At 62.3% G+C, this 55,917-nt stretch carries 56 protein-coding genes (1 of these 56 running past the window's edge); 39 read left to right on the top strand and 17 right to left on the bottom strand.

What is annotated here, in order from left to right; genetic code table 11:
• The 23 genes from G7009_RS03505 to G7009_RS03615 all read left to right on the top strand — a co-directional run.
• On the top strand, positions 1-212 hold the 3' portion of the coding sequence (locus G7009_RS03505; protein ID WP_181128576.1) for a flagellar hook-length control protein FliK. 994 nt of this gene lie to the left of the window's left edge; only the last 212 of its 1,206 coding nucleotides appear in the window; its start codon lies off the left edge, out of view; the stop codon is at positions 210-212.
• A gap of 91 nt (positions 213-303) precedes the next feature.
• On the top strand, positions 304-801 hold the full coding sequence (fliL, locus tag G7009_RS03510) for a flagellar basal body-associated protein FliL (RefSeq protein WP_181128577.1): 498 nt from the start codon (positions 304-306) through the stop codon (positions 799-801).
• A gap of 9 nt (positions 802-810) precedes the next feature.
• Entirely contained in the window at positions 811-1,779 is a 969-nt protein-coding gene (fliM, locus tag G7009_RS03515) for a flagellar motor switch protein FliM (RefSeq protein WP_181128578.1), read from the top strand.
• A gap of 46 nt (positions 1,780-1,825) precedes the next feature.
• Entirely contained in the window at positions 1,826-2,299 is a 474-nt protein-coding gene (gene fliN, locus G7009_RS03520) for a flagellar motor switch protein FliN (RefSeq protein WP_181128579.1), read from the top strand.
• 12 nt (positions 2,300-2,311) lie between these two features.
• Entirely contained in the window at positions 2,312-2,746 is a 435-nt protein-coding gene (fliO, locus tag G7009_RS03525) for a flagellar biosynthetic protein FliO (protein ID WP_181128699.1), read from the top strand.
• On the top strand, positions 2,746-3,498 hold the full coding sequence (gene fliP, locus G7009_RS03530; protein WP_181128580.1) for a flagellar type III secretion system pore protein FliP: 753 nt from the start codon (positions 2,746-2,748) through the stop codon (positions 3,496-3,498). Before fliO ends, fliP begins: the two co-directional genes overlap by 1 nt.
• Before the next feature lie 21 nt (positions 3,499-3,519).
• Positions 3,520-3,789, top strand: a complete 270-nt coding sequence (gene fliQ, locus G7009_RS03535; RefSeq protein ID WP_181128581.1) for a flagellar biosynthesis protein FliQ — start codon at positions 3,520-3,522, stop codon at positions 3,787-3,789.
• Between the two features lie 7 nt (positions 3,790-3,796).
• A complete protein-coding gene (gene fliR, locus G7009_RS03540; protein WP_181128582.1) occupies positions 3,797-4,573 on the top strand; it encodes a flagellar biosynthetic protein FliR in 777 nt (258 codons plus the stop codon).
• A 2-nt stretch (positions 4,574-4,575) separates the two neighbouring features.
• The gene (gene flhB, locus G7009_RS03545) at positions 4,576-5,718 is read left to right on the top strand and encodes a flagellar biosynthesis protein FlhB (protein WP_181128583.1); all 1,143 of its coding nucleotides are present in this window, start codon (positions 4,576-4,578) and stop codon (positions 5,716-5,718) included.
• Between the two features lie 637 nt (positions 5,719-6,355).
• Positions 6,356-8,482, top strand: a complete 2,127-nt coding sequence (flhA, locus tag G7009_RS03550) for a flagellar biosynthesis protein FlhA (protein WP_181128584.1) — start codon at positions 6,356-6,358, stop codon at positions 8,480-8,482.
• A gap of 11 nt (positions 8,483-8,493) precedes the next feature.
• Entirely contained in the window at positions 8,494-9,804 is a 1,311-nt protein-coding gene (gene flhF, locus G7009_RS03555; RefSeq protein WP_181128585.1) for a flagellar biosynthesis protein FlhF, read from the top strand.
• Between the two features lie 114 nt (positions 9,805-9,918).
• The gene (gene fleN, locus G7009_RS03560) at positions 9,919-10,752 is read left to right on the top strand and encodes a flagellar synthesis regulator FleN (protein WP_181128586.1); all 834 of its coding nucleotides are present in this window, start codon (positions 9,919-9,921) and stop codon (positions 10,750-10,752) included.
• Positions 10,749-11,477, top strand: a complete 729-nt coding sequence (gene fliA / locus G7009_RS03565) for an RNA polymerase sigma factor FliA (protein WP_181128587.1) — start codon at positions 10,749-10,751, stop codon at positions 11,475-11,477. Before fleN ends, fliA begins: the two co-directional genes overlap by 4 nt.
• A gap of 114 nt (positions 11,478-11,591) precedes the next feature.
• Entirely contained in the window at positions 11,592-11,966 is a 375-nt protein-coding gene (locus G7009_RS03570; protein WP_181128588.1) for a chemotaxis response regulator CheY, read from the top strand.
• A gap of 18 nt (positions 11,967-11,984) precedes the next feature.
• Positions 11,985-12,773, top strand: coding sequence for a protein phosphatase CheZ (locus G7009_RS03575; RefSeq protein WP_181128589.1), 789 nt, complete (start codon positions 11,985-11,987; stop codon positions 12,771-12,773).
• Positions 12,774-12,785: 12 nt separating this feature from the next.
• Complete coding sequence (locus G7009_RS03580; RefSeq protein ID WP_181128590.1) at positions 12,786-15,005, top strand: chemotaxis protein CheA; 2,220 nt, start codon at positions 12,786-12,788, stop codon at positions 15,003-15,005.
• 45 nt (positions 15,006-15,050) lie between these two features.
• Entirely contained in the window at positions 15,051-16,211 is a 1,161-nt protein-coding gene (locus G7009_RS03585; protein ID WP_181128591.1) for a protein-glutamate methylesterase/protein-glutamine glutaminase, read from the top strand.
• The gene (locus G7009_RS03590) at positions 16,211-16,951 is read left to right on the top strand and encodes a flagellar motor protein (protein WP_181128592.1); all 741 of its coding nucleotides are present in this window, start codon (positions 16,211-16,213) and stop codon (positions 16,949-16,951) included. Before G7009_RS03585 ends, G7009_RS03590 begins: the two co-directional genes overlap by 1 nt.
• Before the next feature lie 2 nt (positions 16,952-16,953).
• Positions 16,954-17,838: a flagellar motor protein MotD gene (motD, locus tag G7009_RS03595; RefSeq protein ID WP_181128593.1), complete on the top strand. Its 885-nt coding sequence runs from the start codon at positions 16,954-16,956 to the stop codon at positions 17,836-17,838.
• A gap of 47 nt (positions 17,839-17,885) precedes the next feature.
• A complete protein-coding gene (locus G7009_RS03600) occupies positions 17,886-18,674 on the top strand; it encodes a ParA family protein (protein WP_181128594.1) in 789 nt (262 codons plus the stop codon).
• Entirely contained in the window at positions 18,674-19,588 is a 915-nt protein-coding gene (locus G7009_RS03605; RefSeq protein ID WP_181128595.1) for a CheW domain-containing protein, read from the top strand. The genes G7009_RS03600 and G7009_RS03605 overlap by 1 nt, the downstream gene beginning before the upstream one ends.
• 40 nt (positions 19,589-19,628) lie before the next feature.
• Entirely contained in the window at positions 19,629-20,108 is a 480-nt protein-coding gene (locus tag G7009_RS03610; RefSeq protein ID WP_181128596.1) for a chemotaxis protein CheW, read from the top strand.
• 1 nt (position 20,109) lies between these two features.
• A complete protein-coding gene (locus tag G7009_RS03615; protein ID WP_181128597.1) occupies positions 20,110-20,505 on the top strand; it encodes a DUF2802 domain-containing protein in 396 nt (131 codons plus the stop codon).
• A 76-nt stretch (positions 20,506-20,581) separates the two neighbouring features.
• Here the strand turns inward: G7009_RS03615 and G7009_RS03620 are convergent, their stop codons facing one another.
• From G7009_RS03620 to fliK, 4 genes are all read right to left on the bottom strand, one after another.
• Positions 20,582-20,764: a hypothetical protein gene (locus G7009_RS03620; protein ID WP_181128598.1), complete on the bottom strand. Its 183-nt coding sequence runs from the start codon at positions 20,762-20,764 to the stop codon at positions 20,582-20,584.
• 100 nt (positions 20,765-20,864) lie between these two features.
• Complete coding sequence (locus G7009_RS03625; RefSeq protein ID WP_181128599.1) at positions 20,865-23,600, bottom strand: dermonecrotic toxin domain-containing protein; 2,736 nt, start codon at positions 23,598-23,600, stop codon at positions 20,865-20,867.
• 59 nt (positions 23,601-23,659) lie between these two features.
• A complete protein-coding gene (locus tag G7009_RS03630; protein WP_181128600.1) occupies positions 23,660-24,004 on the bottom strand; it encodes an EscU/YscU/HrcU family type III secretion system export apparatus switch protein in 345 nt (114 codons plus the stop codon).
• Positions 24,001-25,566: a flagellar hook-length control protein FliK gene (gene fliK, locus G7009_RS03635; RefSeq protein WP_181128601.1), complete on the bottom strand. Its 1,566-nt coding sequence runs from the start codon at positions 25,564-25,566 to the stop codon at positions 24,001-24,003. Before fliK ends, G7009_RS03630 begins: the two co-directional genes overlap by 4 nt.
• Before the next feature lie 168 nt (positions 25,567-25,734).
• On the opposite strand from fliK, the gene ccmA reads away from it, so the two are divergent.
• The 13 genes from ccmA (at position 25,735) to G7009_RS03700 (ending at position 35,576) form a co-directional block, all read left to right on the top strand.
• Positions 25,735-26,367 carry a cytochrome c biogenesis heme-transporting ATPase CcmA gene (gene ccmA / locus G7009_RS03640; RefSeq protein ID WP_181128602.1) on the top strand — a complete coding sequence of 211 codons (633 nt, stop codon included), beginning with the start codon at positions 25,735-25,737 and terminating at the stop codon, positions 26,365-26,367.
• Positions 26,364-27,032, top strand: a complete 669-nt coding sequence (gene ccmB, locus G7009_RS03645) for a heme exporter protein CcmB (protein WP_181128603.1) — start codon at positions 26,364-26,366, stop codon at positions 27,030-27,032. The genes ccmA and ccmB overlap by 4 nt, the downstream gene beginning before the upstream one ends.
• Before the next feature lie 46 nt (positions 27,033-27,078).
• The gene (locus G7009_RS03650) at positions 27,079-27,846 is read left to right on the top strand and encodes a heme ABC transporter permease (RefSeq protein ID WP_181128604.1); all 768 of its coding nucleotides are present in this window, start codon (positions 27,079-27,081) and stop codon (positions 27,844-27,846) included.
• Entirely contained in the window at positions 27,843-28,019 is a 177-nt protein-coding gene (gene ccmD / locus G7009_RS03655) for a heme exporter protein CcmD (RefSeq protein WP_181128605.1), read from the top strand. Before G7009_RS03650 ends, ccmD begins: the two co-directional genes overlap by 4 nt.
• Positions 28,016-28,471 carry a cytochrome c maturation protein CcmE gene (gene ccmE, locus G7009_RS03660; RefSeq protein ID WP_181128606.1) on the top strand — a complete coding sequence of 152 codons (456 nt, stop codon included), beginning with the start codon at positions 28,016-28,018 and terminating at the stop codon, positions 28,469-28,471. Before ccmD ends, ccmE begins: the two co-directional genes overlap by 4 nt.
• Positions 28,468-30,456 carry a heme lyase CcmF/NrfE family subunit gene (locus G7009_RS03665; RefSeq protein ID WP_181128607.1) on the top strand — a complete coding sequence of 663 codons (1,989 nt, stop codon included), beginning with the start codon at positions 28,468-28,470 and terminating at the stop codon, positions 30,454-30,456. Before ccmE ends, G7009_RS03665 begins: the two co-directional genes overlap by 4 nt.
• Positions 30,453-30,989, top strand: coding sequence for a DsbE family thiol:disulfide interchange protein (locus G7009_RS03670; RefSeq protein ID WP_181128608.1), 537 nt, complete (start codon positions 30,453-30,455; stop codon positions 30,987-30,989). Before G7009_RS03665 ends, G7009_RS03670 begins: the two co-directional genes overlap by 4 nt.
• A complete protein-coding gene (locus tag G7009_RS03675; RefSeq protein ID WP_181128609.1) occupies positions 30,986-31,462 on the top strand; it encodes a cytochrome c-type biogenesis protein in 477 nt (158 codons plus the stop codon). The genes G7009_RS03670 and G7009_RS03675 overlap by 4 nt, the downstream gene beginning before the upstream one ends.
• Positions 31,455-32,654 carry a c-type cytochrome biogenesis protein CcmI gene (gene ccmI / locus G7009_RS03680; protein ID WP_181128610.1) on the top strand — a complete coding sequence of 400 codons (1,200 nt, stop codon included), beginning with the start codon at positions 31,455-31,457 and terminating at the stop codon, positions 32,652-32,654. Before G7009_RS03675 ends, ccmI begins: the two co-directional genes overlap by 8 nt.
• On the top strand, positions 32,651-33,064 hold the full coding sequence (locus tag G7009_RS03685) for a hypothetical protein (RefSeq protein WP_181128611.1): 414 nt from the start codon (positions 32,651-32,653) through the stop codon (positions 33,062-33,064). Before ccmI ends, G7009_RS03685 begins: the two co-directional genes overlap by 4 nt.
• Before the next feature lie 43 nt (positions 33,065-33,107).
• Complete coding sequence (locus tag G7009_RS03690) at positions 33,108-34,043, top strand: 2-hydroxyacid dehydrogenase (protein WP_181128612.1); 936 nt, start codon at positions 33,108-33,110, stop codon at positions 34,041-34,043.
• Between the two features lie 82 nt (positions 34,044-34,125).
• On the top strand, positions 34,126-34,464 hold the full coding sequence (locus G7009_RS03695) for an FKBP-type peptidyl-prolyl cis-trans isomerase (protein ID WP_181128613.1): 339 nt from the start codon (positions 34,126-34,128) through the stop codon (positions 34,462-34,464).
• Between the two features lie 449 nt (positions 34,465-34,913).
• The gene (locus G7009_RS03700) at positions 34,914-35,576 is read left to right on the top strand and encodes a histidine phosphatase family protein (protein WP_181128614.1); all 663 of its coding nucleotides are present in this window, start codon (positions 34,914-34,916) and stop codon (positions 35,574-35,576) included.
• A 39-nt stretch (positions 35,577-35,615) separates the two neighbouring features.
• Here G7009_RS03700 and G7009_RS03705 read toward each other — a convergent pair whose 3' ends face one another.
• The 3 genes from G7009_RS03705 to G7009_RS03715 form a co-directional block, all read right to left on the bottom strand.
• Positions 35,616-36,344, bottom strand: coding sequence for an aspartate/glutamate racemase family protein (locus G7009_RS03705; RefSeq protein ID WP_181128615.1), 729 nt, complete (start codon positions 36,342-36,344; stop codon positions 35,616-35,618).
• A gap of 13 nt (positions 36,345-36,357) precedes the next feature.
• A complete protein-coding gene (locus G7009_RS03710; protein WP_181128616.1) occupies positions 36,358-37,887 on the bottom strand; it encodes an NCS1 family nucleobase:cation symporter-1 in 1,530 nt (509 codons plus the stop codon).
• Positions 37,888-38,318: 431 nt separating this feature from the next.
• A complete protein-coding gene (locus tag G7009_RS03715; RefSeq protein ID WP_181128617.1) occupies positions 38,319-38,762 on the bottom strand; it encodes an Lrp/AsnC family transcriptional regulator in 444 nt (147 codons plus the stop codon).
• 132 nt (positions 38,763-38,894) lie between these two features.
• On the opposite strand from G7009_RS03715, the gene G7009_RS03720 reads away from it, so the two are divergent.
• On the top strand, positions 38,895-39,791 hold the full coding sequence (locus G7009_RS03720) for a DMT family transporter (RefSeq protein WP_181128618.1): 897 nt from the start codon (positions 38,895-38,897) through the stop codon (positions 39,789-39,791).
• 1,078 nt (positions 39,792-40,869) lie between these two features.
• On the top strand, positions 40,870-41,793 hold the full coding sequence (locus tag G7009_RS03725) for a class I SAM-dependent methyltransferase (RefSeq protein WP_181128619.1): 924 nt from the start codon (positions 40,870-40,872) through the stop codon (positions 41,791-41,793).
• Between the two features lie 322 nt (positions 41,794-42,115).
• On the opposite strand, the gene G7009_RS03730 is transcribed toward G7009_RS03725, so the two are convergent.
• The 9 genes from G7009_RS03730 to gcl form a co-directional block, all read right to left on the bottom strand.
• Complete coding sequence (locus tag G7009_RS03730) at positions 42,116-44,146, bottom strand: mechanosensitive ion channel family protein (RefSeq protein ID WP_181128620.1); 2,031 nt, start codon at positions 44,144-44,146, stop codon at positions 42,116-42,118.
• Positions 44,147-44,298: 152 nt separating this feature from the next.
• Entirely contained in the window at positions 44,299-45,297 is a 999-nt protein-coding gene (locus tag G7009_RS03735; RefSeq protein WP_181128621.1) for a sulfate ABC transporter substrate-binding protein, read from the bottom strand.
• A 92-nt stretch (positions 45,298-45,389) separates the two neighbouring features.
• Entirely contained in the window at positions 45,390-46,214 is an 825-nt protein-coding gene (locus tag G7009_RS03740; protein ID WP_181128622.1) for an ion transporter, read from the bottom strand.
• Positions 46,215-46,511: 297 nt separating this feature from the next.
• Positions 46,512-47,387 (bottom strand): urea transporter, encoded by an 876-nt coding sequence (locus tag G7009_RS03745; protein WP_181128623.1) that lies wholly within the window; start codon positions 47,385-47,387, stop codon positions 46,512-46,514.
• 373 nt (positions 47,388-47,760) lie between these two features.
• On the bottom strand, positions 47,761-49,176 hold the full coding sequence (gene pyk / locus G7009_RS03750) for a pyruvate kinase (protein ID WP_181128624.1): 1,416 nt from the start codon (positions 49,174-49,176) through the stop codon (positions 47,761-47,763).
• Entirely contained in the window at positions 49,173-50,447 is a 1,275-nt protein-coding gene (locus G7009_RS03755) for a glycerate kinase type-2 family protein (RefSeq protein WP_181128625.1), read from the bottom strand. The genes pyk and G7009_RS03755 overlap by 4 nt, the downstream gene beginning before the upstream one ends.
• A gap of 255 nt (positions 50,448-50,702) precedes the next feature.
• Positions 50,703-51,596 (bottom strand): 2-hydroxy-3-oxopropionate reductase, encoded by an 894-nt coding sequence (locus G7009_RS03760; RefSeq protein ID WP_181128626.1) that lies wholly within the window; start codon positions 51,594-51,596, stop codon positions 50,703-50,705.
• Positions 51,597-51,739: 143 nt separating this feature from the next.
• Positions 51,740-52,522: a hydroxypyruvate isomerase gene (hyi, locus tag G7009_RS03765; RefSeq protein WP_181128627.1), complete on the bottom strand. Its 783-nt coding sequence runs from the start codon at positions 52,520-52,522 to the stop codon at positions 51,740-51,742.
• 53 nt (positions 52,523-52,575) lie between these two features.
• A complete protein-coding gene (gene gcl, locus G7009_RS03770; RefSeq protein ID WP_181128628.1) occupies positions 52,576-54,351 on the bottom strand; it encodes a glyoxylate carboligase in 1,776 nt (591 codons plus the stop codon).
• A gap of 242 nt (positions 54,352-54,593) precedes the next feature.
• On the opposite strand from gcl, the gene G7009_RS03775 reads away from it, so the two are divergent.
• The gene (locus G7009_RS03775; RefSeq protein WP_181128629.1) at positions 54,594-55,034 is read left to right on the top strand and encodes a GlcG/HbpS family heme-binding protein; all 441 of its coding nucleotides are present in this window, start codon (positions 54,594-54,596) and stop codon (positions 55,032-55,034) included.
• Between the two features lie 248 nt (positions 55,035-55,282).
• On the opposite strand, the gene G7009_RS03780 is transcribed toward G7009_RS03775, so the two are convergent.
• Positions 55,283-55,891, bottom strand: a complete 609-nt coding sequence (locus tag G7009_RS03780; RefSeq protein WP_181128630.1) for a TetR/AcrR family transcriptional regulator — start codon at positions 55,889-55,891, stop codon at positions 55,283-55,285.
• Positions 55,892-55,917: the final 26 nt, after the last annotated feature.

Consider the following 55,917-nt stretch of genomic DNA (forward strand, 5'->3'; position numbering starts at 1 on the left):
AGCAGGGGCTGGCGCAGCCGGACGTCAATGTCGCCGATCAGTCGCGCGGCCAGCAGTCGCAGCAGGGCCAGCAGCAAGGCACTGCGTTGAGCGGTGTCGCCGCGCGCCGAACCGCAGCGGGCGAAAGCGACTCCGAGGTGCAGGCGGACGCCCGTCAGCCAGGGGAGCGCCAGGTGGTGATCGGCTCCAGCGCGGTGGATTATTACGCCTGATCGCACGAGCCGAGCGCGAACCGATCTGGCATAACACTTGCTCTAAGACGTCATCCTTCCCTGAAACCCCAATGGACGACGGATTATTGGCATGGCGAAAAGCGACGCACCGAAAGACCCCGCCGCTAAAGGCAAACTCAAGCTGATCCTGCTGCTGGTCGGGGCCCTGTTGCTGGCTGTCGGCCTGTCGGTAGGCGCCACCTGGTTCCTCATGCACAAGCCCGATGAGGCGCCTGTGGCCGAAGAAGGTCATGCGAATACCAAGCCGGCGGCAATCTACGAGGCACTCGCGCCGGCCTTCGTGGTCAACTTCAATCAGAACGGTCGTCAGCGCTACATGCAGGTGAGCATCACCCTGCAAGGACGCAACCAGGCGGATCTGGATGCCCTGAAGGTGCATATGCCGGTCATCCGCAACAACCTGGTGATGATGTTCTCGGGACAGGGTTTCGATACCTTGGCTGCGAGCTCGGTAGGGCAGGAAATGCTGCGCCAGAAGGCCACCGCGGTGGTCCAGGAAGTGGCGCAAAAGGAAGTCGGCAAGCCGGTCATCGACCAGCTGCTGTTCACCAACTTCGTATTGCAGTAGGAACCCTAAATGGCCGTGCAGGACCTGCTGTCCCAGGATGAGATCGATGCGCTGTTGCATGGCGTCGATGACGGGCTGGTACAAACCGAAAGCGTTGTCGAGCCCGGCAGCATCAAGAGTTATGACCTGACCAGCCAGGATCGGATCGTCCGTGGACGCATGCCGACCCTGGAAATGATCAACGAGCGCTTTGCCCGCTATACGCGTATCAGCATGTTCAACCTGCTGCGCCGCTCGGCGGACGTGGCGGTGGGTGGCGTGCAGGTCATGAAGTTCGGGGAGTACGTGCATTCGCTGTACGTACCGACCAGCTTGAACCTGGTGAAGATCAAGCCGCTGCGTGGCACCTCGCTGTTCATTCTCGACGCCAAGCTGGTGTTCAAGCTGGTGGACAATTTCTTCGGTGGCGACGGTCGTCATGCGAAGATCGAGGGACGGGAGTTCACGCCGACCGAGCTGCGCGTGGTGCGCATGGTCCTCGACCAGGCTTTCGTCGACCTCAAGGAGGCCTGGCAGGCGATCATGCCGGTCAACTTCGAGTACATCAATTCCGAGGTCAACCCGGCCATGGCCAACATCGTCGGGCCGAGCGAAGCGGTGGTGGTCTCGACCTTCCACATCGAACTCGACGGTGGCGGCGGCGACCTCCACGTGACCATGCCGTACTCGATGATCGAGCCGGTGCGCGAGATGCTCGATGCCGGCTTCCAGTCGGACCTGGACGACCAGGACGAGCGTTGGGTCAAGGCCCTTCGCGAGGACGTGCTGGACGTCAGCGTGCCGCTGACTGCCACCGTGGCACGTCGTCAGCTCAAGCTGCGCGATGTCTTGCACATGCAACCCGGTGACGTGATTCCCGTCGAGCTGCCCGAGCACCTGGTGGTGCGCGCCAACGGCGTGCCGTCGTTCAAGGCGCGACTGGGCTCGCACAAGGGCACGCTGTCACTGCAGATCATCGATCCAATCGTACGTCGCTGAGCGCGTGGCGCTCGCACCCCAGAATTGAATGCCTGCCGAGGACACTATGGCAAACGAAAACGAGATCACCTCCGCTGAGGACCAGGCCCTGGCCGACGAGTGGGCTGCCGCCCTCGAAGAGACCGGGAGTGCCGGCCAGGCCGATATCGACGCGCTGCTGGCCGCCGACCTGGGCCACTCCAGCCCCGGCGGCGCCGGTCGCCTGCCCATGGAAGAGTTCGCCAGCTCGCCCAAGCCGAAGGAAAACGTCAGCCTCGAGGGGCCGAACCTGGATGTCATCCTGGACATTCCGGTGAGCATCTCCATGGAAGTGGGCAGCACCGAGATCAACATCCGCAACCTGCTGCAGCTCAACCAGGGCTCGGTCATCGAGCTGGATCGCCTGGCGGGCGAGCCGCTGGACGTGCTGGTCAACGGCACGCTCATCGCCCATGGCGAGGTGGTGGTGGTCAACGAGAAGTTCGGCATTCGCCTGACGGACGTGATCAGCCCCAGCGAACGTATCAAGAAGCTGCGCTGAGTGAAGCGCTCGATGGTGGCCATGACGGCCATGGGCCTGGGGCTCTGCAGCGAAGCGGTCATGGCCGCGTCCGCGCCCGCGGTCGCCCCGGCGGCCAGCCCCGGCAATCTCGGCGGCCAGGTGGCGCAGATGCTGTTCGGCCTGTTGCTGGTGGTGGGCCTGATCTTCTTCCTGGCCTGGCTGCTGCGCAGGATGCAGGGGATCGCGCCGCGCGGGGGGCAGGTGATCGAGATCATCGGCAGCCGCGCCATCGGGCCGCGCGACCGTCTGCTGCTGGTGCAGGTCGGCAAGCAACAGATACTGCTTGGTCATAGCCCAGGCAGTATCGAGGCCCTGCATGTACTGGACGAGCCGGTGGAGGTGCCCATCGGTGCCCGCCCGGCCACGCCGGAGTTCGCCCAGCGCCTGATGGAGCTGATGGGCAAGGACCACAAGGACAAGACGTGATGGGCGCGGTGCGCATGTTGTTGACCCTAGCGCTGCTGATGGCGGCACCGCTGGCCCTGGCCGCCGATCCGTTGTCGATCCCGGCCATCACCCTCTCCAACGGTCCGGACGGACAGCAAGAATACTCGGTCAGCCTGCAGATCCTGCTGATCATGACGGCGCTGAGCTTCATTCCGGCGTTCGTGATCCTGATGACCAGCTTCACCCGGATCATCATCGTCTTCTCCATCCTTCGTCAGGCACTGGGGCTGCAACAGACGCCGTCGAACCAACTGCTGACCGGCATGGCGCTGTTTTTGACACTGTTCATCATGGCGCCGGTCTTCGACCGGGTGAACACCGATGCCTTGCAGCCTTACCTGAACGAGCAGCTCACTGCCCAGCAAGCGCTCGACAAGGCCCAGGTCCCGGTCAAGGACTTCATGCTGGCGCAGACCCGGCAGAGCGACCTCGACCTGTTCGTGCGTCTTTCCAAGCGCACCGACATCGCCAGCCCCGAACAGGCGCCGCTGACCATCCTGGTGCCGGCCTTCGTGACCTCGGAGCTCAAGACCGCGTTCCAGATCGGTTTCATGATCTTCATCCCGTTCCTGATCATCGACATGGTGGTCGCCAGTGTGCTGATGGCCATGGGCATGATGATGCTCTCGCCCCTGATCATTTCGTTGCCGTTCAAGATCATGCTGTTCGTCCTGGTCGATGGCTGGGCGCTGATCATGGGCACCCTGGCGAGCAGTTTCGGTGGCGTATGACGCCCGTAAGGAGAGCCCCGCATGACACCTGAAGTCGCTGTCGACCTGTTTCGCGATGCACTGTGGCTGACCACAGTGATGGTGGCCGTTCTGGTGGTGCCGAGCCTGATGATCGGTCTGGTGGTCGCCATGTTTCAAGCCGCCACGCAGATCAACGAACAGACCTTGAGCTTCCTCCCGCGTCTGCTGGTGATGCTGGTCACGCTGATCGTGGTCGGCCCTTGGCTGACCCAGAAGTTCATGGAGTATTTCATCAGCCTGTATACCAGCATCCCGCAGCTGATCGGTTGAGGTCGCCATGCTCGAGCTGACCGATGCCCAGATCGGCACCTGGGTCGCCACGTTCATCCTGCCCCTGTTCAGGGTGACCGCGATGCTCATGACCATGCCGATCATCGGCACCAAGATGCTGCCAGGGCGGATCCGTCTCTACTTGGCCGTGGCGATCACCGTCGTCATCACCCCAGGCTTGCCGCCCTTGCCCGAAGTCAATCCGCTCGGCTTGCAGGGCCTGCTGATGTGCGCCGAGCAGATCCTTGTCGGCGCGGTATTCGGGCTGGCCTTGCAGATGCTGTTCCAAGCCTTCGTGATCGCCGGACAGATCATCGCGGTACAGATGGGCATGGCCTTCGCGTCCATGGTCGACCCGGCCAACGGCGTCAACGTGGCGGTGGTCAGCCAGTTCATGAACATGCTGGTGAGCTTGCTGTTCCTGAGCATGAACGGGCATCTGGTGGTATTCGAGGTGCTGACTGAAAGTTTCACCACGCTGCCGGTGGGCGGCGCGCTGGTGGTCGATCATTTCTGGCAGCTTGCAGGGCGTCTGAGTTGGGTCCTGGGAGCGGCGCTGCTGTTGGTGTTGCCGGCCATCACTGCCTTGCTGGTGGTGAACATCGCCTTTGGCGTGATGACCCGCGCGGCCCCGCAGCTGAACATCTTTTCCATCGGCTTTCCGTTGACCCTGGTGCTCGGCATGGGCATTTTCTGGGTCGGTCTGGCCGACATTCTGTCCCATTACCAGGCATTGGCCAGCGAAGCGCTGCAATGGCTGCGTGAATTGGCAAGGGCGCGCTGAACATGGCAGAGAGCGAAAGCGGTCAGGACAAGACAGAGGACCCCACCGACAAGCGCAAGCGCGACTCTCGGGAGAAAGGCGAGATCGCGCGCTCCAAGGAGCTCAATACCGTAGCGGTGACGCTGGGTGGCGCGGGTGGCCTGCTGGCGTTCGGGGGATACCTTGCCGAGTCGTTGATGGAACTCATGCGCCTGAACTTCAGCCTGCCGCGCGAGGCAGTCATCGACGAGCGTTCCATGGGCATCTTTCTGCTGGCTTCCGGCAAGGCCGCGATCCTCGCGGCTCAGCCGATCCTGGTCATGCTGTTCTTCATTTCGCTCGTGGCGCCCGTTGCTCTGGGCGGATTCCTGTTCTCCGGCAGTCTCCTGCAACCCAAGTTCAGCCGCATGAACCCCTTGGCGGGGATCAAGCGCATGTTCTCCCTCAATGCCCTGACCGAGCTGCTCAAGGCCTTGGCGAAGTTCTTCCTGATCCTCATGGTGGGGCTGATGGTGCTGTCCAATGACCGTCAGGCCTTGCTGGCGATTGCCAATGAGCCGCTGGATCAGGCGATCATCCACAGCGTACAGGTGGTGGGGTGGAGTGCCTTGTGGATGGCCTCCGGTCTGCTGTTGATCGCCGCGCTGGATGTGCCGTTCCAGCTATGGCAGTCGCACAACAAGTTGAAGATGACCAAGCAGGAAGTGCGCGACGAGTATAAGGACAGCGAGGGCAAGCCCGAGGTCAAGCAACGCATTCGCCAGTTGCAACGCGATGCTTCGCAGCGGCGCATGATGGCGGCGGTGCCGGAGGCGGACGTGATCATCACCAACCCGACCCACTACGCCGTGGCGCTGCAGTACGACCCGGAGAAGGGCGGCGGGGCCCCTTTGCTGCTGGCCAAGGGCACCGACTTCATCGCCTTGAAGATCCGCGAGATCGGTACCGCGCACAAGGTGCAGATCCTCGAATCGCCGGCCCTGGCCCGGGCGATCTACTACAGCACCGAGATCGAGCAGGAGATTCCGTCGGGGTTGTACCAGGCGGTGGCGCAGGTGTTGGCGTATGTGTTCCAGATCCGCCAGTACCGGGCGGGGAGAGGCAAGGCGCCTGATCCGTTGAAGAAGGACTTGCCGATACCGCCGGATTTGCAGCGCGATGGTTGAAACGGCCGTTTGCCATGTGCTGAGCGTTTATCGTGTAGGAATCCAGGGTGCATGGCATGCCTTGCGCGCGATCCCATGCCGCTGCTGATTTCAGCCACACCTTGAGAGCTGGTACAACACCGGGTCCCCTGGCTTGTACCGCTCCAGGGGGTACTTGCAGCGCTCCGGTGGGAGCTGGCTTGCCCTGCGATCGAGGCCGAAGGACTCGCCTGGTAATGATGGACACTCTCCCGGCGCGATAGTTGTGGATGCACTGGCTGCAGGGAATTCGCGTATCCACAACCACCCCGGTGAATAGGACATGGCGTTGCCAGGCGAGTCCTTCGGCCTCGATCGCAGGGCAAGCCAGCTCCCACCTGGAGCGCTGCAAGTACCCCCCTGGAGCGGTGCAAGCCAGGAGAGTTGGTGTTGTACCAGCTCTCAAGGGTTGCCTGGAATCGGCCGGGGCATAGCTTTAGCGGAAGCTTGCCAGGCACCCTGGAAGCTCCTGGCCTTCAAATTGCGTTTGTTCTGCAGGTCGCTCTAGAAGCGGGATTACCGCGTTTTCATAAGTCTCCACCAAAGTTGGAAAGCTTCTTGCACAAGCAGCGCCACACGCCTCGCAGGCGTCAAAAGTTTTGCTTGAAGAGGATTTTCGGTGGATCGCACTCAGTTGATCAGCGCCCGCAACAACCTCGCCGGTCTCGGCCGGGGGAACCTGGGCGTGCCTTTGCTGTTGCTGGTGATGTTGGCGATGATGATGTTGCCGATACCGCCGTTCCTGCTCGACGTGTTCTTCACGTTCAACATCGCTCTGTCGATCGTGGTCCTGCTGGTCTGTGTGTATGCCCTGCGGCCGCTGGACTTCGCTGCCTTCCCGACCATTCTGCTGGTGGCCACGCTCCTGCGTCTGGCGCTCAACGTGGCCTCGACCCGTGTGGTGATGCTCCATGGGCAGGAAGGCCAACAGGCCGCCGGCAAGGTGATCCAGGCCTTCGGCGAGGTGGTGATCGGCGGTAACTATGTGGTCGGTGCCGTGGTGTTCGCGATCCTGATGATCATCAACTTCGTCGTGGTGACCAAGGGTGCGGGCCGGATCTCGGAAGTGAGCGCGCGCTTCACCCTCGATGCCATGCCCGGCAAGCAGATGGCGATCGACGCCGACCTCAATGCCGGCCTGATCGACCAGGCCCAGGCCAAGGCGCGCCGTACCGAAGTGGCTCAGGAGGCGGAGTTCTACGGCTCGATGGACGGTGCCAGCAAATTCGTCCGCGGTGACGCCATCGCCGGCCTGCTGATCCTGTTCATCAATCTGATCGGCGGCTTGCTCATCGGCATGCTGCAACACGGCATGCCTTTCAGCGAGGCAGGCAAGGTCTATGCGTTGCTGACCATCGGTGACGGTTTGGTGGCGCAGCTGCCATCGCTGCTGCTGTCTACCGCGGCGGCGATCATGGTGACCCGCGCCTCCGGCTCCGAGGACATGGGCAAGCTGATCAACCGGCAGATGTTCGACTCGCCACGTGCCCTGGCGGTATCCGCCGGCCTGATGATCGTCATGGGACTGGTGCCCGGCATGCCTCACGTGGCGTTCCTGAGCCTGGGCGCCATGGCCGGTGGAGGCGCCTACCTGGTCTGGCGCAAGCAGCAGCAGGCCAAGCTCAAGGCGCAGCAGGAGCTGCAGCTGCAGCAGGACCTGCTGCCTTCGCCGCAGCGCGCGCTGGAGACCAAGGAACTGGGCTGGGATGACGTGACCCCGATCGACATGATTGGCCTGGAAGTCGGCTACCGGCTGATTCCGCTGGTCGATCGCAACCAGGGTGGGCAATTGCTGGCGCGGATCAAGGGCGTGCGCAAGAAGCTGTCCCAGGACCTCGGTTTCCTCATGCCCACGGTCCATATTCGCGACAACCTCGACCTGTCGCCCAGTGCCTATCGCCTGACCCTGATGGGCGTGATTCTGGCCGAGGCGGAGATCTACCCGGATCGCGAGTTGGCGATCAATCCAGGCCAGGTGTTCGGGCCGGTCAACGGTATTGCCGCGCGTGACCCGGCCTTTGGCCTCGAGGCCGTGTGGATCGACATCGCTCAACGTTCCCAGGCGCAGTCGCTGGGGTACACGGTAGTGGATGCCAGTACTGTAGTGGCCACGCACCTCAACCAAATCCTGCAGAAGCACTGTCATGAGCTGATCGGCCATGAAGAAGTTCAGCAACTCTTGCAGGTATTGGCCAAGGCTTCGCCTAAACTTGCTGAAGAGCTGGTGCCAGGTGTCATTTCTCTGTCGGGGCTGCTGAAAGTGCTGCAGGCGCTGTTGTCCGAGCAGGTACCGGTACGTGATATTCGCAGTATTGCCGAGGCGATCGCCAACAATGCTGGCAAGAGTCAAGATACCGCCGCGCTGGTTGCGGCGGTGCGCGTCGGATTGTGTCGCGCCATCGTGCAAAGCATTGTCGGCGTTGAGTCCGAGCTGCCTGTGATCACGCTCGAGCCAAGGTTGGAACAGATCTTGCTCAATAGTCTTCAGCGCGCAGGGCAAGGTCAGGAAGAAGGCGTTCTTCTCGAACCGAGCATGGCCGAGAAATTGCAACGGTCGTTGATCGAAGCAGCCCAGCGTCAAGAAATGCAGGGGCAGCCGGCGATCCTTCTGGTGGCCGGTCCGATTCGCGCGATGTTGTCGCGGTTCGGGCGCCTGGCGGTTCCGAACCTGCATGTGCTGGCGTACCAGGAAATACCGGACAACAAGCAAGTCACCATCGTTGCCACCGTGGGCCCGAACGGCTGAGGTAGTGGGTTATGCAAGTTAAGCGTTTTTTCGCCGCCGATATGCGTCAGGCCATGAAGCTGGTCCGGGATGAGCTTGGCTCCGATGCCGCCATCATCGGCAACCGGCGCATCGCTGGCGGCGTCGAGTTGACGGCTGCGCTGGACTACAAGCTGTCCGCCCTCGCTCCGCGTGTACCCAATGTCGAGCTCGAGGAAGAGCTGCGCAAGACCCAGTCGCGCATCGTCACCGCCCAGGCCGAGCTGAGCAACCGCGAGGAAAGTGACGGCGCCAACCGGCAGTTGTTCGCCGGGCTGCCGCTGACCGCCTCCGAACCCCTGGTCGAACCGCACGTCGACGAGCCGGCAACCGATGCCGGTCCGTCCCCTGCGCCGGTCGATCCACGCTTGTTCGATGCCATGCGCTCCGAACTGTCAGGCCTGCGTGAGTTGCTCGAAGTGCAACTCGGCTCCTTGGCCTGGAACCAATTGCAAGGTAGCCAGCCCGGGCAGGCCAATCTCTGGCGCCGCCTGCAACGCATCGGCCTCAGTGGCGCGCTGTCCCGTGAGCTGCTCGAGCGTGCCGGCAACATTGACGAGCCTCGCCAGGCCTGGCGTATGGTCCTGGCACACCTGGCTCACATGATCGATGTGCCCGCGCTCGAGCCGATCGAAGAGGGCGGTGTCATCGCCCTGGTCGGTCCGGCCGGCATGGGCAAGACCACGACCCTGGCCAAGCTCGCCGCTCGCTACGTCCTCAAGTACGGTGCCAGTCACCTGGCGCTGGTAAGCATGGACAGTTTCCGCATCGGCGCGCAGGAGCAGCTCAAGACCTTGGGGCGTATCCTCAATGTACCGGTTACCTATGTCGACCCGGGCGAGTCCTTGGCCCAGGCGCTGGAGCCGCTGCTGCGCAAGCGCGTGGTGCTGATCGATACGGCGGGCCTGCAAGCCAGCGACCCGGCTCTGCGCATGCAACTGGAAACCCTTGCCGGACGTGGCATTGCCGCGAAGAATTACCTGGTGCTGGCAACCACCAGCCAGAAGCAGGTGCTGACTGCCGCCTACCACAGCTACAAGCGCTGCGGCCTGGCCGGTTGCATCCTGACCAAACTCGATGAAACGGCCAGTCTCGGCGAAGTGCTGAGCCTGGCCATCAGTCACGAACTGCCGGTGGCCTATCTGACCGATGGGCCTCGTATTCCGGACGACCTGCACCTGCCGCGCCGACATCAGTTGGTCAGTCGCGCGGTCAGTGTGCAGATGCAGGACGAGCCCAGCGAAGAGGCCATGGCCGACATGTTCGCTGATCTCTACCACAATCCTGGCAAACGCGCGGGTTGAGTATGAAAACAGTACAACGTACCTACACCATGGGAACGCCCTGCCAGTCTCCGGCAGTCAGCAACAAATCCCAAGTGTGGCCCGGGTTCAAGCGAGACAAGGTAAAGACAAGACATGGGTAGCATGCATCCCGTACAGGTGATCGCCGTGACCGGTGGCAAAGGTGGCGTCGGCAAGACTAACGTTTCAGTGAACCTGTCCCTGGCCCTGGCCGAGCTTGGCCGTCGGGTCATGCTGCTGGACGCCGACCTGGGCTTGGCCAATGTCGATGTGCTGCTCGGCTTGACGCCCAAGCGCACCCTCGCCGATGTCATAGAAGGACGCTGCGAATTACGCGACGTGCTGTTGCAGGGGCCGGGCGGTGTGCGCGTGGTCCCGGCTGCCTCGGGCACGCAGAGCATGGTCCATCTGGCTCCGGCCCAGCACGCTGGCCTGATTCAGGCTTTCAGCGAGATTGGCGACAACCTCGATGTGCTGGTGATCGATACCGCAGCCGGTATTGGTGACTCGGTGGTGAGTTTCGTCCGTGCCGCCCAGGAGGTACTCCTGGTGGTGTGTGACGAGCCCACCTCGATCACCGATGCCTACGCCTTGATCAAGTTGCTCAACCGCGACTACGGCATGAGCCGCTTCAGGGTCCTGGCGAACATGGCGCAGAGCCCTCAGGAAGGGCGCAACCTGTTCGCCAAGCTGACCAAGGTCACGGATCGTTTCCTTGACGTCGCCCTGCAGTATGTTGGCGCCGTGCCGTACGACGAGTGCGTGCGCAAGGCCGTGCAGAAGCAGCGTGCCGTCTACGAGGCTTTCCCGCGGTCCAAGTGCGCCTTGGCCTTCAAGGCCATCGCCCAGAAGGTGGATAGCTGGCCGTTGCCCGCCAACCCACGTGGTCACCTGGAATTCTTTGTCGAGCGCCTGGTGCAGCCCACCAGTGCAGGACCGGTACTATGAGCGCGAGCGGTTTCAAGATGTACAGCAAGGCTTCGCGGGATGCCCAGTACGAACTGGTCGAGCGCTATGCTCCGCTGGTAAAGCGTATTGCCTATCACCTGCTGGCGCGCCTTCCGGCGAATGTGCAGGTCGAGGATCTGATCCAGGCCGGCATGATCGGCCTGCTTGAAGTCGCCAACAAATACGATGCCAGCAAGGGCGCCAGCTTCGAGACCTACGCCGGTATCCGCATCCGCGGCGCCATGCTCGATGAAGTGCGCAAGGGCGATTGGGCTCCGCGTTCGGTGCACCGCAATACGCGCATGGTCAGCGATGCCATGCGCACCGTGGAGGCAAGAACCGGTCGTGACGCTAAAGATCACGAGGTTGCTGCCGAACTCCAGTTGGGCCTCGACGATTACTACGCGATCCTCAACGACACCTTGGGCAGCCGTCTCTTCAGTTTCGACGACCTGTTGCAGGACGGCGAGCACGAGGGGCTGCACGATGATGGAGCCAGCGCGCAGATCGAGCCGTTGCGGGATCTGGAGGACGAGCGCTTCCAGGCAGCCCTGGCGGACGCGATCGCCAACCTGCCGGAGCGCGAGCGCCTGGTCCTGGCGCTGTACTACGACGAGGAGCTGAACCTCAAGGAAATCGGTGAGGTCCTGGGGGTCAGCGAGTCACGTGTCAGCCAGTTGCACAGCCAGTGCGCGGCGCGATTGCGCAGCCGTCTGGGAGAATGACGGGCGCGTTGAACGCAGGTTCGATGCAGTCGTTGCAAATAATGCCGAATTGATTGAATGCGCGCTCGGCGCCGAGCGCGTTTGGACTGCTTGGAGGTCTAATTGAACAAAGACATGAAAATCCTCATCGTTGACGACTTTTCGACGATGCGGCGGATCATCAAGAACCTGTTGCGTGATCTTGGCTTCACCAACACCGATGAGGCCGACGATGGCACCACGGCCCTGCCGATGCTGCAGAGCGGTCACTACGACTTCCTGGTAACCGACTGGAACATGCCTGGCATGTCGGGCATCGACCTGCTGCGCAAGGTGCGCGCCGACGACCGCCTCAAGTCCATGCCGGTGCTGATGGTCACGGCCGAGGCCAAGCGCGACCAGATCATCGAAGCGGCGCAGGCCGGCGTCAATGGCTACGTGGTCAAGCCGTTCACCGCACAGGTGCTCAAAGAGAAGATCGAAAAGATCTTCGAACGCGTCAACGGCTGAGTGGGGTCAGGGGGCGCCATGGAATCAAATCAAACGTCTCTGGGGGAGTTCGAATCGACCCTGAAGAAGCATGCCCAGGAATTGGTCGAGAGCCTCGAGCGGGGACGATTCGGCGAGGCGGTGCAACTGATCCACCAGCTGAACCAGACCCGCGACCGTGGCCTGTATCACGAGGTGGGCAAGCTCACCCGTGAATTGCACAGCGCGATCGTCAGTTTCCAGATCGATCCGCGCATGCCGCAAGCCGAGGAAGTCTCGCAGATCACCGATGCCACCGAGCGTCTGGGCTATGTGGTCAAGCTGACCGAAGGCGCGGCCAACCGGACCATGGATCTGGTCGAGGCCAGTACACCGGTGGTCAACGAGTTGGCCGCCGAAGCCGAAGCATTGAGCGTCGACTGGCAGCGCTTCATGCGTCGCGAGGTGGCGGCGTCGGAGTTTCGCGAGTTGGCCAAGCGTGTCGACAGTTTCCTGACGCGTAGCGAGCAGGGTAACCGTCAGGTGGCGGGTCAGCTGAACGACATCTTGCTAGCTCAGGACTATCAGGACCTTACCGGCCAGGTGATCAAGCGGGTGACCCAACTGGTCACCAATGTGGAAAGCAATCTGCTCAAGCTCATGCTGATGGCCAGTCAGGTCGACCGTTTCGCCGGGATCGAACATGACCATCAACAGCTGCGCGCTGAAAAAGATGAAGAAAAATATCCGACTCGGGGTGAAGGTCCGCAGATTCATGCCGATAAGCGTGAAGACGTCGTGTCCGGTCAGGACGATGTTGACGATCTGCTGTCCAGCCTGGGTTTTTAGGGAGCACGTTCAATGAGCTTCGGCGCCGATGAAGAAATCCTTCAGGATTTCCTGGTAGAAGCCGGCGAAATTCTCGAGCAATTGTCCGAACAACTGGTCGAGCTGGAAAGCCGGCCCGATGATGCGGACCTGCTCAACGCCATCTTTCGGGGTTTCCACACGGTAAAAGGGGGCGCCGGCTTCCTCCAGCTCAACGAGCTGGTGGAGTGCTGCCATATCGCCGAAAACGTGTTCGACGTCCTGCGCAAGGGCGAGCGACGCGTCGATGCGGAACTGATGGACGTGGTCCTGGAAGCCTTGGACACGGTCAATGCCATGTTCGGCCAGGTTCGCGAACGCAGCGAAGTGGCACCTGCCTCCGCGCAGTTGCTGGCGGCCTTGTCACGTCTGGCCGAACCGGCCGGCGCCGAGTCGCCAGCGGTGGTCCAAGCGCCTCCCGCGCCGGTAGCCGAGGCGCCTGCCAGCACCGATATCACCGACACCGAGTTCGAGCAATTGCTCGATTCGCTCGATGCGGTCAAGGCCGAGGCCGAGGCCGCCGAACAGATGCAGAGCGAGAAGGTCGGCGGTAGCGGCGACGAGATCACCGATGTCGAGTTCGAGTCGTTGCTCGACCAGTTGCACGGCAAGGGGCAGTTCTCTCCAGAAGTGGCCGGGGCTGCGGCTCAAGTGCCCGTACAAACGCCCGCCAGCGATGAAATCACCGATGCCGAATTCGAAGCGCTGCTCGACCGCTTGCACGGCAAAGGCACGTTCGCCGCGGACGCGCTGCCTACCGCCGCCGCTGCGCCTGTGGTCGTCGACGCCCCGGCAGCGCCCGCGGACGATCACATCACCGATCACGAATTCGAGTCGTTGCTCGATCAGTTGCACGGCAAGGGCAAGTTCTCCAGCGATGCGTTGACCGCTGAGGCCGCGCCCGCCGCGGTTGCCGCCAAGCCTGCCGTTCAGGCCGAACAGCGACCGGCCGCCAAGCCGTCCGCAGTCGCCGCGACCGCGGCCAAGGCTCCGGCCCCGGCACGCGCTCCGGCCCCGGTTGCCGAGAAGCATGCTGTCAGCGAGGCCGAAACCACGGTACGGGTCGACACCGCCCGCCTGGACGAGATCATGAACATGGTCGGCGAGCTGGTACTGGTGCGTAACCGCCTGGTGCGCCTGGGCCTCAACAGCGGCGATGAAGCCATGTCCAAGGCCGTGTCCAACCTCGACGTGGTCACCGCCGATCTGCAGACCGCGGTCATGAAGACCCGCATGCAACCGATCAAGAAAGTCTTCGGTCGCTTCCCGCGCCTGGTCCGTGATCTTGCTCGCCAGTTGAAGAAGGAGATCAATCTCGAGCTGGTCGGGGAAGAGACCGACCTGGACAAGAACCTGGTCGAGGCGTTGGCCGATCCGTTAGTGCACCTGGTGCGCAACGCCGTCGACCATGGTATCGAAACCCCCGAAGAGCGGGAGTCCTCCGGCAAGTCGCGCGGTGGCAAGGTCGTGCTGTCCGCCGAGCAGGAAGGCGACCATATCCTGCTGTCGATCTCCGACGACGGCAAGGGCATGGACCCCGACGTGCTGCGCGCCAAGGCCGTCGAGAAGGGTGTGATGGACAAGGATGCGGCCGATCGCCTGAGCGAATCGGACTGCTACAACCTTATCTTCGCGCCCGGTTTCTCGACCAAGACCGAAATCTCCGATGTTTCCGGTCGTGGCGTCGGCATGGACGTGGTGAAGACCAAGATTTCCCAGCTCAACGGCTCGATCAACATCTTCTCGGCCAAGGGCCAGGGGTCGAAGATCGTCATCAAGGTGCCACTCACCCTGGCGATCATGCCGACCCTCATGGTGATGCTGGGCAACCAGGCGTTCGCCTTCCCGCTGGTCAACGTCAACGAGATCTTCCACCTCGACCTGTCGCGTACCAACGTCGTCGATGGCCAGGAAGTCGTGATCGTGCGGGACAAGGCGCTGCCGCTGTTCTACCTCAAGCGCTGGCTGGTCAGCTCCGCCGTGCATCAGGAGCAGCGCGAAGGCCACGTGGTGATCCTGTCGGTCGGTACCCAGCGCATTGGCTTCGTCGTCGACCAGCTGGTGGGCCAGGAAGAAGTGGTCATCAAGCCACTGGGCAGGATGCTTCAGGGCACGCCGGGCATGTCCGGGGCCACGATCACCGGCGACGGTCGCATTGCGTTGATCCTCGACGTACCGAGCATGCTCAAGCGTTACGCCGCGCGGCGTATTTGATTTCGGCAGCGCGCCCTCCAGGGCGCGCCGCGTAATGGAGTGTTTATGGCAGTCAAGGTCCTGGTGGTGGATGATTCCGGTTTCTTCCGCCGGCGTGTCTCGGAAATTCTGTCGGCGGACCCGACCATCCAGGTGGTGGGGACCGCAAGCAATGGCAAGGAGGCGATCGACCAGGCGCTGGCGCTCAAACCGGATGTCATCACCATGGACTATGAAATGCCCATGATGGATGGCATCACCGCCGTGCGTCATATCATGCAGCGGTGTCCGACGCCGGTCCTGATGTTCTCGTCCCTGACCCACGAAGGCGCCCGGGTTACCCTGGATGCCCTGGATGCCGGCGCGGTCGATTACCTGCCGAAGAACTTCGAAGACATTTCGCGCAACCCGGACAAGGTCAAGCAGATGCTCTGCGAGAAGGTGCATACGCTCTCGCGCAGCAATCGTCGACTGAGCAGCTTCGTTTCGTCCAGCCCGGTGCCTGCGGCCAGCAGTCCCGCGGCAGGCCATGGTCCTGCAGCGACCACCAGCGCCGTGGCCAGCACTCGTCCTGCCAGCGCTCCGACGCGCGCCGCGGTGCCGACGCGGCCAGCGACCTCCACGCCTGGCGCTCCCGCGCACAGCTCCCCCGCGCCCAAGCGCAAGGCTTACAAACTGGTGGCGATCGGAACCTCGACCGGAGGGCCCGTGGCCCTGCAACGAGTCCTGACCCAGTTGCCGGCCGGCTTTCCGGCGCCGCTGGTATTGATCCAGCACATGCCGGCGGCCTTTACCAAGGCATTCGCCGAACGGCTGGACAAGCTGTGCCGAATTCGCGTCAAGGAAGCCGAGGACGGCGACGTACTGCGTCCAGGCCTGGCCTTGCTGGCTCCGGGCGGCAAGCAGATGATGGTCGACGGGCGGGGCACTGTGAAGATCCTGCCCGGCGACGAACGCCTGAACTACAAGCCTTGCGTGGATATTACCTTCGGTTCGGCGGCCAAGTCCTATGGTGACAAGGTACTCTCGGTGGTGCTCACTGGCATGGGTGCCGACGGTCGCGAAGGCGCCCGGCTGCTCAAGCAGGGCGGCAGTACCGTCTGGGCCCAGGATGAAGCCAGTTGCGTGATCTATGGCATGCCTATGGCGATCGTCAAGGCCAACCTGGCCGACGCGATCTACAGCCTGGACGAGATCGGCAGGCACCTGGTCGAGGCCTGCGCCTGATGGATGTCCTTAGCCTCATCGGTCTGATCCTTGCGTTCGTCGCCATCGTGGGTGGCAACTTTCTCGAGGGTGGGCACGTTTCGGCACTGATCAACGGGCCGGCGGCGCTCATCGTACTGGGCGGCACCCTGGCGGCATCCCTGTTGCAGTCGCCCCTGAGCGCGTTCAAGCGCGCCCTGCAGATCATCGGCTGGATATTCTTCCCGCCTCGGGTCGACCTGGCGGGTGGTATCGACCGTGTCGTCAACTGGAGTCTCACCGCGCGCAAGGAAGGCTTGCTGGGCCTGGAAGGCGTGGCCGATGCCGAACCCGATCCCTATGCCCGCAAGGGCTTGCAGTTGCTGGTCGACGGCGCCGAGCCCGAGGCCATTCGCAGCATTCTCGAGGTGGATTTCCTGACCCAGGAAAACCGTGATATCCAGGCGGCCAAGGTGTTCGAGAGCATGGGCGGCTACGCGCCGACCATCGGCATCATCGGCGCGGTGATGGGGCTGATCCATGTCATGGGCAACCTGGCGGACCCGTCGCAGCTGGGCAACGGCATCGCCGTGGCTTTCGTCGCCACCATCTATGGCGTCGCCAGTGCCAACCTGATTCTGTTACCGGTTGCCAACAAGCTCAAGGCCATTGCCCTGCGTCAGTCGCGCTATCGCGAAATGCTCCTCGAAGGGTTGTTGTCGATCGCCGAAGGCGAGAACCCCCGCTCGATCGAACTGAAGCTGCAAGGCTTCATGGAGTGACCATGCGTCGTCGTCGTCATAGTGAGGAAACCGAAAATCATGAACGTTGGCTGGTATCCTACGCCGATTTCATTACCTTGCTGTTCGCCTTCTTCGTGGTCATGTACTCGATTTCGTCAGTCAACGAAGGCAAGTACAAAGTGATCTCGCAGGCGCTGCTGGGGGTCTTCAGCGATCCCGAGCGGAGCATCAAGGTTATCCCGATCGGCGACGAGCGTCCGTTGAGCGTCACTCCGGCCCAACCGCTGATCAAGGACAGCGAGCAGATCGATGCCGGGCTGGCGCAGGACAGCGATCCGCTCAAGACCATCAGCGATGATGTAAGCGATGCCTTTGGCGACCTGATCCAGTCGAATCAGATGACCGTGCGCGGCAATGAGCTGTGGGTGGAAATCGAGCTCAAGTCTTCCTTGCTGTTCGGCAGTGGCGATGCCATGCCCAGCGATGCTGCCTTCGAGATCATCGAGAAGGTGGCGAACATTCTCAAGCCATTTGCCAATCCGGTGCATGTCGAAGGTTTTACCGACAATCTGCCGATTCGTACGGCCCAGTATCCGACCAACTGGGAACTGTCCTCGGCTCGGGCAGCGAGCATTGTCCGCCTTCTTGCCATGGAGGGGGTCAACCCGGCGCGCATGGCTTCGGTGGGCTACGGCGAGTATCAGCCATTGGCCAGCAACGAGACAGCGCAGGGGCGCGCGCGCAACCGCCGGGTGGTCCTGGTGATCTCGCGTAACCTCGAGGTACGGCGCAGTCTGACCGGTAGCGGTACGGCTAATGCTCGACCCGATGCGGCATTGCGCCGGGCTGGCACACAAACTGCACCGGGTTCGGCAATACCGGCAGGGGCGGGTAATCCCGTCAATTCTCCGTCACCGACCTTTTAACCGTTCCCGGCAGGGCAGGCGGCCATCCTGGGAGGAAGCAACGCACGATGAGAGTCTGGGCAGTAGCCAATCAGAAAGGTGGCGTAGGCAAGACCACCACGACTATCGCCCTGGCCGGGTTGCTGGCCGAGGCGGGCAAGCGCGTGGTCGTGGTCGACCTCGATCCGCACGGGTCCATGACCAGTTACTTCGGGCATGACCCGGATACTTTGGAGCACAGCTGCTACGACCTGTTCGTGCACAAGGGCGCGGTGCCGGATGGCTTGCCGGGTCAGTTGCTGCTGCCGACCAGCGACCAGCGCATCTCCCTGTTGCCATCGAGCACCGCGCTGGCCGTGTTGGAGCGTCAGTCGCCCGGACAGAATGGCTTGGGCCTGGTGATCGCCAAGAGTCTGGCGCAGCTCTGGCAGGATTTCGACTTTGCCTTGATCGACAGCCCGCCGTTGCTGGGCGTGTTGATGGTCAATGCCCTGGCTGCCAGTCAGCAGTTGGTGATTCCGGTGCAGACCGAGTTCCTGGCGGTCAAGGGCCTGGAACGCATGGTCAGTACCCTGGCCATGATCAACCGTTCGCGCAAGCAGGCCTTGCCCTACCAGATCGTGCCGACGCTGTTCGATCGGCGTACCCAGGCATCGCTGGGTACCCTCAAGGTGCTGCGCGACGGCTTTGCCGAACATGTCTGGCAAGGCTACATCCCGGTCGATACCCGTTTGCGTGACGCCAGCCGTGCCGGAGTCACGCCTTCGCAGTTCGACGCCAAGAGCCGTGGCATCACGGCCTACAGGGCGCTGCTCAAGCACCTGTTGACCTATCGTTCTACATTGCAGGTGGCCTGATGACTCGACCGCAGCAGACCGCGCTTCGCCCGCAGATGGCCCTACAGTCCTATCTTGATGGCCTGTTGCAGGAGGCGACCGAGACGTTCGAGGCGCCCCTGGACAAGCCGGTCGTCGAAATGCTGCCGGAGCTGTCGGTCGAAGCGGCTGCGCCTGACGAATTCCAGGCCGCCGTACTGGAGGAGCAGGTCCGTGACGCTCGACGCGAGCAGGCCCCTGCGCCTCAGGTGGCAGCGTTCGCCGAGCCTTCGCCCGTCCTGCTACCCAGTATCCTGCCCGTGGCCGACCCAGTGGTCGCGGTGGTCGATAGCGAAGTGGTTGCCGAGGCGAGCATCCCGGTGCTGGTCGATGTCGAGAAGTCGATACCCGTCGAGCCTTTGGCCGAAGTGCATAGACCCGCCGTGCCTAACGGGCCTCTGTTGCCGGCGACCCCCGATGGGCGTCCGGCCTGGGCGGCAGAACCCTTCGAGTGCCTGCTGTTCGATGTCGCCGGCCTGACCCTGGCCGTGCCCCTGGTGTGCCTCGGTTCGATTTACCCCCTGGCCGGCCAGGACTTGACGCCTCTGTTCGGTCAGCCGGACTGGTTTTTGGGCATCCTGACCTGCCAGGCCGGTAACCTGAAGGTCCTCGATACCGCGCGCTGGGTCATGCCGGATCGTTATCGCGAGGATTTTCGGCAGGGCCTGCAGTACGTGATTTCGGTACAAGGATATGAGTGGGGGCTGGCGGTGCATCAGGTCAGCCGTTCGCTACGCCTGGACCCGGACGAGATCAAGTGGCGCAGCCAGCGTGGCCAACGGCCCTGGCTGGCCGGCACCGTGATCGAACACATGTGCGCGCTGCTCGATGTCGCCGAACTGGCCGAACTGATCGCCAGTGGTGCCGTCAAGCAGATGCACGTTAAACATCAATAAGCCGAATACACCGCCAAGCGCGGATTTTGAGGGTAGGGGAATGAAGAAATCGTCTGCACAGGGTTCCGAAGATCCGGTCCTGCAGTGGGTAACCTTCCGCCTGGACAACGAGTCCTATGGCATCAATGTGATGCAGGTGCAGGAAGTGCTGCGCTATACCGAAATCGCGCCAGTACCGGGTGCGCCGAGCTATGTGCTGGGTATCATCAACCTGCGTGGTAACGTGGTCACGGTCATCGATACCCGTCAGCGTTTCGGCTTGATGCCCACCGAGGTCACCGACAACACGCGCATCGTCATCATCGAGGCCGACAAACAGGTGGTGGGGATCATGGTCGACAGCGTGGCCGAGGTGGTCTACCTGCGCCAGTCGGAGATCGAGACCGCGCCGAACGTCGGCAACGAGGAGTCGGCCAAGTTCATCCAGGGCGTCTGCAACAAGAACGGCGAGCTGCTGATCCTGGTGGAGCTGGACAAGATGATGTCCGAGGAAGAGTGGTACGAGCTGGAGAACATCTGAGTTGATCTTCGAGGTTGCAGTCATCTTCCTGGCGTTGCTCTGGGCGTTGAGCCTGTGGTTCTTCCTCAACTACAGCAAGCGTCAACGCGAGCTGACCGAGCAGCAGGCAGTAGGCGACGCGCTGCGTGACCGCCGCATAAAGGACCTGGCCAAGCGCCTGGACGATTACCAGAACGGTACGGTGCGCATGGGCGAGGCCTTGCATGAGCTGCGGATTCTGGTCGAGCCCTTGCCGGAAAAGATCCAGCAGATCGAGCAGCGCGACCCCAAGACGCTGACGTTCAACCAGGCGGCGAAGCTGGTGAGCATGGGCGCTAGTGCCGAGGAGCTGGCCCAGTCCTGCGGCCTGACCCGAGCCGAAGCGCAGTTGATGAGCAAGTTGCATCGCGCTGAATGAGAAAGGGCGACCGTACGGTCGCCCTTTGACATTGGGGCACGGCTCCCTGGCGACGTGTGATCAGGCCGGCGCCCTGTCAGGCCGGTTGTCGTCCTGTGTCGCTGAGACTGCCTTCGATGACCTGTTTGTTGCAGGCGGTGATGAAAGCGATCTTGGCAGACAGACGATGGCCGTCCAGGTGTTTCCAGTAATCGCGGGAAGTGAGCGAGATGGTCCAGCACAAAGCGGACGCCAGATGCATTGACGTAAAAGTGGGCATAGCAGGCACTCTGTGCAGTCAAGGAGCAAGGAGAGTCCCAAGCAGATACGAGCGCGAGCGGTACATAGAGCAACACCCGCACGCCATGTGCAAATGGTCTTCAGTTGCGTAGCCAACTGTGCGCCTGGCCCATCTTTGCCACCTGATCCAACGGTACATGCTCGCGCAGGGTCTGGATGAACATGCGCAGGTTGATGACGCTGTGCACGTCATGCAGAGGGCAGACCAACAGATTGCAGACCTCGCGCAGTTGTCGCAGCCAGGGCAGGCGCCGGTCGATCACGTCATTGAGCATGCCCGGGCCGGTCAGCTGATTGAGGCGTCGGGCATACGCGTCATGCTTGACGGGGTTACCGTCGAGGTCGTCCCGGGCCGCGTAGAACCCTGGATCGAGCCTGTAGCGATTACGGATTTCTTCGGAAATGGCATCCAGGGTTGGGTTGTCCGGATGGCTGCCGATGCTGCTGCTGTTGAACTTGATATACATGCCCATCTGATCGTTCGATACCGGCGGTGCCAGTACCAGTCCATCGGCCGTGGTGGACAGCTCGCGTCTGGCCAGGGGCGGTACGCTCGAACCGGGCGAGGTGCTCAAGAGCAGTCGATCGTCGGCATCCAGATAGAGGCCGCCGAAGTGATTGAGCAGTCGATAGCGGAGGATGTCGGAGGCTGACGCGAAATGGGTGCCTCGACCGCCGTCGCCCACCAGGGCGGCCTGATACTGGGCAAAGTAAGGGGATTGGGCAAAATCCTGATAGAAGGCCTCGTCTTCCAAAGGCAGAACGGTCAGCCGGGGCGCGCGCGCGCGAAGCACGCTCAGGTTGCGCTGGTAGACGCTGGGGTCCTGACGTGACAGGAACAGCTGATACTGGTAGTCGGTCTGTTCCAGCGCCCGGGCATTGTGCTCGAGCGCCTCGAGGAATTCTTCATCGATGTTCAGATTGCCTACCCACAGGTTGGAGATGATCCTCGGAATCGGCGTACGCGCCAAGGCACTGTAGAAGGCAAAGTCGATTGGCAGTTCGACCTGGATGCCGATTGCACGCAAGGTTGCCATTCGTTGTTCGTCCGTCACCGTCCGCGTGCTGTCCTCCAGCCTGGTGAGGCTGGTCGTATTGCCTGGGTTGACGATCCAGCGGGTTGGATCTTCGAGTTTTACATCCTTGAGCTTGATGAAACTGTCGCTACCCATCTCGTATTCGACCCATTCGCTGACCAGGCCGGCCTCATCCGTGAACCAGGCAGCGAAGCGATGCAGCAGGTTCTCGTCGATTCTGACGACCAGCGATGTCAGGTCGGAAGACAGCTGCTGGTCATCCCGAAATGCAGCCTGTGCGGGTAGCAGTTCGATATCCGTTATCGGCACCGTGCCCGCGGACGGGCCCTCCAGGAACTCGCGCAGCTTGAGCGGGGTGAAAAAACCAGGCTTGCGGTAGCAAAATACAGAGAACGATTCGCGTGCCGCAGTACCCGCCACCGGAATAGCGTTCAGCAGGCCGAACGTCTGCATCTCCAGGCTTTGGGCTTTCTCCTCGAGGGACCGACCGTTTATGGCTTGATCGAGCCCCAGGCTGAATTGGGCAAGGCCACCGATGACCAGCAACGGCGTAAGTTCGGGCACCGCCACCACCAGCGGCAGCAGGATGCCGGTGGCCACGGTGAGATAGCTGCTCCATTTCAGCTTGTCGATGTGGTGGTTGGTGACGATCTGACCGTCGGCATCCTCATAGGAGCGCTGCTTGTGACGCAGGGCAAGGTATTCGAAAAGGTCGTCCGTGATCGCAGGGCTGTATTCGTCCGCTTTGTAATTGACAATGAATTTCGGGTCCCAGACACCGCTGGTGGCGAAGCCTTCGTGCTGAACGGAAAACCGGTGGGGCTTGGGGAACAGGCCCAGGCCGGTGAGGGCGGTACGTGCGCCGCTGTAGTCCAGCCCGTCGGGTCGGTCGCCTGGCGTGAAATGCTGCAGCAAGGCATCGCGTCGCGCGGGGTCCTGGCACTGCACGGCGAACCAGTGTTTCATGTCCGACTCGTTGGCGAACTCGTGTATCGGTGAAGCGTTGCCGGGAATGTAGAGCAGGAGGTAATCGCTACCCACGCGCTTCAGGCACAGGATCGAGGTCGTGGTATAGCCATAGACATTCAACGACGAAGCCTTCACCCATCGTTCGCCGTCAGGGATGAGCCCTGCGGCCAGCCAGGCAATGCGACGTCCCTGGTCGGACAGACTACCTTCACGTACTTGTTTGTTGCAGGCGGCGATGAACCCGATCTTCAGAGCTCGTTGATACTGGGCCAGACCGTTCTGCCAATAGGTGTCCAGGGCCTGTTTGAACTGGTGATGGAAGTGCAGGCCCCAGATGAACCCCTGGAACTCTTCGGCGCGAATGTCCAGTCGGGTAGCAGGGCCGTATTCCACAGGCTGCACGCGTCGATACAGGCCATTGAAGGTCAGGTAGGGCGAGGCGTTCGACGATGCGTCGGCGGGCTCTAGTCGGTTGACCAGGCGCACGGCCTGCGTGGGTGCAAGTCCTGCCCAATCGCCGAAATGAAACCCACCATAGCCCGAAGCCGGCTCGCCTTGCCAATTGCCGAGCAGAGCTTCCACCAGGTTCATTTTTTGGGTGACGACCGCGTTTTCACGGTAATGGCTGCGTCCTTCGCCCAGTACCTCGGACTGGTAATGAAGGGTTACCACATCGATGTCTCGTGGGTTGAGCGTCACGTTGCGTTGACGCAACCAGTCTTCGAGCAACGCTTGGGCCTGCGTGTCGGGTCTGGGGAAATCCTTCAGGGCCTCGCGGATCAGGTGCGGGTTCGGGGCAGGTAGGGTCATGTGTCGCACTCCGTGTCTGGAAAAGACACAGGGTCGGCCGCCTCGACATCGGGAATGCGTTAGATATTGCTCTTGTCGAATGGCAACCGAGGGGCCGACGGCGTCACATCGCGCTCGCCAGGCGTGCTGTCGACGAAGCCGTCCGGAACCTTGCCGCGCAGTTGCCAGGCAAAGGCAATGATCTCGGCGATGGTCAGGTAAAGCGCTTCGGGGATCTGCTCGCCCAACTCCAGTCGTGCCAGCAACCGCACCAGCTCGGCGTTCTCGTAGATCGGGACTTCGTGCTCGCGGGCCAGGGCCAGGATGGCTTCGGCCAGGGTGTCTTCGCCCTTGGCACTGACGGTAGGCGCGTCCAGCCCGTCGTAACTCAAGGCAATGGCTTGTCGGCTGTGCTTGTCGGTCATGCGGTTTCATCCACCCAGCGTTGCTCCAGTCGTGTCGTCGGCCCTTGCGGTGGCGTGCCGGCATGGCAGGCCAGATCGCCGACATCAAGGCCGCGCGACAGCAGGCGTTTGCGCAGCTCCCCTAGGTGGCTGTCGATCAACTGCGCGGTGGACGGTCGCTCGGCCCACAACTGGCCGGACAGCTTGCCTTGGATGAGTTGCGCCTGGACCTGCAGCGGGCCGATCGGCGGCAGGTCGAAGGCCAACTCGATACGCCACAGGGCCGTGAGCGGATCACGCGAGTCGCGCTGCGAGTCCTCCTGCTGACGCGGCGTCTCCTCGCGTTGCAGCTTGACCTGCAGCGGCACGAAATCCGGACCTTGGCGTACGGGGATCTCCGTCTGCCAGGTGGTTTGCACGTTGCCGTTCTCGGCGGTGCCGGTTTGTTGCAAGCTAGCCAGCTGATGACTTTGCAGACGAGAAATTGCCGCGGCCGCAAGACGCAGCAAGTGTTGCAGGTCGTCTTCGCCTTCCAGGCTCTGCAATAGACGCGAGGGTAGGGGGAAACTCCCTGGCGGTGGCCGAGGCCCGACCTGTCCGAGCATGCCCAGGGCATGGCGCACGAAGCCAGGCAGCGCCTGGGCCAAGGTACCAGCGGTCGCCGCCGAGGCGAGCATGGAATTGCTCGGTACACCGGGTAGCAGCTGCGCCGCCAGGCGCCCGAGTTGCGCCTTGAAGTCGCTGCCCATGCCGCCGGGCAGTCCTCCCAGCAGCTTGGCCTCGAAGAAAGCCCCGCTGTTGCCCAAAGCCTGCGCCAGGCCCTTGGCATCGCTGAGCTGGCGAGCATCCGGCAAGCCAGCCAACAGTTGCTCGGCGCTGGCGCGCAGCGAGCCGTGGGAGGCGCCGTTGTCCTGTATCTGCTGCAAGGCGGCCAGCAGCCCGGGCAGGGACGCCTGGCGACCTTGCTGGGCCAGCAGTTGCTGCGCGATTGCGAGTTGATCCTGACGTCCGCTCAACGGCACGAAACGCAACGACTGATCGCCTTGTACCAAGGCAGTGAGCAGGCTGCCCACCGGCAAGGAGCGCGGACTATCGATGCTAAGCGTGGCGCCGGCCTGGGCGCTGTTGAGCAGGCTTACCAGGGCGCGAAAGGTCGTTGGTTCTCCGGGGCTTCCTGGCAAGGGTTGGCTGGTCATGACCTTGCCTTGCAATAACGTGCCTATCGGGAGCTGGCTGGTGTCCAGGCGGGACAGCGCAACGTCGCGGCGGTTGGCGACCTGCTGGATCAGCAGATTGGAGCTGTCCAGCGGCTGGCTGACGAGCAATTGGCTACCTTGGAGCAACGGCTGATTGCCGCTGGTCTGCACCTGGGCCTGGGCACCATTGGCCAAGGTCAGACGCAGGACCATCTGGAAATCCTGACCTACTTGGCGCAGAGACATGACCTCGGCCCTGGCGCTTTCACCCGCGGGTAGCAACCCGGACTGCGGTTGCAGCAGGCGCAGCAGCTCGCCGGTCATGGCAGCCTTGCCCGCTTGCGGATTGACCGCCGCTTGCGCGCCAAGACTATTGATTTCGGTCATGATTGTATACAACCTATGGAGCCAGCATTCTTGGCAATGGGACATCGTATGTATAATGCCGGCCGTCCCTCCGGCCAAGCGACCTGGCACCCACCGGGCTGTCCGTCATTGCCAGTATAACGGCAGGTTGGAAGGCGACTTGAGACCGCTACCGCATAAGGCGAAACCGTGACCTTTCATCTCCAAGCCGTGGGCCTGGCCTGCGAGCGCGACTGGCGCATGTTGTTCGAGCATCTGGACTTGCAATTGCACCCTGGCGACATGCTGCAGGTCAGCGGCCCCAATGGCAGCGGCAAGACCAGCCTGCTACGGCTCCTGGCCGGATTGATGCAGCCAACCGCCGGGCAGCTCCTGCTCGATGAACGTCCGTTGGCGGAGCAGCGCCAGGTCCTGGCCGCCCTGTTGCTGTGGATCGGCCATGCCGCCGGGATCAAGGACCTGCTGACCGCTCAGGAGAATCTGTCGTGGTTGTGCGCCCTGCACCGGCCCGCCACCCTCGAGGCGATCGACGGCGCCCTGGCCGCCGTGGGGCTGCGGGGCTTCGAGGATGTCCCCTGTCATACGCTTTCGGCGGGCCAGCAGCGTCGTGTCGCCCTGGCTCGGTTGTACCTCGACAGCCCGCCGCTGTGGATCCTCGACGAACCGTTCACGGCGCTCGACAAGGAGGGTGTGGCGCAGCTGGAAGCTCACCTGGCGGCGCACTGCGAAGGCGGCGGGACGGTGGTCCTGACCACTCACCACAGCCTCCAGCGCAAGCCGACCGGCTATCGTGAACTGAATCTGGGGCAATGGGCCGCATGAGTGTTTTCGCCCTGCTGTTGAAACGCGAAGCTCGGCTGTTGTTTCGACGCCCCGCCGAACTCGCCAACCCGCTGGTATTCTTCGCCATCGTCGTGGCCATGTTTCCGTTGGCCGTAGGCCCCGAGTCGCAATTGTTGCAAACCTTATCACCGGGCCTGGTCTGGGTCGCTGCGCTGCTGGCGGTGCTGCTGTCGCTCGACGGGCTGTTTCGCAGCGATTTCGAGGATGGCTCGCTGGAGCAGTGGCTGCTGTCGTCCTACCCCTTGCCGCTGCTGGTATTGGCCAAGGTCCTGGCGCACTGGATCTTTTCGGGCCTGGCACTGGTATTGTTGGCACCATTGCTTGCGCTGATGCTCGGTCTGCCTTCGGCCTGCCTGCCGGTCCTCCTGGGCTCGCTGTTGCTTGGCACTCCTGTTCTCAGTCTGCTGGGCGCAGTAGGCGCGGCCCTTACCGTAGGCCTCAAGCGCGGAGGGCTATTGCTGGCGCTGTTGATCCTGCCGTTGTATATCCCTGTCTTGATTCTGGGCAGTGGGGCCTTGCAGGCGGCGTTGCAATCGATGCCGGCGACCGGCCATCTGCTCTGGCTCGCCAGCCTCGCCGCCCTGGCTGTAACCCTGGCACCCTTTGCAATAGCGGCCGGCCTGAAGATCAGCGTCGGCGAATAACGAGGTCTGGGCGCTAAGCCCAGCAAAGACCCTTGGATGCACCGTGATGAAAATAAGCTGGACGTGGTTCCACAAGCTGGGTTCACCCAAATGGTTTTATGCCATCAGTGGCCGCCTGTTGCCGTGGCTGACCCTCTGCGCCGTGGCGTTGCTCCTGGTGGGCATGACCTGGGGCCTGGCCTTCGCGCCACAGGACTACCAGCAGGGCAACAGCTTCCGGATCATCTATATCCATGTGCCGGCGGCCATGCTGGCGCAGTCCTGCTACGTGATGCTGGCGGTGGTGGGCGTGGTCGGGCTGGTGTGGAAGATGAAGATCGCCGACGTGGCCTTGCAGTGCGCTGCGCCCATTGGCGCCTGGATGACTGCCGTGGCGCTGCTCACCGGCGCCATCTGGGGCAAGCCGACCTGGGGCAGCTGGTGGGTGTGGGATGCCCGACTGACGTCCATGCTCATCCTCCTTTTCCTGTACTTCGGCATCATTGCGCTCGGCCAGGCGATCAGCAATCGTGACAGCGCCGGCAAGGCCTGCGCGGTCCTGGCGATCGTCGGCGTGGTGAATATCCCGATCATCAAGTATTCGGTGGAGTGGTGGAACACCTTGCACCAGGGCGCCACTTTCACCCTCACTGAGAAGCCGGCCATGCCGGCGGAAATGTGGCTGCCCTTGTTGCTCACGGCATTGGGCTTCTACTGCTTCTTCGGCGCTGTGCTGTTGCTGCGCATGCGCCTCGAAGTGCTCAAGCGCGAGGCGCGCGCCAGTTGGGTCAGGGATGAAGTGTTGAACTGCCTGGGTCGGGAGACGACACGATGAGCTTCGCCTCGTTCAGTGATTTCCTTGCGATGGGCCATCACGGCCTGTACGTCTGGTCGGCGTATGGTATCTGCCTGGCGGTACTGGCGATCAATGTCGCCGCGCCACTCCTGGCGCGCCGTCGCTACCTGCAAGAAGAGGCGCGACGTCTGCGCCGGGAGAAGAACCAGTGAACCCGCAGCGCAAGAAACGTCTTTTGCTCATCGTTGCCCTGCTGGTCGGGGTCGGTATCGCGCTTGGCCTCGCGCTCAGCGCCCTGCAGCAGAACATCAACCTGTTCTACACCCCGACCCAGATCGCCAACGGCGAGGCGCCTCTGGATACCCGCATCCGCGCCGGTGGCATGGTCGAGAAGGGGTCCGTGCGACGGTCCGGCGACTCGCTCGACGTGCGCTTCGTGGTCACAGACTTCAACAAATCGGTCCCGATCACCTACCGCGGTATTCTTCCCGACCTGTTCCGCGAAGGGCAGGGCATCGTCGCCCTCGGCAAGCTCAATGCCGCGGGAGAGGTGGTAGCCGACGAGGTGCTGGCCAAGCACGATGAGAAATACATGCCGCCCGAGGTCACCAAGGCCCTGAAGGAGAGTGGTCAGGCCGCCAGCGGCCAGGAGCGGCAACCATGAATGCCGCGCTGGTAGTACCCGAGCTCGGCCAGTTGGCGATGATCCTGGCCATTTGCTTCGCCACCGTCCAGGCCACCTTGCCCTTGATCGGCGCCTGGCGTGGAGACAGCCTGTGGATGGGGCTGGCGCGTCCGGCCGCGTGGGGGCAGTTCGCCTTCCTGGCTTTCGCCTTCGGCTGCCTCGCCCATGCCTTCCTCACCGACAATTTCTCGGTCGCCTATGTGGCCAGCAACTCCAACAGCGCCTTGCCGTGGTACTACAAGTTCAGTGCGGTGTGGGGCGCGCATGAGGGCTCGCTGCTGCTCTGGGCGATGATCCTGGGCGGCTGGACCTTCGCCGTCTCGGTGTTCTCCCGCCAGCTGCCGCAGGTGATGCTGGCGCGAGTCCTGGCGGTCATGGGGATGATCAGCGTGGGTTTCCTGTCCTTCCTGATCATCACCTCCAACCCGTTCCAGCGTCTGCTGCCCCAGGTGCCCGCCAATGGCCGCGACCTCAATCCGCTGTTGCAGGACTTCGGCCTGATCGTCCATCCACCCATGTTATACATGGGCTATGTGGGGTTTTCGGTGGCCTTTGCATTCGCCATCGCGGCCTTGCTCGGCGGCCGCCTGGACGCCGCCTGGGCCCGCTGGTCGAGACCCTGGACCATCGTCGCCTGGGCATTCCTCGGGGTCGGTATCACCCTGGGCTCCTGGTGGGCCTACTACGAGCTGGGCTGGGGCGGCTGGTGGTTCTGGGATCCGGTGGAAAATGCCTCGTTCATGCCCTGGCTGGTGGGTACCGCGCTGATCCATTCGCTGGCGGTGACGGAAAAGCGCGGGGTCTTCAAGAGCTGGACGGTGCTGCTGGCCATCGCCGCATTTTCCCTCAGCCTGCTGGGTACCTTCCTGGTGCGCTCGGGCGTGCTCACTTCGGTGCATGCCTTTGCCGCCGATCCCTCGCGTGGCGTGTTCATCCTGATCTTCCTGCTGTTCGTGGTCGGCGGCTCGCTGACCCTGTTCGCCCTGCGCGCGCCCGTGGTCAAGAGTCAGGTGGGCTTCGCGCTGTGGTCCCGTGAGACGCTGCTGCTGGCCAACAATCTGGTCCTGGTGGTGGCCGCTTCGATGATCCTGCTCGGCACCCTCTATCCGTTGGTGCTCGATGCCCTGACCGGGGCCAAGCTGTCGGTTGGCCCGCCCTACTTCGACGCGCTTTTCCTGCCGCTCATGGCGCTGCTGATGCTGGTGCTCGGTATCGGTGTGGTGGTGCGCTGGAAAGACACCCCACGAGCCTGGCTGGCCAGCATGCTGACCCCGGTGCTGGTGGGCAGCGCGATCCTGGCGCCGTTGGCGGGCCTGATCGTCGATGACTTCGATTGGCCGATCCTGACCACTTTCGCCCTGGCCGCGTGGGTCGTGCTGGGCGGTGCGCGCGATATCGTCGACAAGACTCGTCACAAGGGGCTAGCCAAAGGACTGCGAGGTCTGAGCCGCAGTTACTGGGGCATGCAGGTGGCGCACCTGGGCCTGGCGGTGTGCGCCCTGGGCGTGGTGCTGTCGAGCAACAACAGCGCCGAGCGCGATCTGCGCATGGCGCCGGGCGATACGGTCGAGTTGGGCGGCTATCACTTCCGGTTCGACGGCGCGAAGCATTACGAGGGGCCCAACTTCATTTCCGACAAAGGTACCGTGCGTGTGATTCGCGACGGGCGTGAAATCAGTGTGCTGCACCCGGAAAAACGTCTGTACACGGTGCAGCAATCGATGATGACCGAGGCCGGTATCGATGCAGGTTTCACCCGCGACCTCTACGTTGCCCTGGGCGAGCCGCTGGAAAATGGCGCCTGGGCGGTGCGTGTGCATGTCAAACCCTATGTCCGCTGGATCTGGCTGGGCGGTCTGCTGACCGGGCTGGGCGGGTTTCTCGCGGCATTCGACCGGCGCTATCGCGTCAAGGTCAAGGCCCGGGTACGTGATGTCCTGGGCATGTCTGGAGCAACTGCATGAAGCGTTGGATCATGGTAGTGCCGCTGATGGTGTTTCTGCTGCTGGCGGTGGTTCTTTACAAAGGGCTGTTCCTCAAGCCTGACGAGCTGCCGTCGGCGATGATCGGCAAGCCGTTCCCGGCGTTTTCGTTGGCATCGGTGCAAGGCGAGCGCACGCTATCCCGGGCCGATCTGCTTGGTCGACCGGCGCTGGTCAATGTGTGGGGCACCTGGTGTCCTTCGTGCAAGGTCGAGCATCCCTACCTGAACCAGCTAGCGGAGCAGGGCGTGGTGATCCACGGCATCAACTACAAGGATGACAATGCCGCCGCGCTGAAGTGGCTGGCGGAGTTTCACAATCCCTATCAACTGGGCATCCGCGACGAGCAGGGCACCTTGGGCCTGGACCTGGGGGTTTATGGCGCGCCGGAGACTTTCCTGATCGACGCCCAAGGGGTGATTCGCTACAGGCATGTGGGCGTCGTCGACGCGACGGTCTGGCGCGAGCAGCTGGCGCCCTTGTACCAGGGGCTGGTCGACGAGGCCCGCCCATGAAGCGCTGGCTGGCAGCCCTGGTGCTCGGGCTGGGTATCGGCAACCTGGCCCAGGCAGCCATCGATACCTACCAGTTCGCGGACGAGGCGGAGCGTGAGCGCTACCGCGAACTGACCAAGGAACTGCGCTGCCCCAAGTGCCAGAACCAGGACATCGCCGATTCGAATGCGCCGATCGCCGCCGACCTGCGTCGGGAAATCTTCCGCATGCTGGGCGAGGGCAAGAGCAACCAGCAAATCATCGACTTCATGGTCGACCGCTATGGCGATTTCGTGCGCTACAAACCTGCTCTGAATGGACGCACCTGGCTGCTCTGGTTCGGTCCTGGCGTGCTCCTGGCCGGGGGCTTCGTGGTCCTGGCCGTGATCGTCCGGCGCCGTCGCGGCCAGGCGGTCGGGGATGACGACAGGTTGTCGGTCGAAGAACGCGAGCGTCTCGCCAAGCTGCTGGACAGGGAACAGAATCATGATTGATCTTTGGCTGGGTGCCGGCCTGATGTTGCTGATGGCGCTCGGGTTCCTGCTGGTGCCCGTGCTGCGTGGCCGTCGCCAGCAGATGGAAGAGGACCGTACCGCCCTCAACGTCGCGCTTTATCAGGAGCGGGTAGGCGAATTGACCGCGCAACAGCAGGCGGGCGCGCTGGACGCCGAGCAATTGGCCAAGGGGCGCGACGAAGCTGCCCGGGAGCTGCTCGCCGATACCGAGAGCGTCGAAGCGCCACGTCCGGAAACCCTTGGCAAGGCGCTGCCGCTCCTGGCGGCGGTGCTGGTGCCGATCCTCGGTCTGGGTCTGTACCTGCATTTCGGCGCTGCCGACAAGGTCGAACTGACTCGCGAGTTCGCCGAAGCCCCGAAGAACCTGCAAGACCTGACGCATCGCCTGGAGCAGGTCGTGCAGGCCCAGCCTGAATCGGCCGAAGGCCTGTACTTCCTGGGCCGCGCCTATATGTCCGAGCAGCGTCCCCAGGACGCGGCCAAGGCGTTCGAGCGCGCCGCGGCGCTTTCCGGTCGAGAGCCCGCGCTGCTCGGGCAGTGGGCCCAGGCGCTGTACTTCGCCAATGACAAACGCTGGAACCCGCAGGTACAGGCGCTTACCGACGAAGCCTTGCAAGCCGACCCCAAAGAGGTAACCAGCCTGGGCTTGCTGGGCATCGCCGCGTTCGAAGGCGAGCGTTATCAGGAGGCTATCGACTATTGGACGCGCCTGCTGGCCCAGTTGCCCGAAGGCGACGCCTCGCGAGCCGCCTTGCAGGGCGGCATCGACCGCGCCGCGCAAAGGCTGGACGCGACCGCTGGCAAGGTCGTCGAACAAGTCAGGCTCAAGGTACGGGTCGAGCTGGCTGCCGCGCTCGAGGGCAAGGTCGAGCCTGGCGACACGGTGTTCATCTTCGCGCGTGCCGTCAATGGCCCGCCCATGCCGCTGGCCGCCAAGCGCGTGACCGTGGCGCAATTGCCGATCGAAGTCGAGTTGAGCGACGCCGATGCCATGATGGCGCAGATGAAACTGTCCGACTTCCCGCAAGTCCAACTGGTTGCACGCGTTTCCCGTGCCGGCCAGCCGACCCAAGGCGAATGGATCGGCCACGGCACGCCGTTGGCGATCCGCACGCAGACGCTTCAGCACTTGACCATTGACCGACCTGATTCCCGAGAGAACCGACCATGAACAGCACCCTCCGCCTGACCCTGATCACCCTTGCATTGGGGCTGAGTGCGTGTACGGTGCAGCAGCCGGTCGAGCAACCACAGCCCCCTCTGGAGACCACCCCGCCATCAGGGCCGGTGGTCAAGCCGCTGCCCAGCAGCAAGCCTAAACCGCCCGCCAAACCGGCTGTCACGCCCAAGCCCATGCCGCGCACCTCCGCCAGCTTCGCGCCGCCACCAGGCGGGGCCAGCCATTGGGATCCGCGCCTGGGGGTCTATGTGCTGGAGAAGCAGACCAATACGTTCTATCGCCAGCGTACCTACTATCGCTGGGCCAACGGCTGGAGTTGGTCGGTGAGCCCGGACGGTCCTTGGCAGGAAACCGACAGCAGCGGCGTCCCTGGCGGTCTCGGCCGGGCTTTTGCGCAATAGCCGAGCCGCGCATAATGCCCCTTCGCATGGAGCCGGAGGTGGCATGAACAAGACAGTCCTGGTACTGGTGGAAACCGTAGACGACTACCTGCCGTTGCTGGAACAGGCGGGTTACCGCCTGGTCCGCGCTCAGTCGCAGGCCCTGCGTGCGCAGGCCATCGAGCGTGAGGCCGAGCGGATCGACGCGGTATTGACCCGTGGTCCGCTCGGGCTCACGGCCGCCGAGATCGGCGCGTTACCCAGTCTGCGCATCATTTGCGTCATCGGCGCTGGCTACGAGCAGGTCGACCTGGCGGCCGCCGCGGCCAAAGGCATCATGGTTACCAATGGCGCGGGCGCCAATGCCACCGCCGTGGCCGACCATGCCATGGCCATGCTGCTGGCATTGCTGCGCGACATCCCTCGCGCCGATGCCAGCATGCGGTGGGGAGAGTGGAACCGTGTCATCAGCCCGTCCGTATCTGGCAAGCGGCTGGGCATTCTCGGTCTTGGCGCCGTCGGCCAAGCCATTGCCAAGCGCGCGGCCCTGGGTTTCGACATGCCGATCAGCTACCACAGCCGAACCCCTCGCGAGGGCGTGGCCTATACCTGGTACGACAGCCCCCTGCGCCTTGCCGAGGCGGTGGATATCCTGGTGGTCGCCACCCCGGGGGGTGCCGATACGCGCCATCTGGTCGATGCCGAGGTATTGCAGGCCTTGGGCGCTAAGGGTTATCTGGTCAACATCGCGCGTGCCAGCGTGGTGGATAGCGCGGCACTCGTCCTGGCCTTGCAGCGAGGCACTCTCGCGGGCGCCGCGCTGGATGTCTTCGATGACGAGCCCAACGTGCCCGACACACTCAAGGCCTTGAACAACACTGTGCTGACGCCCCACGTCGCAGGCCAATCCCCGGAGGCCGCGCGCGATACCGTGACCTTGGTGCTGCGCAACCTGCAGGCCTTCTTCGCAGGCGAGCCTGTGCTGACGCCGGTAAGATGAGCATGGCCTTCACGCAGACTTGCCACGGCCGCTCATTCCTGAGAAAAGGGCGCTTTTGGCAACCGTTCAGGAACCCCCAGGCATGAGTAAAGACCTGCAGATCATCGATATCCAGAAAGGCGACGGCAAGACCGCGGTCAAGGGCGCGCTGATCACCACCCAGTACACCGGCTGGCTGGACGACGGCAGCGAATTCGACTCCTCGTGGTCGCGAGGCAAGCCCTTCCAGTGCGTGATAGGAACGGGGCGGGTGATCAAGGGCTGGGACCAGGGCATCCTTGGGATGAAAGTGGGCGGCAAGCGCAAGCTGCTGGTGCCCGCGCACCTGGGGTACGGCGAACGCACGATGGGGCGTATCCCCGCGAATGCCGACCTGACGTTCGAGATCGAATTGCTGGAAGTGCTGACGCGGGAGGATTGAATGGTCCCTGTAGGATCAGCGGTGTGCGGAAGCCGGTCTTTGGGGGTTGCGGTTTTCTACCGAGCCTGGGGCCTCGTCGCGGGGCAAGCCCGCTCGCCAGTGGAGCGGCCTCGTCACGGCATGTACCAGTGGTGAGCGGGCTTGCCCCGCGACGAGGCCCCAGGTTTCACCCTGAGTTCGAGGGCTGATGAACAGGCTTCAGTCTCTGAAATTCGATACTTCCCTTGGCTGACTGGCATTGGCCTTGGGACTGCCTTAATTTGGTAACACGGCACGACTAGATTCAATCGGGCTCAAGGAAGAGAGCCAGGAAGGAACTTCGTGGGTCGATCGGACTCGAACACCCGCGCGCTGCAGCGGACGCGGCGCCTTACATCGATGCCTCGCGGCCCCCAGCCGCGGGGTTTTCAGGTCAGCCTGAACTTCAATTGCCGCATGAGTCCACCGCCATGAAAATGCCTCTGTTCATTCGCCGCCATCGTCCCTGGCTCCTGGGTACCCTGGCTGCGTGCGCGCTCGCTCCGCTGGCCATGCAGGTCCTCGAAAGCCGCGCGGCGCCCGTGGATGGCACTCAGACGCTGGTCTTCCTGCGGCACGCCGAAAAGCCGGGTGAAGGCCTTGGCCAACTCAACTGCCAGGGCCTGAACAGGGCGATAGACCTGGCGACGATTCTGCCCGAGAAATTCGGCAATGCCGATTATGTCTTCGCCGCCAACCCATCGCGGCATGTCGAGGAAGGTAGCCAGGACAATAGCTACAGCTATATTCGTCCGCTGATGACCATCAGTCCGAGTGCCATCAGCCAGGGCCTGCCCGTCAACATCGATTTTGGCGCAAACGACTACGAGGATCTGGCCGAGGAGCTGCTGAAGGACAAATACCGTAACGCCACGGTCTATACCGCCTGGTCCCACGGCTACCTGCCAGACTTGATCAACGCGGTGGCCGGCAAGGCGCTGGGCGAGAAGCAGGTCATCACCGACGACTGGAATGGCAGCGACTTCGACTCGCTCTACGTGCTGACCCTGACCTGGCGCGATGGCAAGGCCAGCCTGCTCAGCCGCAACGTTCGGCAAGGCCTCGATGGCGGCGAGCACGCCTGTCCGACCTGAGCCCCCGCGCTCGCTCCCAGGTTGCCGTTACCGGCGGCCCTAGCGACTTGGACGCAAGGGCCAGCCAAGCACTTTCTTCGCCCGCGGCGCGGCATAGGTGCGTACCTTGGACGTCGCCAGCCCCAGCCGTACCAGCGATTCGGCGACCGTCACCGCGGCGCTTACGCCATCGACCACCGGCACACCGGTGCGCTGACGGATCTGTTCGTCCAGCCCCGCCATGCCGCCGCAACCCAGGCAAATCACTTCGGCCTTGTCCTCCCTGACGGCTCGCTCCGCCTGATCGACAATGGCCTCGACGGCACGCCGCGGATCTTCCTCCAGTTCGAGGACCGCCAGGCCGCTGGCGCGCACCGACGCGCAGCGGTCGTACAAGCCCGATAGCTTGAGACGATCCTCGATCAGCGGCACGGTGCGGTCCAGGGTGGTGACCACCGAATAGGCGTGGCCCAGGTACATGGCTGTACTCGCGGCTGCGTCGGTGATGTCCACCACTGGCACCTGCAGAAGCTCCTGCAAACCTTCGCGGCCATGCTCGCCGTAGCCGGCCTGGATCACCGCATCGAAGGGCTGGTCGTAGGACATCACGCGATCCATCACGGCGATGGCGGCCAGGTAGCTCTCGAAATTGCCTTCGACCGATTCGGCACCGAACCAGGGCGTGAGGCCGACGATCTCCGTACCGGGTGCGGCAACGCTGCGCGCCTGTTCGGCGATGGCCTCGGTAATGGCTTCGGTGGTGTTGACGTTGACGACAAGAATACGCATGAACGCTCCGTAATCAGTGGCTGCTATGGTCGACGGCGATGCACTCGCCGCTGACATCGATGAAGGTACGCTGACGCGGCGCGATCAGCAGGTAGACGGCGGCTGCGATGCCTGCGCCGATCAGCCAGGAAAACGGCGCGACGCTGTGGAAGTGCGGTATCAGGGCCAGGACGATGGCCAGCAGGGCGGCCGGCAAGAACGCTGCCACGGCGCGCAGGTTGATGCCTCGGTTGTAGTAATAGGCGCCCTCGGGGTCTTCGCTGTAGAGCTCGGGCACATTGATCTGACCTTTGCGCAGCAACCAGTAGTCGGCCATGATCACCCCGTACAGCGGGCCCAGCAACGCGCCGAGGCCCGACAGGAAGTAGACGATCACCAACGGGCTGTTGTAGAGGTTCCAAGGCAGGATCAGCACGGCCAGGGTGGCGCTGATCAGGCCGGCCCGACGGAAGTTCAGGTGGCGTGGCGCCAGGTTGCTGAGCACGAAGGCCGGCGCGACGAAGTTGGCCATGATGTTCACCGCCACGGTGACGATGAGGAAGGCCAGGCAACCCAGGACAAGGAAGGGGGTGCTGGGGATGCTGGCGATGATCTGCGTAGGGCTGTCGATGATCTGGCCGTTGATCTGGAACTGCGCTCCGCAGAGCACCACGGTGATCATGGCGAACACCAGGATGTTGACCGGCAGACCCCAGAAGTTGCCGACCCGAATGGTCTTGCGGCAGGGGGAGGAACGGGCGAAGTCGCAGAAATTCAGCACCAGGGTGCCGTAGATAGCCAGCCACAAGGCGCCGCCGGCAAAGATGTTGCGCCACATCTCGTATCCGACCAGGGGTTCGCTGACCGACCAGGCAATGCGAGCATCGGCCTGGAAGTACATCCATGCGGCCAGGCTCGAGACGGTGAGCAGGATTACGGGGCCGGCAAAAGCCTCGTAGCGGCGGACCATCTCCATGCCATAGGCCAGGATCACCAGCTGCACCAGCCAGATCGCCACGAACGAGACCCAGCCCAGGCTCGACAGACCGAGCAGGCTGTCGTGGTCGTAGGCGGCCAGTTGTGGCCAGGCGGCGGTCAGGAGTACGCGCAGTACCACCGATGCCAGATAGGTCTGGATGCCGAACCAGGCAATGGCGATCACCGCACGGATCAGGGCTGGAATCTGCGCGCCGTGGATACCGAAGGCGATACGACTGATGACCGGAAAGGGTACGCCGGTCTTGTGCCCCATGTAGCCGGACAGGTTCATGAAGAAGTACACCAGCGCCGCGCCGATCGCCAGCGACATCAGGATCTGCCAGCCTCCCAGCCCCAAGGCGAACAAGCCCATGGCGAAGGAGTAATTGGCGATGTTGTGCACGTCGTTGGTCCATAGCGCGAAGATGCTGTAGCGGCCCCAACGGCGGCCTTCCAGTCGGGTAGGAGCAAGGTCGCGATTGTGCAGGCGCGGGCTCAATACACAGGGTGAAGGCTGGGTGTCCAGAGTGGAGGAGGGGGTGCTGGCAACGGGAACTTCAGGGGCAAGGTTGAGGCTGGTACTCATTCCGGCAGGCTCCTGATGCGTATGGACTGCGATGAGCGGGCTTGCGCACGGGCTCGCCATCTCGTCGGTGCAGGCGTTGGCATCACTGGGTTCTGGGCGCTACGGCCTGCAGAAACAGGCGTGCGGTTATTGTGTATTTATGTTTTGCAAAACTTGTATACAAAACATGAACGCAGTGAAGCTAGATCCATGCCATGAAACGGCGAAAGAGGCGATCAGAAAATTTTCTATTCCTCTAATTTCTTAGATAAGCGTATGAAATCAAATATTTTTAAATTGACAGGTCGGACAGGTTTAAAATTTTTCAGGCTTTCCTTGCTGATCGATTGGTCAACTTAATCAAAGTCTTAGGTGTAACCAAGCGGTGCATCGATTTGAAAAGTGCACACAAAAATGGCACCTAAGGTTACATTTGTGTGTACAGAATTTAATCAGACTTGATTCATCGGAGGAAGCCGACGCCTTACCGATGTCTTTTTGATGATGGAGGTGTTGGTCTCTGCCATGACGTTGATCTTGTCCAGCAGGATATCGAGCTGTTCCATTGAACGTACGTGCAGGCGGGCGATGAAGCAGTCTTCTCCTGTCACCTTGTCGCACTCGGTGAACTCCGGTGTCGCGATTATCTGCCGCTCTACCTCCTGCAGCTGGCCAGGCAACGGCCGGATGCGCACGATGGCTTGCAGCTGGTAACCGAAGCAGCGTGGGTCGATATCGACGATGTAACCGCGCAACACCCCTCGTTCCTCCAGGCGGCGCAATCGCTCGCTGACACTCGGCGCGGACAGGCCGCTGATCTGCGCCAGCGCCTTGAGCGAGCGCCGTGAGTCTTCCATCAGGGCATTGATCAACAGCTGGTCGATGGCGTCGGTCATGATGCTCTCGTCAGGTAATTTCGGGAATCTGCCTTGATAATAAAGGCCTTGGTTGCGTTCTGCCTTTCTTATCCGCTGGATGGCGCCTTGTCTGCTTCGTCATACTGACGCCATCTTCGAGGGAGGTGAAAGATGGACAATTCAATACGCCGTGGCTCGACTGAAATGATCGCAGCCATGTTGATTTCCGGGACCATAGGCTGGTTCGTGCTGGTCTCGGGACAGCCTGTTCTGGATGTGGTGTTCTGGCGTTGCGTGTTCGGCGCCGCGACGCTGTTGGTGGTATGCGCTGCCTTGGGCTTCCTGAAGCCGCATGTGATAGGGCGTACGGCGTTTCTGTTGGCGGTGGTGAGCGGCGTGGCCATCGTGGGCAACTGGGTGTTGCTGTTCGCTTCCTATTCACGGGCATCCATTGCCATTGGCACCGCGGTGTACAACGTCCAGCCGTTCATGCTGGTAGGTCTCGCGGCTGTGTTCCTGGGCGAGAAGATCACCGTGCCGAAGCTGTTCTGGCTGAGCCTGGCCTTCGCAGGGATGCTGGCCATCGTCAGCGCCCATGGCAGCGACCAAGGCAGTGGCAGCGAATACCTGCTCGGGATCGCGCTGGCGCTGGGTGCGGCTTTGTTGTATGCCGTGGCGGCGCTGATCATCAAGCGCCTGAGCGGGACGCCACCGCACTTGATCGCCTTGATCCAGGTGTGCACCGGGATCCTGCTGCTGGCGCCTTGGGCCAATGTCGAAGGGCTGCCCAAGGAAACTGGAGCGCTGGCCAGCTTGCTGACCCTTGGCATGGTGCATACCGGGCTCATGTACGTCTTGCTTTACAGCGCTATCCAGCGGTTGCCCACGGCACTGACTGGTGCGCTGTCGTTCGTCTACCCGATTGCCGCGATCCTGGTCGACTGGGTGGCGTTTGGGCACCGTCTGGCGCCTCTGCAATGGTTGGGCGTGGCGCTGATTCTAGTGGCGGCGGCGGGGATGCAGCAGGGTTGGTGGTTCCGTTCGGCGCGGGTCGCAGTCAAGGAATGAGGTGATTTCACGGGCCTCTTCGCGGGTAAACCCGCTCCCACAGGTATAGCGTCATTTTCAAGCTCATGCTGCCAGCGTCATTTTCAAGCTCATGCTGCCAGCGTCATTTTCAAGCTCATGCTGCCAGTGTCATTTTCAAGCTCAGACTGCCAGTGTCATTTTCAGGCTCATGCTGTCAGTGTCATTTTCAAGCTTAGACTGCCAGTGTCATTTTCAAGCTCATACTGCCAGTGTCATTTTCAAGCTCATGCTGTCAGTGTCATTTTCAAGCTCAGACTGCCAGTATCATTTTCAAGCTTATGCTGCCAGTGTCATTTTCAAGCTCATGCTGTCAGTGTCATTTTCAAGCTCATGCTGTCAGTGTCATTTTCAAGCTCATACTGCCAGTGTCATTTTCAAGCTCAGACTGTCTGTGTTATTTTCAAGCTCAGACTGTCAGTGTCATTTTCAAGCTCATACTGCCAGTGTCATTTTCAATCTCATACTGCCAGTGTCATTTTCAAGCTCATGCTGTCAGTGTCATTTTCAAGCTCAGACTGTCAGTGTCATTTTCAAGCTCATACTGCTAGTGTCATTTTCAAGCTCAGACTGCCAGTGTCATTTTCAAGCTCATGCTGCCAGTGTCATTTTCAAGCTCAGACTGTCAGTGTCATTTTCAAGCTCATGCTGCCAGTGTCATTTCAAGCTCATACTGCCAGTGTCATTTTCAAGCTCATGCTGCCAGTGTCATTTCAAGCTCATACTGCCAGTGTCATTTTCAAGCTCATACTGTCAGTGTCATTTTCAAGCTTATGCTGCCAGTGTCATTTTCAAGCTCATGCTGTCAGTGTCATTTTCAAGCTCATGCTGTCAGTGTCATTTTCAAGCTCATACTGTCAGTGTCATTTTCAAGCTCATGCTGCCAGTGTCATTTCAAGCTCATACTGTCAGTGTCATTTCAAGCTCATGCTGCCAGTGTCATTTTCAGCTCATCCTGTCAGTGTCATTTTCAAGATCATGCTGTCATTGTGGGAGCGGGTTTACCCGCGAAGAGGCCCGCAAGGGTAGAATTGGCCCTTTTACTTGCTTGCGACCCGCCATGACTTCGCCAATCCAGACTCTCGAACAGCATCTGCTCACTGCCCTCGACCCCGCCCCGCAGGAAACCCGCCGCCTGTTTCATGGTCGCGGTCGCTGCTGGCCGGGGCTGGAGCAGATCACCGTCGACTGGCTGCAGGGGGTGCTGCTGGTGGCGCTGTTTCGCGAGCCGCCAGCGGGTCAGTTGGCCGAACTCGAGGCCATGCTCGAGCGTCTTGCGGCAAAACCTCAATGGACCGGTCAGGCCATTCTCATCCAGCACCGTTACCTGCCGGAAAGCCCCGGTCACTGGTTGCTCGGCGAGCCGACGCAACAGCGGATGATCGACGAGGACGGTCTGCGCTACCAGCTCGACCTGGGATTCAAGCAGAACACCGGGCTGTTCCTGGACATGCGCTACGGGCGTCGCTGGGTACGCGAACAGGCCGCAGGCAAGCGCGTGCTCAACCTGTTCGCCTATACCTGCGGGTTTTCCGTGGCGGCGATTGCCGGTGGCGCCGAGCAGGTGGTCAACCTGGACATGGCCAAGGCGGCGCTCAGCCGAGGGCGCGACAACCACCGACTCAATGATCATGATCTGGGGCGGGTCGCCTTCCTGGGACACGAGTTGTTCAAATCATGGGGCAAGGTGCGCAAATACGGGCCGTATGACCTGATCATCATCGATCCCCCGACCTTTCAGCGCGGCAGTTTTGCCCTGACCCAGGACTACGCCAGGATCTTGCGTCGCTTGCCTGAACTGTTGACGGCAGGAGGAACGGTTCTGGCCTGCGTCAACGATCCGGCCATAGGGCCTGACTTCTTGATCGAAGGCATGGCGGAACACGCGTCAGGGTTGCGGTTCGTGGAACGGCTGGAGAACCCGCCGGAGTTTCCGGATAGCGATCCGGCCGGGGGGCTGAAGGCGTTGGTGTTCAGCAATTAGGGTGTCGGGGAGGCTCTGCAGGGTCTCCACGAAAGAGCCCGGCGTTTTAGCCCCATAGACGCTGACCCGTGTAGAAGCTGGCTTGCCCTGCGATCGAGCCCGTCAGGGCTCGCCTGGTAATAGAGATCGCTCCCCAGATGCTCCGGATGCAGACAATTCGCGTACCCACAACCATCAGGGTGAGGGAAGCCCTAGCATTACCAGGCGAGCCCTGACGGACTCGATCGCAGGGCAAGCCAGCTCCTCCTACACAGGTCAGCGTCGTACTTGGACGCACGGGCACATGTTTTCTCCGTAGAGACCTGCACGAGCACTCTTCCAGTCACGCCGGCTGCTCGCGCAATGCCAACGGCATCGGGTAGACCTGCGCAAAACCAACGTTGTCGGTCTGGTCGACGCGCTTCTTCAGCCGCTCGTTGAACGCTCGACTCACCGCATACTGGCCACCGGAAATCGTCCGGAACTGCGCGGTGAGAACGAACCCGTTAAGGTCCATGCGGTCGACGCCGAACACCTGCAGCGGCCCTTGCAGGTTGATCCGCAGCAGCGAGTCCTCGCTGATCGACTGGCCGACCTCATGGATCAGCCCCAGCGCGGCATCCACATCACTGTCGTAGGTGAACTGCACCGAGAAGAAGGCGTAGGCGAACTGCCGCGACTGGTTCGTGACGGCCTTGATCTGGCCGAACGGCACCGAATGCACGAAGCCCTTGCCATCGCGCAGCCGCAACGTGCGGATGGTCAGGCTCTCCACCGTACCGGCATGCCCCGAGTCGAGCACTACCCAGTCGCCGATGGCAATGGTGTCCTCGATGAGGATGAACAGCCCGGTGATCACGTCCTGCACCAGTTGCTGCGAGCCGAAGCCTATGGCCAGGCCGACCACCCCGGCACCCGCCAGCAGCGGAGCCACGTTGATGCCCAGGTTGGCCATGGTGGTGATAGTACAGATCACTACAAGGATGATCTTGATGGCATTACGCAGCATGGGCAGGATGGTGCGTACGCGTATGCTGGGCTGGCGGGTGGAACGGCGACCGACGGCCGGCTTCAGTGCTTCCTGGATCGCCGTGTCGAGCACCACCCAGAGCAGCCAGGTGACCAGCAGGATCAGGCCGATGCTGCTGAGAGAGTCGCTGATCGCACGGCCCAGGGAGTTGCGCAGGGCGAAGTCGATCACCGAGAAGCCCCAGATACGGCCGAGCAGCTCGATGAACGCCACGGCCATGGCGATACGCAGGAGCGCGTGGGCCAGGCTTCGTAGCAGCTCCTTGTAAGGGCGAACCCGCTCCGGCGTGTTTTCCCCTTTGACACTGAACAGGTGCTGCAGCGTAGTGCTCAGGAACAGTGTTCCGACCAGCAGGACAGTCGTCAGCAGGGCATTCTGCAAGGCCCGCTGGCTTTCCTCGCCGGCGCCGATCAGGTGGATCGCCGACACCAGGATCATCAGCAGGATCGGCAGGTACCAGATGTTCGAGAAGACCCGCAGCGTCTCCTGTACCGCTCGGTGCTGCTGGCGATCCTGCAGCGAACGGTTGCGGATCAGATGAGCCACCGGTCGACGCAGGCGAATCACCTGGCTGGCAAAGATGAAGATCGCGAGCAGGCCGGTGACCACGGCGATACTGCTGGTGATATTGCCCCCCAGCTGGCGCGCGATCTGCGGGCTGGTCAGGGCATCGCTCCAGGCCGCCAGAAAGCCGATCATGAACAGCGGGCGTGGGGCCAGACGGCGAATCGCAGCGACGGCTGCGCGCTTGTGGTCGACATCGAACAAGGTGATCAGGCACAGGATGATCGACGTCGAGAACAGCCCGCTGCTGGTGGCGTAGGCCAGGCTCATGCCCAAGGCCCGCGCCACGGAGGGGTCGAGGAAACGGCTGACATACACCGTCAGCGGCAGGCTCGCCAGGGCGGGCAGCGTATACGGCAGCAGGTAGCTAAGCATGCTGCGCAGCCGTTTGCGCGGACGTAGCCATTGCGATTGCCCGGCCCGGTGACCGCCCCAGCGCCCCAGCAGGGTCAGGAGGGTAAAGCAGCCGGCCCACGCCAGGGTCAGAACCAGAAAGTCACCCGCCATCTGCAGCGAATCATCGTTGGAGTGACGAGTGACCAGGCGCTCCATTTCCTTGGCGGCCCGATCGGAGCGTACTCGCCAGGCATCGACCAGGTGTTCGTCCAGGTCCATGTCCTTGGCGGCGCTGTCCAGGCTGTCGGCCAGCGCGCCCAGGAGTCCGCCCTGGAGCACGGCTTCGGGCTCGGCGGGAGGTTCTTCGGCGGGCGCTGGCTCTGCGGCCAGGAGCTGGGTACTCAGCAAAGTGCCAAGCAGAAGCAGGTAGAAATGACGCAGCACAGGAGCACTCCTTGGGCCGAGCGAGCGGAAAGGGTTACTCAGGAAACTGATAGCGTCGCAGACGAGAAGTTCGATAAGGCGTGGAAAACGCCGCGAGCCAGACCCGCTCACGTTGTCCGTGAAGCGGGCAGGCTGCCAGGGAGGAGGAGGCGTTACTGGCCGCTGTAGATCTGGTCGAACACGCCACCGTCGTTGAAGTGGGTCTTCTGCACGGTGCGCCAGTCACCGAAGGTCTTCTCCACGGAGAGGAAGTCGACTTTCGGGAACCTGTCGGTGTATTTCGCCAGCACCGTGGCATCGCGCGGACGCAGGTAGTTCTGCGCGGCGATTTCCTGGGCGGCCGGCGACCACAGGTACTTGAGGTATTCCTCGGCTACGGCGCGGGTACCTTTCTTGTCCACGACCTTGTCGACGACGCTCACCGGTGGCTCGGCTTCGGCGGAAACGCTGGGGTAGACCACTTCGAACTGGTCACGACCGAATTCGCGGGCGATCATCTCGGCCTCGTTCTCGAAGGTCACCAGCACGTCACCAATCTGGTTGGTCATGAAGGTCGTGGTGGCGGCGCGTCCGCCGGTGTCCAGCACGGGCGCCTGCTTGAACAGCTTGCCGACGAAGTCCCTGGCCTTGTTCTCGTCCCCGCCGTTCTTCAGCACATAGCCCCAGGCGGAAAGATAGGTGTACCGGCCGTTACCGGACGTCTTGGGGTTGGGCACGATGACCTGTACACCGTCCTTGAGCAGGTCCGGCCAGTCCTTCAGGGCCTTGGGGTTGTTCTTGCGCACGATGAACACGGTGGCGGAGGTGAACGGCGCGCTGTTATTGGGCAGGCGCGAGACCCAGTCCTGCGGCACCAGCTTGCCATTGTCGACCAAGGCATTGATGTCGGTCGCCATGTTCATGGTGATGACATCGGCCGGCAGGCCATCGATCACGGCCCGCGCCTGCTTGCTCGAGCCGCCGAAGGACATCTGCAGGCTGACCTTTTCCTGGTGTTCGGCTTCCCAGTGTTTCTGGAAGGCCGTGTTGTAGTCCTTGTAGAAATCCCGCATCACGTCGTACGACACGTTCAGCAATGGTGGCGCGGCATGGGCCAGGTTGCCCAGGGCAAGGCCCGCGGCGAGCAGCGAGGCGCTGAAGAGTTTTTTCACGGAGCATTCCTTGTTCGAGTGGAAGTATTGGCAGTGTGCCGGCGACTATAGCGTTGCCTCATGAGCGGGTTAAAGACCCAAAGGGACTTTGCTTATTCGGTTTTCTGGAACAGCTGGCTGCCGCATCGCGAGCAGAAGGCCGCGTTGTGTTCATGGCTCATCTTGGCGCAGGTCGGACAATCATGTTGCAGCTGTTCGCCGCGCATGGCGTTGGCCAGTTCGGCGGTGAAGATCCCGGTGGGCACGGCGATGATCGAATAACCGGTGATCATTACCAGCGAGGAAAGGACCTGGCCCAGGGGCGTGGTGGGCACGATATCGCCGAAGCCTACGGTGGTCAGGGTGACGATGGCCCAATAGATGCCCTTGGGGATGCTGGTGAAGCCGTGTGCCGGACCCTCGATGACATACATCAGCGTGCCGAACACCGTGACCAGGGTGGAGACGCTGACCAGAAAGACGATGATTTTCTGCTTGCTGCCGCGCAAGGCCGCCAGCAGGTAATTGGCTTGGCTGAGGTACGGACTGAGCTTGAGCACGCGGAAGATCCGCAGCATGCGGATGACCCGGATGATCAGCAGGTATTGGGCGTCACTGTAGTAGAGGGCGATGATTCCCGGCACGATGGCCAGGAGATCGACCAGGCCGTAGAAGCTGAAGGCATAGCGCAGCGGTTTGGGCGAGCAGTACAGGCGCGTCAGGTATTCGACCAGAAAGATCGCCGTGAAACCCCACTCGATCGCGGCGAGCAGCCCGGCATAGCTTTGGTGCACCTCGTCGATGCTGTCGAGAATGACTGTCACGAGGCTGGCGAGGATGATCAGCAGGAGGGTCTTGTCAAAGCGTCGGCCGGCGACGGTGTCGGACTGGAAGACGATGACGTAAAGCCGCTCGCGCCAAGTTTGCGGTATGTCCATGGATGAGGCGACTTCCTGAAGAGTAGGCATACAGCCTAGAAGTGCGGCGGGCGGTTGCGCAACCAGGATCGCACGACTTCGCCGACTGACATTTTCGCCAGCGCTGACTTTGCCGGGTGAGTCGACGCTTGGGCTCCACACTTTCTGAGAAACCTGAAGGTATGAAGCTCATGCTGGCGGACCAGTAAGTTGCAGAACCGTCACCAAGCTGGCGGCAATGACCAGCAGGAGAGCCTTGTAGCAGCATCAATCGGCAATGGTGTCAGTCTGGAAGCGTTGAAGGGATTTGGTCCAGGGTCATCCATGCATCTGACGGGACGCGCGCCGTTGGCGTACTTGTCCAAAGTGACTGCCTAGATGCATCAGCCAGCAGGCTGCGACGAAGGGAGCGGTAAGCGCGGTGATTGACAGGGCGTTGCACAGCGCTTGCAGTAATAGCGCCAGGATCACGGCCAGCATCGTTACCCATGGGCGCTCGCCCTGACGACTGAAGGCCAGCGCCGCCAGCGCTGCATTGAAACCGTACAGCCCCATCCATGCCGCTTGCCCCTGATCGGCAAGCAATGCCACGGCTGCGCCAATGGACGATGCGATCACGGCCCAAAGAGCCGCATAAGGGTTGGCGAGACACATGCCCATTACGATCAACAGACCAGCCAGCGGCTTGTCCAGCAGGAAAATCTGACCTACGCCGCGCAACAGGGCATGGAGTGGATCGGCTTCGACAACACCCGCCAGCGGGGGCTGCGCAACCATCAGGATGCCCCAACCTAGCAGCACGAAAGGCGCGGTATAGGCGACCAACAGTTTGCCGCCGCGCTTGCGCCACTGATGGGTGATGATGCTGGAGAGTCCACCCGCCGCGATGATCAGCGGCGCAATGATCGCCGACCACGGCAGCACGGCACTGATCAAGATGCCGATCAGTACACCGTTGTAGCTGTACAGGCCGGCCTGTCGATCGGCGCGGTCGTAGTTGCGACGCTGGGCGGTGAGCAGGCCGGCCAGGGCGCCGAGCAGAGCGCCACCGACCAGATCAGGGGCGGTCAGCAGGATGGCCAGCAGGCAGCACAGGCCGCACAAGGGGTTGCGCAGCAGCAGCACCTGGCTGAAGCCGTTGAGCAGCGCCGTGGCCCAGTCGGGGCACGGGTTGACGAAATTTTTGGTGTACATGGGCAGTCAGTAGGGTTGAGGTGGGCGATGGGCCTCTTCGGGCCTCGTTTTCCGCAGTTCTTTGTGCAAAGGGAGAGCTTTGCCTAATGTCAGTCAGTCAAGGAAAGCAGTCGCTTCAATGCCGGTGCTCAGCTTCGGCTTCTGGAATCTTCAGTGAAGCTACCGGCCTATCGCGGGACAAGCCCGCTCGCCACCGAGAACCGCGTACCAGTGGCGAGCGGGCTTGTCCCGCGATAGGCCGGTAGCTTCACTGAAGATTCGGAGGCCGAACATCACCCTTGAACCGAATTTGATGATTTCCCTTAGCTGACTGCATTGGGCTTTGCTCTCCCTTTGCGGCGTAAGCCGGAAGGGCTGCACTGCAGCCCTGGCCTTAGATCAAAGTCTCGATGCGCAGCGTATTAGTCGTCCCTGGTTTGCCGAAAGGCACGCCGGCGGTGATCAGCAAGGTATCTCCACGGCTGGCCATGCCTTGCGCCTGGGCAATCTCCAGCGCTGTCGAGCAGATCTCGTCGACCTGGCGCAGGCGATCGTTGACCACCGAGTGCACGCCCCAGGCCACGCTCAGGCGGCGGGCGGTGGACAGGTTGGGGGTCAGGTTGAGGATCGGTACCCGTGGACGCTCGCGCGCGGCACGCAGGGTCGAGGCGCCGGACTCGCTGTAGTTGACCAGTACCGCTACCGGCAGGATGCCGCTGATGCGACGGATCGCGCAGCTGATGGCGTCCGATACGGTAGCTTCGGCCTTGGGTCGGCCGACGTCGAGCTGGGCCTGGTAGTCGGGACCGTTTTCAACTTGGCGAATGATCTTGCTCATCATCTGCACGGCTTCGAGCGGGTAGTCGCCCGAAGCGGTCTCCGCCGACAACATCACCGCATCGGCACCCTCTGCCACCGCATTGGCCACGTCGGTGACTTCGGCGCGGGTCGGCGCTGGCGAGAAGCGCATCGACTCAAGCATCTGCGTGGCCACCACCACCGGCTTGCCCAGCTGGCGGCAGGTGCTGATGATCTGCTTCTGGATATGCGGGACGCTTTCGGCCGGCACTTCCACGCCCAGATCGCCACGCGCCACCATGATCGCATCGGACGCTTCGGCGATGGCCTGCAGCTGGACCACGGCGGACGGCTTTTCGATCTTGGCCATCAGGTAGGCGCGGTCGCCGATCAGCTGGCGCGCCTCGGCGATGTCCTCGGGGCGCTGGACGAACGACAGTGCCACCCAGTCCACACCCAGCTCCAGGCCGAAGGCCAGGTCGCGTCGGTCCTTGGGGGTCAGCGGGCTGAGGTCGAGCACGGCTTGGGGTACGTTGACGCCCTTGCGGTCCGACAACTCGCCGCCGGCCAGCACCTCGGTGTCGATGGCGTCGCTGTGCTTGGCGGTCACCCGCAGCCGCAGCTTGCCGTCGTCGAGCAGCAGGTCCATGCCTGGCTCGAGCGCGGCGATGATTTCCGGATGCGGCAGGTTGACCCGGTGGCTGTCGCCAGGGGTGGCATCGAGGTCCAGGCGCAGGGCCTGACCGCGTTGCAGTTGGACCTTGCCTTCGGCAAAGCGGCCAACGCGCAGTTTCGGCCCCTGCAGATCCATGAGGATACCCAGCGGGAAATTGAGCTGGCTTTCCACCTCGCGAATCCACTGGTAGCGCAGGGCATGGTCGGCATGTTCGCCGTGGCTGAAGTTGAGGCGGAAGATATTCACCCCGGCTTCGACCAGTTGGCGGATGTCGTCGATGCCTTCGATGGCAGGGCCTAGTGTGGCGAGGATTTTGACTTTCTTGTCAGGCGTCATGATGGCGAAGTCTCGAGGATCAGGATGGCGCGGAAATCGTTCACGTTGGTGCGGGTCGGTTCGGTGACGATCAGCGCATCGAGGGCGGCGAAGTAGCCGTACCCATTGTTGTTGTCCAGCTCGTCGGCCGCCGACAGGCCCAGGGCCTGGGCGCGCGCGTAGCTGGCGGGCGTCATGAGGGCGCCGGCGTTCTCTTCCGAGCCATCGATGCCGTCGGTATCACCGGCCAGGGCGTACACCCCAGGCAAGCCTTTGAGGCTTTCGGTGAGGCTGAGCAGAAACTCGGCGTTGCGTCCGCCACGGCCGTTGCCGCGCACGGTGACGGTGGTCTCGCCGCCGGAAAGGATCACGCAGGGCGCGGCCAGCGGCTGCCCATGCTGGACGATCTGCCGGGTGATGCCAGCGTGTACCTTGGCCACTTCCCGCGACTCGCCTTCCAGGTCGCCGAGGATCAGCGGGCTGAAGCCGGCCTGACGCGCTTTCACGGCGGCGGCTTCCAGCGACTGTTGTGGTCGGGCGATCAGTTGGAAGTGGCTGCGCGCCAGGGCCGGGTCATCGGCCTTGACGGTTTCGGACGCCGGGTCGTTGAGCCAGTCGATGACGGACTTGGGCGCCTCGATGCCGTAGCGCTTGAGGATCGCCAGGGCATCGGCCGAGGTGCTGGGGTCGGCCACGGTCGGCCCGGAGGCGATGACCGTGGCCAGGTCGCCCGGCACGTCGGAGATGGCATAGGTATAGACGCTGGCCGGCCAACAGGCCTTGGCCAGGCGACCGCCCTTGATCGCCGAGAGGTGCTTGCGCACGCAGTTCATCTCGCCGATGGTTGCGCCGGACTTGAGCAACGCTTTGTTGATCTGTTGCTTGTCGGCCAGGGTCAGGCCCGCGGCGGGCAGGGCGAGCAGGGCAGAGCCGCCGCCGGACAGCAGGAAGATCACCCGGTCGTCTTCAGACAGGTTGCTGACCAGCTCCAGCACACGCTTGGCCACCGCCAGGCCGGCGGCATCGGGGACCGGGTGGGCGGCTTCGACCACCTCGATCTTCTGGCAGTTGGCGCCGTGACCGTAGCGGGTCACGACCAGGCCGGACACTTCGCCCAGCCAGCTTTTTTCGACTACTTCGGCCATGGCCGCGGCGGCCTTGCCGGCACCGATGACGATCACCCGGCCGCTACGATCCGCGGGCAGGTGAGGTTCGAGAACTTGGCGGGGGTGGGCGGCGGCGATGGCTGTGTCGAACAGCTCGCGGAGTAATTGTTGCGGATCGACCGACATGGCAGGCTCCCAGATCATTATTGTTCTGCAGAATCGAAAACGCCCCCGGAACTGCCTCCGTGCAGGCTGAACCAGGGGCGGTGTTGCGCGTTGCCACCGACTGACCTGTGGTCGCAGGTTTATCGGGGCTGGCTTCTTCGCGGGTAACTCGCATCGGCGAACCGCCGCACCCACTGGGTTCGGTGCGGTCCTTGTAGGAGCGGCGGTCCGCCGATGCGAGTTACCCGCGAAGAGGCCAGTGAAGATTACCGCGGGTTACTTGTCGTCGCGGATCGAGAAGTTGGCCATGTGCTCCAGGCCCTTGATCAGCGCCGAGTGGTCCCAGTTACCGCCGCCCAGAGCCACGCAGGTGCTGAAGACCTGCTGGGCGTTGGAGGTGTTGGGCAGGTTGATGCCCAGCTCCTTGGCGCCTTGCAAGGCCAGGTTCAGATCCTTCTGGTGGAGGTTGATGCGAAAACCTGGGTCGAAGGTGCCTTTGATCATGCGCTCGGCATGCACTTCGAGGATCTTCGAGGACGCGAAGCCGCCCATCAGCGCTTCACGCACCTTGGCCGGATCGGCGCCGTTCTTCGCGGCGAACAGCAGTGCTTCGCCCACGGCCTGGATGTTCAGGGCGACGATGATCTGGTTGGCGACCTTGGCGGTTTGGCCATCACCGTTGCCACCCACGTGGGTGATGTTCTTGCCCATGGTCTGGAACAGGGGCAGAACGCGCTCGAAGGCTTTCGGGCAGCCGCCGACCATGATGCTCAGGGTCGCGGCCTTGGCGCCGACTTCACCGCCGGATACCGGAGCGTCCAGGTAGCTGGCGCCAGTGGCGTTGACCTTTTCGGCGAACGTCTTGGTAGCGGTGGGCGAAATCGAGCTCATGTCGATCACCACCTTGTTCGGGCCGATGCCCTGGGCGACGCCGTTCTCACCGAACAGGACGGCTTCGACCTGTGGGGTATCGGGGACCATGACGATGATGAATTCAGCTTCCTGGGCCACTTCCTTGGGATTGGCCAAGGCGACGGCGCCGGCGGCGATCAGGTCGGCCGGGGCTGCGTCGTGGTGGGAGGAGAGGAACAGCGAGTGACCTGCCTTTTGCAGGTTTTGCGCCATTGGGCGACCCATGATGCCGGTGCCGATGAATCCGATTTTAGCCATGAGAATGTGCCTCTTTATTATGCGTTCGCAGACTTTGGGAGAGCGGGCTTGTCCCGCGAAGACGGCAGTGAAGTCGCCATCGCATTCGCGGGACAAGTCGTAGCGGCGAACCGCCGCTCCCACAGGTTCAGTGTTTTAGCTTTTTAGATCGCGTTATGGGTCTTCAGCCAGCCCAGGCCCGCCTCGGTGGTGGTCAGCGGCTTGTACTCCGCGCCTACCCAGCCCTGATAACCGATACGGTCCAGGTGCTCGAACAGGAAGCGGTAGTTGATCTCACCGGTACCTGGCTCGTTGCGGCCAGGGTTGTCGGCCAGCTGGATGTGGTTGATCAGTTTCAGGTTGGCTTCGATGGTGCGCGCCAGGTCACCTTCCATGATCTGCATGTGGTAGATGTCGTACTGCAGGAACAGGTTGGCGCTGCCGACCTCGGCCTGGATTTCCAGGGCCTGCTGGGTGGTGTTCAGATAGAAGCCCGGGATATCGCGGGTGTTGATCATTTCCATGACCAGCTTGATACCGGCGGCCTGCAACTTCTCGGCGGCGTACCTGAGGTTCTCGACGAAGGTCTTGCGCACGGTGGCACAGTCCAGGCCCTGCGGGCGGATGCCGGCCAGGCAGTTGATCTGGGTATTGCCCAGCACCTTGGCGTAGTCGATCGCCAGGTCGACACCGGCGCGGAAATCCTCGACCCGGTCGGGATGGCAGGCGATCCCGCGTTCACCCTTGGCCCAATCGCCTGCAGGCAGGTTGAACAACACCTGGGTCAGACCGTGAGCGTCGAGCTGCTGCTTGATTTCGGCCGAGCTGAAATCGTACGGGAAGAGGTATTCGACGCCACTGAAACCGGCATCGGCGGCCGCCTTGAAGCGGGCCAGAAAACCCTGCTCGGTGAACAGCATGGACAGGTTGGCAGCGAAGCGAGGCATGGTTGGCTCCTTGCGAATAAGGGCCCCCAAGGCATGCCGTGGGGGCTGAGCGATCAGTCGAGCAGCGAGATGGCGGTAGGTGCGTCGTTACCCACCAGGGCCAGGTCTTCGAATTCGTTGACCGCGTTGATCTCGGTGCCCATGGAAATGTTGGTCACGCGCTCGAGAATCACCTCGACCACTACCGGCACGCGGAACTCCTCGGCCATCTTCTGGGCCTTGAGCAGGGCAGGGGCGATATCGCCTGGTTCGAATACGCGCAGGGCCTTGCAACCCAGGCCTTCGACGACCGCGACGTGGTCGACACCGTAGCCTTGGGCTTCGGTCGAGTTGATGTTCTCGAATGCCAGTTGTACACAGTAATCCATCTCGAAGCCACGCTGCGCCTGACGGATCAGGCCCAGATAGGCGTTGTTCACCAGCACGTGGACGTACGGCAGGTTGAACTGCGCGCCGACCGCCAGCTCTTCGATCATGAACTGGAAGTCGTAGTCACCCGACAGTGCGACCACCTTGCGTTTCGGGTCGGCCTTGACCACGCCCAGGGCCGCGGGAATGGTCCAGCCCAGCGGGCCGGCCTGGCCGCAGTTGATCCAGTGACGCGGCTGGTAGACGTGCAGGAACTGCGCACCGGCGATCTGCGACAGGCCGATGGTGCTGACGTAGCAAGTGTCCTTGCCGAACACCTGGTTCATTTCTTCGTAGACGCGCTGCGGCTTGACCGGGACATTGTCGAAGTGGGTCTTGCGATGCAGGCTGGCCTTGCGCTGCTGGCAGTCTTCCAGCCAGGCGCTGCGATCCTTGAGGCGACCATCCGCCTTCCACTCGCGCGCCACTTCGAGGAATACCTGCAGCGCGGCGCCGGCGTCGGAAACGATGCCCAGGTCAGGGTTGAACACGCGACCGATCTGGGTAGGCTCGATGTCGACATGGATGAAGCGACGGCCTTCGGTGTACACATCGACGGAACCGGTGTGACGGTTGGCCCAACGGTTGCCGATGCCGAACACCAGGTCGGACTTGAGCAGCGTGGCGTTGCCGTAGCGGTGCGATGTCTGCAGACCGACCATGCCGACCATCAGCGGGTGGTCGTCAGGAATGGTACCCCAGCCCATCAAGGTCGGAATGACCGGCACACCGGTCAGCTCGGCGAACTCCACCAGAAGGGCGCTGGCATCGGCGTTGATGATGCCGCCGCCAGCGACCAGCAGGGGGCGCTCCGCGTCGTTGAGCATGGCCAGGGCCTTTTCGGCCTGGACGCGGTTGGCCGCAGGCTTGTGCAAGGGCAATGGCTGATAGGCGTCGATGTCGAACTCGATCTCGGCCATCTGCACGTCGAACGGCAGGTCGATCAGGACGGGGCCGGGACGGCCGCTGCGCATTTCGAAGAAGGCTTTCTGGAACGCGTAGGGTACCTGGCCTGGCTCCAGCACGGTGGTGGCCCATTTGGTCACGGGCTTGACGATGCTGGTGATGTCGACGGCCTGGAAGTCTTCCTTGTGCAGGCGAGCGCGAGGGGCTTGGCCAGTGATGCAGAGGATGGGGATGGAGTCGGCCGCGGCGCTGTACAGGCCGGTGACCATGTCGGTACCGGCAGGGCCGGAGGTGCCGATGCAGACGCCGATGTTGCCGGCGTTGGCGCGGGTATAGCCCTCGGCCATGTGCGAGGCGCCTTCGACGTGACGAGCGAGTACATGATCGATGCCGCCGACCTTCTTCAGGGCCGAATACAGCGGGTTGATGGCAGCCCCCGGAATGCCGAACGCGGTATCTACGCCTTCGCGGCGCATGACCAGAACGGCCGCATCGATTGCTCTCATTTTGCTCATGGGTTGTGCCTCATCGATTTTGTAATTGTATACAACCTTGCTTTCCACAGAGTGTATTCATCCTGGGTCGACTAGGTCAATGCCTTTTCATCGTACAGATTGCTCTGCTTTTGGATGCCGAATTTTGGGCTTTTCGTCGGATGCCAAGCGATTATTCTCAAATATTGTATACAAAAATAGTATTTGTTGTGTTCTATTCTTGCGGTACCCGAAACTTCGCATAACAACAAAAGGATCACTCCATGAACGTTTTGAACCTGAAGATGGCCTTGAGCCTGGTAAACGGAGCGCTGGCTGCAGGCCGCAAGATCAACGCCGCGCCGCTTACCGTGGCGGTGCTGGATGCCGGGGGACATTTGCTGGCCTTGCAGCGCGAGGACGGTGCAAGCCTGCTACGCCCGCAGGTGGCGATGGGCAAGGCATGGGGCGCGATTGCCTTGGGCAAGGGCTCGCGCCTGCTGGCGCTGGATGCCCAGCAACGTCCCGCGTTTTTCGCGGCGTTGAACGGCTTGGGGCAGGGGGCGGTGGTCCCGGCGCCGGGTGGTGTGCTGGTGCGCGATCAGGCGGGAGGGGTGCTGGGGGCGATTGGTATCAGTGGCGATACGTCGGATATCGACGAGCAGTGTGCGATCAGTGCCATCGAGGAGGTGGGGTTGACGGCTGATGCGGGGGTGGCGGCCTGAGGCTGACTGTGGGTAATGGGCTCAGCGTATCCCTATCTAGCCAGCTGATTTGACTGTTTTCATTGCCAGGCGAGTCCTGCGGTCTCGATCGCGGGGCAAGCCCGCTCGCCACCGGACCGTTCCATCAGCATCACCATATCGCTGTGAACGCACACAGCTACCGGTGGCGAGCGGGCTTGCCCCGCGATCGAGGCCGCAGGACTCGCCTGGCAATACGCGCGTTCATTCGCCCCGGTAGATGTGGGAACTCAAGCGTCCGGCTCGCAACCCTTGAGTACCAGCCTGATGATGGTCTCGGCAGCCTTCTCGTAATCCTCATCATCGAGTTTCTGCTTGCCGGTCACCACGGAAATCTGCCAGTCGAAGTCGGCATAGGTCTGGGTCGCGGCCCAGATGCTGAACATCAGGTGGTGCGGATCGAGCGGGGCGATCTGTCGGCGATCGATCCAACGCTGGATGCACTCGATATTGTGCCGCGCCTGCACGTTGAGTTGTTCCACCTGGCTGACGCTCAGGTGCGGCGCGCCATGCATGATCTCGCTGGCAAATACCTTGGATGCAAAGGGCAGGTCACGCGATATGCGAATTTTCGAACGAATATAGGCACTCAGCACTTCCCGGGGATCGCCGTCGGCGTTGAAGGGCGTGGAGGCCTGCATGATGGGCTCGATGATGCTCTCGAGCACTTCGCGATAGAGGTTGTCCTTGGACTTGAAGTAGTAGTAGACATTCGGCTTGGGCAATCCGGCCTTGGCGGCGATGTCGCTGGTCTTGGCGGCGGCGAAGCCCTTGTCGGCGAATTCCTCGCTGGCCGCGCGCAGGATCAGTTCCTTGTTGCGCTCGCGAATACTGCTCATGGTGGCACGGTTCCTCGTGTCTGGCC

Origin of the sequence: Pseudomonas capeferrum (assembly GCF_013523055.1) — a bacterium.
GTDB lineage: Bacteria > Pseudomonadota > Gammaproteobacteria > Pseudomonadales > Pseudomonadaceae > Aquipseudomonas > Aquipseudomonas capeferrum_A.

Excerpts from the sequence above, each read along its gene's own strand:
- fliL (WP_181128577.1), top strand. The coding sequence starts at position 304 with ATGGCGAAAAGCGACGCACCGAAAGACCCCGCCGCTAAAGGCAAACTC.
- fliM (WP_181128578.1), top strand. The coding sequence starts at position 811 with ATGGCCGTGCAGGACCTGCTGTCCCAGGATGAGATCGATGCGCTGTTG.
- fliN (WP_181128579.1), top strand. The coding sequence starts at position 1,826 with ATGGCAAACGAAAACGAGATCACCTCCGCTGAGGACCAGGCCCTGGCC.
- fliO (WP_181128699.1), top strand. The coding sequence starts at position 2,312 with ATGGTGGCCATGACGGCCATGGGCCTGGGGCTCTGCAGCGAAGCGGTC.
- fliP (WP_181128580.1), top strand. The coding sequence starts at position 2,746 with ATGGGCGCGGTGCGCATGTTGTTGACCCTAGCGCTGCTGATGGCGGCA.
- fliQ (WP_181128581.1), top strand. The coding sequence starts at position 3,520 with ATGACACCTGAAGTCGCTGTCGACCTGTTTCGCGATGCACTGTGGCTG.
- fliR (WP_181128582.1), top strand. The coding sequence starts at position 3,797 with ATGCTCGAGCTGACCGATGCCCAGATCGGCACCTGGGTCGCCACGTTC.
- flhB (WP_181128583.1), top strand. The coding sequence starts at position 4,576 with ATGGCAGAGAGCGAAAGCGGTCAGGACAAGACAGAGGACCCCACCGAC.
- flhF (WP_181128585.1), top strand. The coding sequence starts at position 8,494 with ATGCAAGTTAAGCGTTTTTTCGCCGCCGATATGCGTCAGGCCATGAAG.
- fleN (WP_181128586.1), top strand. The coding sequence starts at position 9,919 with ATGGGTAGCATGCATCCCGTACAGGTGATCGCCGTGACCGGTGGCAAA.
- fliA (WP_181128587.1), top strand. The coding sequence starts at position 10,749 with ATGAGCGCGAGCGGTTTCAAGATGTACAGCAAGGCTTCGCGGGATGCC.
- G7009_RS03570 (WP_181128588.1), top strand. The coding sequence starts at position 11,592 with ATGAAAATCCTCATCGTTGACGACTTTTCGACGATGCGGCGGATCATC.
- G7009_RS03575 (WP_181128589.1), top strand. The coding sequence starts at position 11,985 with ATGGAATCAAATCAAACGTCTCTGGGGGAGTTCGAATCGACCCTGAAG.
- G7009_RS03580 (WP_181128590.1), top strand. The coding sequence starts at position 12,786 with ATGAGCTTCGGCGCCGATGAAGAAATCCTTCAGGATTTCCTGGTAGAA.
- G7009_RS03585 (WP_181128591.1), top strand. The coding sequence starts at position 15,051 with ATGGCAGTCAAGGTCCTGGTGGTGGATGATTCCGGTTTCTTCCGCCGG.
- G7009_RS03590 (WP_181128592.1), top strand. The coding sequence starts at position 16,211 with ATGGATGTCCTTAGCCTCATCGGTCTGATCCTTGCGTTCGTCGCCATC.
- motD (WP_181128593.1), top strand. The coding sequence starts at position 16,954 with ATGCGTCGTCGTCGTCATAGTGAGGAAACCGAAAATCATGAACGTTGG.
- G7009_RS03600 (WP_181128594.1), top strand. The coding sequence starts at position 17,886 with ATGAGAGTCTGGGCAGTAGCCAATCAGAAAGGTGGCGTAGGCAAGACC.
- G7009_RS03605 (WP_181128595.1), top strand. The coding sequence starts at position 18,674 with ATGACTCGACCGCAGCAGACCGCGCTTCGCCCGCAGATGGCCCTACAG.
- G7009_RS03610 (WP_181128596.1), top strand. The coding sequence starts at position 19,629 with ATGAAGAAATCGTCTGCACAGGGTTCCGAAGATCCGGTCCTGCAGTGG.
- G7009_RS03620 (WP_181128598.1), bottom strand. The coding sequence starts at position 20,764 with ATGCCCACTTTTACGTCAATGCATCTGGCGTCCGCTTTGTGCTGGACC.
- G7009_RS03625 (WP_181128599.1), bottom strand. The coding sequence starts at position 23,600 with ATGACCCTACCTGCCCCGAACCCGCACCTGATCCGCGAGGCCCTGAAG.
- G7009_RS03630 (WP_181128600.1), bottom strand. The coding sequence starts at position 24,004 with ATGACCGACAAGCACAGCCGACAAGCCATTGCCTTGAGTTACGACGGG.
- fliK (WP_181128601.1), bottom strand. The coding sequence starts at position 25,566 with ATGACCGAAATCAATAGTCTTGGCGCGCAAGCGGCGGTCAATCCGCAA.
- ccmB (WP_181128603.1), top strand. The coding sequence starts at position 26,364 with ATGAGTGTTTTCGCCCTGCTGTTGAAACGCGAAGCTCGGCTGTTGTTT.
- G7009_RS03650 (WP_181128604.1), top strand. The coding sequence starts at position 27,079 with ATGAAAATAAGCTGGACGTGGTTCCACAAGCTGGGTTCACCCAAATGG.
- ccmD (WP_181128605.1), top strand. The coding sequence starts at position 27,843 with ATGAGCTTCGCCTCGTTCAGTGATTTCCTTGCGATGGGCCATCACGGC.
- G7009_RS03665 (WP_181128607.1), top strand. The coding sequence starts at position 28,468 with ATGAATGCCGCGCTGGTAGTACCCGAGCTCGGCCAGTTGGCGATGATC.
- G7009_RS03670 (WP_181128608.1), top strand. The coding sequence starts at position 30,453 with ATGAAGCGTTGGATCATGGTAGTGCCGCTGATGGTGTTTCTGCTGCTG.
- G7009_RS03675 (WP_181128609.1), top strand. The coding sequence starts at position 30,986 with ATGAAGCGCTGGCTGGCAGCCCTGGTGCTCGGGCTGGGTATCGGCAAC.
- ccmI (WP_181128610.1), top strand. The coding sequence starts at position 31,455 with ATGATTGATCTTTGGCTGGGTGCCGGCCTGATGTTGCTGATGGCGCTC.
- G7009_RS03685 (WP_181128611.1), top strand. The coding sequence starts at position 32,651 with ATGAACAGCACCCTCCGCCTGACCCTGATCACCCTTGCATTGGGGCTG.
- G7009_RS03690 (WP_181128612.1), top strand. The coding sequence starts at position 33,108 with ATGAACAAGACAGTCCTGGTACTGGTGGAAACCGTAGACGACTACCTG.
- G7009_RS03695 (WP_181128613.1), top strand. The coding sequence starts at position 34,126 with ATGAGTAAAGACCTGCAGATCATCGATATCCAGAAAGGCGACGGCAAG.
- G7009_RS03700 (WP_181128614.1), top strand. The coding sequence starts at position 34,914 with ATGAAAATGCCTCTGTTCATTCGCCGCCATCGTCCCTGGCTCCTGGGT.
- G7009_RS03705 (WP_181128615.1), bottom strand. The coding sequence starts at position 36,344 with ATGCGTATTCTTGTCGTCAACGTCAACACCACCGAAGCCATTACCGAG.
- G7009_RS03710 (WP_181128616.1), bottom strand. The coding sequence starts at position 37,887 with ATGAGTACCAGCCTCAACCTTGCCCCTGAAGTTCCCGTTGCCAGCACC.
- G7009_RS03715 (WP_181128617.1), bottom strand. The coding sequence starts at position 38,762 with ATGACCGACGCCATCGACCAGCTGTTGATCAATGCCCTGATGGAAGAC.
- G7009_RS03720 (WP_181128618.1), top strand. The coding sequence starts at position 38,895 with ATGGACAATTCAATACGCCGTGGCTCGACTGAAATGATCGCAGCCATG.
- G7009_RS03725 (WP_181128619.1), top strand. The coding sequence starts at position 40,870 with ATGACTTCGCCAATCCAGACTCTCGAACAGCATCTGCTCACTGCCCTC.
- G7009_RS03740 (WP_181128622.1), bottom strand. The coding sequence starts at position 46,214 with ATGGACATACCGCAAACTTGGCGCGAGCGGCTTTACGTCATCGTCTTC.
- G7009_RS03745 (WP_181128623.1), bottom strand. The coding sequence starts at position 47,387 with ATGTACACCAAAAATTTCGTCAACCCGTGCCCCGACTGGGCCACGGCG.
- pyk (WP_181128624.1), bottom strand. The coding sequence starts at position 49,176 with ATGACGCCTGACAAGAAAGTCAAAATCCTCGCCACACTAGGCCCTGCC.
- G7009_RS03755 (WP_181128625.1), bottom strand. The coding sequence starts at position 50,447 with ATGTCGGTCGATCCGCAACAATTACTCCGCGAGCTGTTCGACACAGCC.
- G7009_RS03760 (WP_181128626.1), bottom strand. The coding sequence starts at position 51,596 with ATGGCTAAAATCGGATTCATCGGCACCGGCATCATGGGTCGCCCAATG.
- hyi (WP_181128627.1), bottom strand. The coding sequence starts at position 52,522 with ATGCCTCGCTTCGCTGCCAACCTGTCCATGCTGTTCACCGAGCAGGGT.
- gcl (WP_181128628.1), bottom strand. The coding sequence starts at position 54,351 with ATGAGCAAAATGAGAGCAATCGATGCGGCCGTTCTGGTCATGCGCCGC.
- G7009_RS03775 (WP_181128629.1), top strand. The coding sequence starts at position 54,594 with ATGAACGTTTTGAACCTGAAGATGGCCTTGAGCCTGGTAAACGGAGCG.
- G7009_RS03780 (WP_181128630.1), bottom strand. The coding sequence starts at position 55,891 with ATGAGCAGTATTCGCGAGCGCAACAAGGAACTGATCCTGCGCGCGGCC.